The organism is Frankia sp. R43, from assembly GCF_001306465.1.
GTDB lineage: Bacteria > Actinomycetota > Actinomycetes > Frankiales > Frankiaceae > Parafrankia > Parafrankia irregularis.
Genome location: NZ_LFCW01000009.1, coordinates 288357 through 346027 on the forward strand (window position 1 = coordinate 288357; position 57671 = coordinate 346027).

Annotated in this window: 46 protein-coding genes (2 of these 46 cut by a window edge); 23 read left to right on the forward strand and 23 right to left on the reverse strand. The window is 71.8% G+C overall.

The genetic code is table 11. The features are described 5' to 3' along the window. The 3 genes from ACG83_RS33245 to ACG83_RS33255 all read right to left on the reverse strand — a co-directional run. Window positions 1–57 carry the start of an ABC transporter substrate-binding protein gene (locus tag ACG83_RS33245; RefSeq protein ID WP_054570204.1) on the reverse strand. The gene continues 1158 nt to the left of window position 1, outside the view, so only the first 57 of its 1215 coding nucleotides appear in the window; its start codon is at window positions 55–57; its stop codon lies off the left edge, out of view. Between the two features lie 290 nt (window positions 58–347). Further along, window positions 348–1574: a CaiB/BaiF CoA-transferase family protein gene (locus ACG83_RS33250; protein ID WP_054570205.1), complete on the reverse strand. Its 1227-nt coding sequence runs from the start codon at window positions 1572–1574 to the stop codon at window positions 348–350. A gap of 128 nt (window positions 1575–1702) precedes the next feature. Further along, the gene (locus ACG83_RS33255) at window positions 1703–2494 is read right to left on the reverse strand and encodes an enoyl-CoA hydratase (RefSeq protein WP_006540696.1); all 792 of its coding nucleotides are present in this window, start codon (window positions 2492–2494) and stop codon (window positions 1703–1705) included. A 372-nt stretch (window positions 2495–2866) separates the two neighbouring features. On the opposite strand from ACG83_RS33255, the gene ACG83_RS33260 reads away from it, so the two are divergent. After that, on the forward strand, window positions 2867–3580 hold the full coding sequence (locus tag ACG83_RS33260; RefSeq protein WP_054570206.1) for a TetR/AcrR family transcriptional regulator: 714 nt from the start codon (window positions 2867–2869) through the stop codon (window positions 3578–3580). On the opposite strand, the gene meaB is transcribed toward ACG83_RS33260, so the two are convergent. Continuing rightward, window positions 3564–4481 carry a methylmalonyl Co-A mutase-associated GTPase MeaB gene (gene meaB, locus ACG83_RS33265; protein ID WP_054570207.1) on the reverse strand — a complete coding sequence of 306 codons (918 nt, stop codon included), beginning with the start codon at window positions 4479–4481 and terminating at the stop codon, window positions 3564–3566. The two genes, ACG83_RS33260 and meaB, sit on opposite strands and share 17 nt — an antisense overlap. 203 nt (window positions 4482–4684) lie before the next feature. On the opposite strand from meaB, the gene ACG83_RS33270 reads away from it, so the two are divergent. Next, complete coding sequence (locus ACG83_RS33270) at window positions 4685–5449, forward strand: SDR family NAD(P)-dependent oxidoreductase (protein ID WP_054570208.1); 765 nt, start codon at window positions 4685–4687, stop codon at window positions 5447–5449. Window positions 5450–5606: 157 nt separating this feature from the next. Here ACG83_RS33270 and ACG83_RS33275 read toward each other — a convergent pair whose 3' ends face one another. Genes ACG83_RS33275 through ACG83_RS33285 form a run of 3 tightly spaced genes read right to left on the reverse strand, consistent with a single transcriptional unit; the run spans window position 5607 to window position 9052 of the window. After that, complete coding sequence (locus ACG83_RS33275) at window positions 5607–6695, reverse strand: acyl-CoA dehydrogenase family protein (protein ID WP_054570209.1); 1089 nt, start codon at window positions 6693–6695, stop codon at window positions 5607–5609. After that, window positions 6682–7626, reverse strand: coding sequence for an acyl-CoA dehydrogenase family protein (locus ACG83_RS33280; protein ID WP_054570210.1), 945 nt, complete (start codon window positions 7624–7626; stop codon window positions 6682–6684). The genes ACG83_RS33275 and ACG83_RS33280 overlap by 14 nt, the downstream gene beginning before the upstream one ends. Then, window positions 7604–9052 (reverse strand): class I adenylate-forming enzyme family protein, encoded by a 1449-nt coding sequence (locus ACG83_RS33285; protein WP_054570211.1) that lies wholly within the window; start codon window positions 9050–9052, stop codon window positions 7604–7606. Before ACG83_RS33285 ends, ACG83_RS33280 begins: the two co-directional genes overlap by 23 nt. Before the next feature lie 154 nt (window positions 9053–9206). Between ACG83_RS33285 and ACG83_RS33290 the strand changes: the two genes are divergently transcribed. The 4 genes from ACG83_RS33290 to ACG83_RS33305 all read left to right on the forward strand — a co-directional run bounded on the left by ACG83_RS33290 (window position 9207) and on the right by ACG83_RS33305 (window position 12812). Beyond that, complete coding sequence (locus ACG83_RS33290; protein ID WP_054570212.1) at window positions 9207–10244, forward strand: ferredoxin--NADP reductase; 1038 nt, start codon at window positions 9207–9209, stop codon at window positions 10242–10244. A gap of 125 nt (window positions 10245–10369) precedes the next feature. Then, the gene (locus tag ACG83_RS33295; RefSeq protein ID WP_054570213.1) at window positions 10370–11050 is read left to right on the forward strand and encodes a PadR family transcriptional regulator; all 681 of its coding nucleotides are present in this window, start codon (window positions 10370–10372) and stop codon (window positions 11048–11050) included. Between the two features lie 32 nt (window positions 11051–11082). Beyond that, window positions 11083–12060 (forward strand): ATP-binding cassette domain-containing protein, encoded by a 978-nt coding sequence (locus tag ACG83_RS33300; protein WP_116437439.1) that lies wholly within the window; start codon window positions 11083–11085, stop codon window positions 12058–12060. Beyond that, complete coding sequence (locus ACG83_RS33305; RefSeq protein WP_054570214.1) at window positions 12060–12812, forward strand: ABC transporter permease; 753 nt, start codon at window positions 12060–12062, stop codon at window positions 12810–12812. The genes ACG83_RS33300 and ACG83_RS33305 overlap by 1 nt, the downstream gene beginning before the upstream one ends. Window positions 12813–12875: 63 nt before the next feature. On the opposite strand, the gene ACG83_RS33310 is transcribed toward ACG83_RS33305, so the two are convergent. Genes ACG83_RS33310 through ACG83_RS33320 form a run of 3 tightly spaced genes read right to left on the reverse strand, consistent with a single transcriptional unit; the run spans window position 12876 to window position 18056 of the window. Continuing rightward, window positions 12876–13388 (reverse strand): toll/interleukin-1 receptor domain-containing protein, encoded by a 513-nt coding sequence (locus tag ACG83_RS33310; RefSeq protein ID WP_054570215.1) that lies wholly within the window; start codon window positions 13386–13388, stop codon window positions 12876–12878. Beyond that, the gene (locus ACG83_RS33315; RefSeq protein WP_054570216.1) at window positions 13385–17482 is read right to left on the reverse strand and encodes a TIR domain-containing protein; all 4098 of its coding nucleotides are present in this window, start codon (window positions 17480–17482) and stop codon (window positions 13385–13387) included. The genes ACG83_RS33310 and ACG83_RS33315 overlap by 4 nt, the downstream gene beginning before the upstream one ends. Continuing rightward, window positions 17475–18056 (reverse strand): hypothetical protein, encoded by a 582-nt coding sequence (locus tag ACG83_RS33320; protein WP_152991591.1) that lies wholly within the window; start codon window positions 18054–18056, stop codon window positions 17475–17477. Before ACG83_RS33320 ends, ACG83_RS33315 begins: the two co-directional genes overlap by 8 nt. A 305-nt stretch (window positions 18057–18361) precedes the next feature. On the opposite strand from ACG83_RS33320, the gene ACG83_RS33325 reads away from it, so the two are divergent. Together ACG83_RS33325 and ACG83_RS33330 are read left to right on the forward strand one after the other, a co-directional pair. Next, window positions 18362–19201 carry a helix-turn-helix domain-containing protein gene (locus tag ACG83_RS33325; RefSeq protein WP_054570218.1) on the forward strand — a complete coding sequence of 280 codons (840 nt, stop codon included), beginning with the start codon at window positions 18362–18364 and terminating at the stop codon, window positions 19199–19201. A gap of 289 nt (window positions 19202–19490) precedes the next feature. Continuing rightward, the gene (locus ACG83_RS33330) at window positions 19491–20606 is read left to right on the forward strand and encodes a PP2C family protein-serine/threonine phosphatase (RefSeq protein WP_054570219.1); all 1116 of its coding nucleotides are present in this window, start codon (window positions 19491–19493) and stop codon (window positions 20604–20606) included. A 151-nt stretch (window positions 20607–20757) separates the two neighbouring features. On the opposite strand, the gene ACG83_RS33335 is transcribed toward ACG83_RS33330, so the two are convergent. The 7 genes from ACG83_RS33335 to ACG83_RS33365 form a co-directional block, all read right to left on the reverse strand. Further along, window positions 20758–21846 carry a CaiB/BaiF CoA-transferase family protein gene (locus ACG83_RS33335; RefSeq protein WP_054570220.1) on the reverse strand — a complete coding sequence of 363 codons (1089 nt, stop codon included), beginning with the start codon at window positions 21844–21846 and terminating at the stop codon, window positions 20758–20760. Continuing rightward, window positions 21843–22799, reverse strand: coding sequence for an LLM class F420-dependent oxidoreductase (locus ACG83_RS33340; protein WP_054570221.1), 957 nt, complete (start codon window positions 22797–22799; stop codon window positions 21843–21845). The genes ACG83_RS33335 and ACG83_RS33340 overlap by 4 nt, the downstream gene beginning before the upstream one ends. Window positions 22800–22947: 148 nt before the next feature. Beyond that, complete coding sequence (locus ACG83_RS33345; protein WP_054570222.1) at window positions 22948–23349, reverse strand: cobalamin B12-binding domain-containing protein; 402 nt, start codon at window positions 23347–23349, stop codon at window positions 22948–22950. Further along, a complete protein-coding gene (locus ACG83_RS33350; protein WP_054570223.1) occupies window positions 23349–24926 on the reverse strand; it encodes a methylmalonyl-CoA mutase family protein in 1578 nt (525 codons plus the stop codon). The genes ACG83_RS33345 and ACG83_RS33350 overlap by 1 nt, the downstream gene beginning before the upstream one ends. A gap of 78 nt (window positions 24927–25004) precedes the next feature. Further along, complete coding sequence (locus ACG83_RS33355; protein ID WP_054570224.1) at window positions 25005–26438, reverse strand: FadD3 family acyl-CoA ligase; 1434 nt, start codon at window positions 26436–26438, stop codon at window positions 25005–25007. Further along, window positions 26435–27613: an amidohydrolase family protein gene (locus ACG83_RS33360; protein ID WP_054570225.1), complete on the reverse strand. Its 1179-nt coding sequence runs from the start codon at window positions 27611–27613 to the stop codon at window positions 26435–26437. Before ACG83_RS33360 ends, ACG83_RS33355 begins: the two co-directional genes overlap by 4 nt. Window positions 27614–27642: 29 nt before the next feature. Then, complete coding sequence (locus ACG83_RS33365) at window positions 27643–29238, reverse strand: AMP-binding protein (protein WP_054570226.1); 1596 nt, start codon at window positions 29236–29238, stop codon at window positions 27643–27645. Window positions 29239–29427: 189 nt separating this feature from the next. Between ACG83_RS33365 and ACG83_RS33370 the strand changes: the two genes are divergently transcribed. Further along, the gene (locus ACG83_RS33370) at window positions 29428–30171 is read left to right on the forward strand and encodes an enoyl-CoA hydratase/isomerase family protein (RefSeq protein ID WP_054570227.1); all 744 of its coding nucleotides are present in this window, start codon (window positions 29428–29430) and stop codon (window positions 30169–30171) included. Between the two features lie 123 nt (window positions 30172–30294). Here ACG83_RS33370 and ACG83_RS33375 read toward each other — a convergent pair whose 3' ends face one another. Together ACG83_RS33375 and ACG83_RS33380 are read right to left on the reverse strand one after the other, a co-directional pair. Next, window positions 30295–31500, reverse strand: a complete 1206-nt coding sequence (locus tag ACG83_RS33375) for a CaiB/BaiF CoA-transferase family protein (RefSeq protein WP_054570228.1) — start codon at window positions 31498–31500, stop codon at window positions 30295–30297. A 178-nt stretch (window positions 31501–31678) separates the two neighbouring features. After that, complete coding sequence (locus ACG83_RS33380) at window positions 31679–32716, reverse strand: dihydrodipicolinate reductase (protein ID WP_054570229.1); 1038 nt, start codon at window positions 32714–32716, stop codon at window positions 31679–31681. Between the two features lie 312 nt (window positions 32717–33028). On the opposite strand from ACG83_RS33380, the gene ACG83_RS33385 reads away from it, so the two are divergent. From ACG83_RS33385 to ACG83_RS33410, 6 genes are all read left to right on the forward strand, one after another. Further along, window positions 33029–33793 (forward strand): SDR family NAD(P)-dependent oxidoreductase, encoded by a 765-nt coding sequence (locus ACG83_RS33385; RefSeq protein WP_054570230.1) that lies wholly within the window; start codon window positions 33029–33031, stop codon window positions 33791–33793. A gap of 329 nt (window positions 33794–34122) precedes the next feature. Further along, complete coding sequence (locus ACG83_RS33390) at window positions 34123–35340, forward strand: CaiB/BaiF CoA-transferase family protein (RefSeq protein WP_054570231.1); 1218 nt, start codon at window positions 34123–34125, stop codon at window positions 35338–35340. A gap of 33 nt (window positions 35341–35373) precedes the next feature. Next, on the forward strand, window positions 35374–36201 hold the full coding sequence (locus tag ACG83_RS33395; RefSeq protein WP_054570232.1) for an SDR family oxidoreductase: 828 nt from the start codon (window positions 35374–35376) through the stop codon (window positions 36199–36201). A gap of 207 nt (window positions 36202–36408) precedes the next feature. Further along, a complete protein-coding gene (locus tag ACG83_RS33400) occupies window positions 36409–37212 on the forward strand; it encodes a hotdog domain-containing protein (RefSeq protein ID WP_054570233.1) in 804 nt (267 codons plus the stop codon). A gap of 136 nt (window positions 37213–37348) precedes the next feature. Beyond that, window positions 37349–38980, forward strand: a complete 1632-nt coding sequence (locus ACG83_RS33405) for an OB-fold domain-containing protein (RefSeq protein WP_054570234.1) — start codon at window positions 37349–37351, stop codon at window positions 38978–38980. A 167-nt stretch (window positions 38981–39147) separates the two neighbouring features. Further along, on the forward strand, window positions 39148–40338 hold the full coding sequence (locus ACG83_RS33410) for a cytochrome P450 (protein ID WP_054570235.1): 1191 nt from the start codon (window positions 39148–39150) through the stop codon (window positions 40336–40338). A gap of 410 nt (window positions 40339–40748) precedes the next feature. On the opposite strand, the gene ACG83_RS33415 is transcribed toward ACG83_RS33410, so the two are convergent. Further along, window positions 40749–42449 (reverse strand): DEAD/DEAH box helicase, encoded by a 1701-nt coding sequence (locus ACG83_RS33415; RefSeq protein WP_054570236.1) that lies wholly within the window; start codon window positions 42447–42449, stop codon window positions 40749–40751. 277 nt (window positions 42450–42726) lie between these two features. On the opposite strand from ACG83_RS33415, the gene ACG83_RS33420 reads away from it, so the two are divergent. Then, window positions 42727–44775, forward strand: coding sequence for a S8 family serine peptidase (locus tag ACG83_RS33420; protein WP_054570237.1), 2049 nt, complete (start codon window positions 42727–42729; stop codon window positions 44773–44775). 36 nt (window positions 44776–44811) lie between these two features. Here ACG83_RS33420 and ACG83_RS33425 read toward each other — a convergent pair whose 3' ends face one another. Beyond that, window positions 44812–47802, reverse strand: a complete 2991-nt coding sequence (locus ACG83_RS33425) for an EAL domain-containing protein (RefSeq protein ID WP_054570364.1) — start codon at window positions 47800–47802, stop codon at window positions 44812–44814. A 386-nt stretch (window positions 47803–48188) separates the two neighbouring features. On the opposite strand from ACG83_RS33425, the gene ACG83_RS33430 reads away from it, so the two are divergent. Next, window positions 48189–49442 (forward strand): EAL domain-containing protein, encoded by a 1254-nt coding sequence (locus ACG83_RS33430; protein ID WP_054570365.1) that lies wholly within the window; start codon window positions 48189–48191, stop codon window positions 49440–49442. 34 nt (window positions 49443–49476) lie between these two features. Here the strand turns inward: ACG83_RS33430 and ACG83_RS33435 are convergent, their stop codons facing one another. Next, window positions 49477–50568, reverse strand: coding sequence for a PP2C family protein-serine/threonine phosphatase (locus ACG83_RS33435; RefSeq protein ID WP_054570238.1), 1092 nt, complete (start codon window positions 50566–50568; stop codon window positions 49477–49479). A gap of 103 nt (window positions 50569–50671) precedes the next feature. On the opposite strand from ACG83_RS33435, the gene ACG83_RS45855 reads away from it, so the two are divergent. The 6 genes from ACG83_RS45855 to ACG83_RS33460 all read left to right on the forward strand — a co-directional run bounded on the left by ACG83_RS45855 (window position 50672) and on the right by ACG83_RS33460 (window position 57570). After that, window positions 50672–50815, forward strand: coding sequence for a hypothetical protein (locus tag ACG83_RS45855; protein ID WP_158230781.1), 144 nt, complete (start codon window positions 50672–50674; stop codon window positions 50813–50815). Between the two features lie 130 nt (window positions 50816–50945). After that, window positions 50946–51548, forward strand: coding sequence for a Zn-ribbon domain-containing OB-fold protein (locus ACG83_RS33440; RefSeq protein ID WP_083473796.1), 603 nt, complete (start codon window positions 50946–50948; stop codon window positions 51546–51548). Then, a complete protein-coding gene (locus tag ACG83_RS33445; RefSeq protein ID WP_054570239.1) occupies window positions 51530–52813 on the forward strand; it encodes an amidohydrolase family protein in 1284 nt (427 codons plus the stop codon). The genes ACG83_RS33440 and ACG83_RS33445 overlap by 19 nt, the downstream gene beginning before the upstream one ends. A gap of 35 nt (window positions 52814–52848) precedes the next feature. Next, window positions 52849–55458: a CoA transferase gene (locus ACG83_RS33450; RefSeq protein ID WP_054570240.1), complete on the forward strand. Its 2610-nt coding sequence runs from the start codon at window positions 52849–52851 to the stop codon at window positions 55456–55458. A 183-nt stretch (window positions 55459–55641) separates the two neighbouring features. Further along, the gene (locus ACG83_RS33455; RefSeq protein WP_054570241.1) at window positions 55642–56340 is read left to right on the forward strand and encodes a PadR family transcriptional regulator; all 699 of its coding nucleotides are present in this window, start codon (window positions 55642–55644) and stop codon (window positions 56338–56340) included. 66 nt (window positions 56341–56406) lie between these two features. Beyond that, window positions 56407–57570: a thiolase family protein gene (locus tag ACG83_RS33460; protein WP_054570242.1), complete on the forward strand. Its 1164-nt coding sequence runs from the start codon at window positions 56407–56409 to the stop codon at window positions 57568–57570. A gap of 45 nt (window positions 57571–57615) precedes the next feature. Here ACG83_RS33460 and ACG83_RS33465 read toward each other — a convergent pair whose 3' ends face one another. Continuing rightward, on the reverse strand, window positions 57616–57671 hold the 3' portion of the coding sequence (locus tag ACG83_RS33465) for a class I adenylate-forming enzyme family protein (protein ID WP_083473798.1). Its footprint extends 1537 nt past the window's final position; the window shows 56 of its 1593 coding nt (coding positions 1538–1593); its start codon lies off the right edge, out of view — the gene reads right to left on this strand; it ends in the stop codon at window positions 57616–57618.

Below are 57671 nucleotides of genomic sequence, written 5' to 3' on the forward strand. Positions count from 1 at the left end.
CGCGAGCAGAACCGCCACCGCCGCGCATAACAGGCACCGTAAACCACCCGTGCGCATCTTTCCCCCAGGCTGGACGAGCGAGAGGGGGCGCCCGGCGATGCCACAAAGCACGGCCCCGACACTCCCCACATACGCGGATCTTCATACTCACATGACGGAGCATGATGTTAGCCACATTATGGGGCAGTCGCACAAGATGGTTTCTATTAAGTCGACCGCATTCCTGACCGCGCACCCGTCCGTACACGATCTTCCGAGTCTGGTGGTTCCTGCGGAAGTCTCCCGCAGAAGTCCGCCGCGCGGAAGTCCCCCGGCGGAGTCATCCCGAGCGCCCGCCGGGCCCGGCGTCAGACCACTCGATCCCGGCGCAGTGCGGTGATCTCCTCCGGGGCGTACCCGAGCTCGGCCAGGACGGAGTCGGTGTGCGCACCGAGCGCGGGCACGGCGCCCATCGGCGGGGCCCATTCGGCCGCGATCGGGGGTGGCAGCAGCGCGCGGGTGGGGCCGGTGGGTGTGTCGATCTCGCGCCAGCGGTCCCGCGCGGCCAGGTGTGGGTGGTCGAGGACGTCCTGCACCCCGTTGAGCCGGGCGTTGCCGAGCTCCGCGTCGTCCAGGATCTGCTGCGCGCGGTCCAGGGTGACGCCCTTCGCCCAGGCCGCGATCACCTCGTCCAGCTGGGCCCGCTCCCGGACCCGGTCGGCGTTGCCGGCGAAGGCCGGATCGTCGGCCAGGTCGGGCCGGTCGAGGACCTGGCGGGCCAGCCGCTGCCACTCGCGGTCGTTGGTGGTTCCCAGCACGACGGTCTGGCCGTCCGCCGTCAGGTAGGAGCCGTAGGGCGCGACAGCCGGCGAGCCGACCCCGGCCGGCTCCTGCTCCACGCCGGTCCCCTGGGTGTAGTTGAGCGGGTACCCCATCCACTCGGCGACGACGTCGAACAGGCTGATCGCGATCGCGGAGCCCCGCCCGGTCGCCGACCGGGCGTGCAGGGCCGCCAGCACCGAGCTCAGCGCGTACATGCCGGTGGCGAGATCGACCAGCGGGATGCCCGCCTTGGCCGGGCGGCCCGGCTCACCGGTCACCGCGCAGGAGCCGCCCTCGGACTGGACCAGCAGGTCGTAGGCCCGCTTGTGGGACAGCGGGCCGCCCTCGCCGTAGCCGGAGATGTCGACCGCGATCAGCCGCGGGTGGCGGGCGCACGCCTGCTCGGCGGCGACGCCCCGGCGGCTCGCCGCACCCGGGCCGAGGTTCTGGATGAGGATGTCGGCGCGGCTCAGCAGCCGTTCCAGCACCTCGGCTCCGCGTGGGTCCGTCCAGTTGAGGCTCACCGACTCCTTGCCCCGGTTGCACCACACGAAGTGCGCCGCCATGCCGTTCAGCGCGTCGTCGTAGTGGCGCGCGAAGTCGCCGCCGCGCGGGTTCTCGACCTTCACCACCCGCGCGCCCATGTCGGCCAGGTGCCGGGTCGCGATCGGGGCCGCGACGGCCTGCTCCAGTCCGACGACAACGAGCCCTTCGAGAGGGCGCCGGCCGCCTGTCGCGGGCCCGGGCAGCTCCCGCTCGTCCGTTGCGGTCATGGCGCCTCCTCCAACTCGGCCGACGCCGTCGGATGACGCGTCGCACTGGTGCGGTGCGGTGCGGGATGGAGCAGGACAGGCCGGATCGAGCCGGGCGGACCGGGCAGGACCCAGGCCCGGGCAGGACCCTAGTTCGCCTGCTTGATCGCGGACTTCATCTGGTCGAGGTTGACCAGGACCGGCCAGCCGCTGACGCTCAGCGCGTTGCCGTGCCCGGTCTGGTGGATGTCGAACACGGACTGGATCGCCGCGTAGAAGCCCTGCACGTCGAGGGTCTGGTTGACCGCCCGCTTGGCCTGGCGCAGCCCGAAGCTCGGCATCGTGGCGATGTGCGCGGCGAGCGCCCGGGTCTGCGCGTCGAGCTCCTCGCGGGGCACCACCTTGTTCACCATGCCGATCTGCTCCGCCTCGGTGGCGGTGACCGCGCGGCCGGTGAACAGGATCTCCTTGGCCTTGCGGGGCCCCAGCTCCCAGGTGTGCCCGTGGTACTCGACGCCGCCGATGCCCATCGCCACCACCGGGTCCGAGAACAGCGCGTCCTCGGCGGCCACGATGAGGTCACAGGGCCAGGCCAGCAGCAGCCCGCCGGCGATGCACCGGCCCTGCACCGCGGCGATCGACGGCTTCGGCACGTTGCGCCACCGCAGCGAGAACTCCAGGTACCGCCGCGCCTCCACCTGGTAGATCCACTCCAGGGTGATCTTCTCCGGGCCGGGTGAGCTGGACTTCAGGTCGTGCCCCGCGGAGAAGTGCTTACCTTCCCCGCGCAGCACGATCACCGCGACGTCGTTGTCCGACGCGGCCTTCGTCCAGGCCGCGTCGAGCTCCTCCAGGAGCTCCATGTTCTGTGCGTTCGCGGCGTCGGGCCGGTTGAGGCTGATCGTCGCGATCCGGTCGGCGACTTCGTAGTTGATGTACACACCAGGCTCCTCAGTTCCGGGGCAGCCCGAGCACGCAGTTCAGGCAGCGCTCGAACCATCAAGACGACTTCGAGGTTCAGGTGAGCGTACGACCCGCCCGAACCCGGATGTACCAGGTGCGGCCAGCCTCGGCCGCCCCCGTCATCCGCTCCGTCACCCACTCCGACGCCCGCTGGACCGCCTCGGATCTCCCAACATCCCAGAGTCGGGTCGCAGGTTCCACCCAACGCCGGCCCGCCGGTAGCCAGCCCGGCCATCCCGGTGCGAGAATAACATTCTCGACATCCGAAACCAGCATCTCCCACCTCTGTGGTGCGGCTACCAGCCGCGGTTGGCCGAATGTTGTAGCGCCAGTGCAGTACGTTCTGATACATGGCCCAGAAGACGGAGCTGCCCGTGAGCACGACGAAGGAAGAGCCTGCCTGGAAGCAGCGTGCCGTCGAACGCTCGACCCGGGCCGCCAAGATCCGGGCCGAGCAGCGGGTGGTCCAGTTCCTGGACGCCGCCCAGGCGATCATCTCCGAGAAGGGCTCCCTCGACCTCACCGTCCAGGAGGTCGTCGACCGGTCCCGCCAGTCGCTGCGCAGCTTCTACCAGCACTTCAGCGGCAAGCACGAGCTTCTGCTCGCTCTGTTCGAGAACGCGCTGAGCGAGTCGGCCGAGGAGATCCGCGCCGCCACCGAGACCGAGCCCGACCCCGTCAACCAGCTGCAGATCGCCGTCCGGCTGCTGTTCGAACAGAGCCACACCGACCAGGCCCGGCAGCGCCGGCCGCTGTTCACGGACTTCGCCCCCCAGCTGCTGGTGTCGCATCCGGCCGAGGTCCGGGTGGCGCACGCGCCGCTGCTCACCCTCATCACCGAGATGATGACCCGGGCGGCGGAAGCCGGTCAGCTGCGTACCGGCCTGCGGCCCCGCCGGGCGGCCGCGATGGTGATGCAGACCGCCATGTTCCTCTCCCAGTCCAACGGCGTCGCCGCGAGTGAGAACGCTCATCCCATCACCGTCGACGAGGCCTGGGAGTTCTGCTTCTCCGGCTTCGCCGGTCCGGGCGCGGTGACGGGCTCGGCTACGAGCCAGGCCTGAGCACACCCGCGGTGCGCGCGTCCTCGGTGCGCGCGTCCTCGGTGCCGCCCAGCAGCAGCTCGGCGGCGGTGTAGGGGTCGCGCCGGCCGTGCGCGACGTCGGCGGCCAGGGCCGCCAGGTCGGGATGCTCACGCAGGCGGCTCTGCGCCAGGGACAGGATCTGCGCGTGCGCCCGGGCCGTCCGGCGGGCCGCCGTGTCCGCCCGATGGTGGGCGTCGATCGCGTCGAGGAGGGCGGCCAGCCCCTCCCCCCGCGAGGCGACCAGCGTCAGCACCGGCACGTCCGTCTCCTGGCGCAGCTCGCGCACGGTCTGCTCGGCACCGTCGCGGTCCGCCTTGTTGACCACGAGCAGGTCGGCGACCTCCAGCAGGCCGGCCTTGGCGGCCTGGACGGCGTCCCCCGCGCCTGGTGTCAGCACGACGAGAGTCGGGTCCGCGACCGCGGCGATCTCGATCTCGGACTGGCCCACGCCCACGGTCTCCAGCAGCACCAGGTCGTAGCCGAGTGCGGCGAGCACCCGGACCGCCGCCGGCACGGCCGCGGACAGCCCGCCCAGGTGGCCCCGGGCCGCCAGCGAACGGATCAGCACGCCGGGGTCGGTCGTGTGCGCCGCCATCCGGATGCGGTCGCCCAGCAGCGCGCCGCCGCTGTACGGCGAGGACGGGTCGACCGCGAGCACCGCCACCCGCAGCCCGCGTTCCCGGTAGGCGCCGACCAGCGCGCCGATGGTGGTCGACTTGCCGGCGCCGGGCGGACCGGTCACTCCCAGCACCCGGATCGGGGCCGGTTCGAGCACCGCCAGCAGCTCGCCGCGGCCGGCGCCCTCGGCCATGCTGAGCAACCGCCCGACAGCGCGCAGTGAACCAGCGCGCGCGGCGGCGACATTCTCCAGAATGTTCATCGGGGACCGCCGGGGGATCCATCGGCCCGCCGCCTGGCACACGTGCCGTGGCCGGCTGTTCCGGCACCCCGGGTCTGATCGCCAACCCGCGTGAACCGGGGTCGGCAGCCAGCGGAAGACGCGATATTTCTGATCGGGATCGCATTCATGAGAATGTTAGTCTTCCAGAGCGAGAGCTTGACTAGCAAGAGAGGGAAACCTTAATGGAGATCAGCGGAAACTCCGCGCTCGTCGTCGGTGGGACCGGCGGCCTGGGCGAGGCCACCGTCCGCCGCCTGCACGCCGCGGGCGCGAAGGTCGTGGTGGCCGACGTCGCGGACGAGAAGGGCAAGGCCCTCGAGTCCGAGCTGGGCATTCGCTACGTCCGCACCGACGCCACCTCGGAGGAGGACATCCTCGCCGCGATCGCCGAGGCCAAGGCGCTCGGCCCGCTGCGGATCTCGGTCGACACCCACGGCGGCCCGGCCGCCGGTGGGCGCCTCGTCGGCAAGGACGGCACGCCGCACGCCCTGGACGCCTTCACCACGACCATCACGTACTACCTCACCTCGGTGTTCAACGTGACCCGGCTGGTGGCCGCGGCCATCGCACAGGAGGAGCCGCTGGAAGGCGGCGCCCGGGGCGCCATCGTCAACACCGCCTCGATCGCCGGCTTCGAGGGCCAGATCGGCCAGATCGCGTACGCCGCCGCCAAGGGCGGCGTCATCTCCATGACGCTGGTCGCCGCGCGTGACCTGTCGCCGCTGGGCATCCGGGTGAACGCGATCGCGCCGGGCACGATCAACACCCCGGCCTACGGCAAGGCCGCCGACAAGCTGGAGGCCTACTGGGGCCCGCAGGTCCCGTTCCCGAAGCGGATGGGCCAGTCGGTCGAGTACGGCTCGCTCGCCGAGCAGCTCATCACCAACGACTACCTCAACGGCGAGGTCATCCGCCTCGACGGCGCGCTGCGCTTCCCGCCCAAGTAGCAGGCACCCGGCCGAGGCCGGTCATCCCACCCGGCGGTCGCCGCCGCATCGGGATGACCGGCCTCGCCGGTTCCGCGCCTGTCCCGGCCTGGGCCAGGCCGGGACCCGCCCGGCCCGGGTCTCGCCCAGGCCGACCCAGGCCTCGCCGGGCCCGGGCTCAGACCTCGAGGCCGATGATCCGTCCCGCGATGATGTTCTTCTGGATCTGCGACGTGCCGCCCATGACGCTCTGCGCGCGGCTGTACAGATAGGTGCTCAGCAGCTCGGGGTCACGGGTACCGCCCGAGGCGAGGCAGGCGTGCCCGACCGACTGCTCGACCCAGGTCATCAGCAGCTTGTCCAGGGATCCGTCCGGGCCGTGGCTGACCTCGTCGAGCTGCTCGGACAGCCGCCGGCGCACGTGCAGCCGGAGCATCTCGGTCTGGACCGCGGCCCAGCGCAGCTCGTCCGACGGCGGCCCGTCGAGGGTCGCCGCCAGGTTGCGGACGGTCTTGCCGTACCGCGCGGTGAAGCCGAGCGTCGAGGGCTCCCGCTCGTGCCCGACGACGGTCATCGCCAGCTTCCAGCCCTCGCCGGGCGCGCCGACCATCTGGTCGACCGGCACCGTCGCCCCGTCGAACAGGACCTGGCCGAACTCCTTGGTCACCCCGTTCATCATCGGCAGCGGGCGCTGCTCGATGCCGGGCTGGTGCATCGACACGATGAACCCGGAGATGCCCTTGTGCCGCGGCGCGGCCGGGTCGGTGCGGGCGAGCACCAGGCACCAGTCGGCCTCGTCGGAGTAGCTCGTCCAGATCTTGTGGCCGTGCAGGACGTAGTGGTCGCCCTCCAGGGTGGCCGTAGTGGTCAGCGAGGCCAGGTCGGAGCCGGCGCCGGGCTCGCTGAAGCCCTGGCACCAGCGCTCGGTGCCGTTGATCATCCCGGGCAGGAACCGCTGACGCAGCGCCTCGCTGCCGTGCCGGCCCAGGCCGATCACCAGGTAACCCAGGCTCGGCCGGGCCGGGGCGCCGGCGCGGGCCAGCTCCTCGTCGACGATCACGTCGTAGACGGCCGGCAGCTCCTGTCCCCCGTACACCTTCGGCCAGGTGCTCCCGAAGAACCCGGCGGCGTGCAGGGCCTGATGCCACTCCCCCGCCTTCGCCCAGTACTCGTCGCCCGAGGTGGGGAACTTCTTCGCGTTCTCGGCCAGCCACGCCTGCAGCCGCGCGCGGAACGCGGCCTCCTCCGGCGAATCACGAAAGTCCAAGGTCGATCTCCTCCAGAGAAACCGGGAACAGCGCGCCGGATGTCAGCACGCGCCGCAGGAAGACGTGGGCCAGGCACTCCCAGGTGTTGCCGATACCGCCGTGGACCTGCACGGACGTCTCGCAGATGGTCTGCGCCGCCCGGGCGGTGTAGACCTTGGCGACCTGGCCGGCGCGCACCGCCTCGGCGGGCTCCAGCTCGTCGACGGCCCACGCCGCGTAGCGCAGCACGCTCACCGAGCCCTCGATCAGCGCGAGGCTCTCGGCGAGCAGGTGGGCGATGGCCTGGAACGAGCCGATGGTGCGGCCGTACTGCGAGCGCACCTTGGCGTAGTCGCACGCCAGCGCGTACGCGCCGCGGGCCGCGCCCAGGATGTCGGCGGTCGTCACGGTGAGCGCGAGCGCCTGCCAGCGCAGCGCGGCATCCGCGGAGAGCTCGCCGACCGGCTCGAAGGGCCCGCTGGCCGCGGCGTTGGTCCGGGTCAGGTCGATCCCGAACACGGGCTCGCCGACACCGACCGTGCCGACCGTGCCGCCGACACCGCCCGTGCCGCCGTCGCCGGCCGCGCGCAGGCCGAGCGCGCCGCGCAGACCGCGGGCGTCGACCGCCTCGTCGCCGACGGCGAGCGCCACCGGCTCGGCCGCCTCGGCCTCGTCCCCGAGCCGCGCGCGCAGGTCGTCGGCGAGCAGCGGCCCGAGCAGCGGGACGTCGACCAGCCCGCGGGCGAACTCCTCGACGACGAGGGCGACCTCCACCCCGGAGGCGCCGTCGGAGCGCAGCGACCGCCAGCCGGTGGCCGCGACCGCCTTCTCCAGCCGCTCGACGCGCTCGGTGTCGTCGAGATCCAGCACGGATCCGGGGCCGAGGTCGTCGGCCAGCCGCGCGGCCGCGTCCCGCAGGTCGCGTTGCTCAGTGGTCAGACGTACGTCCATAGCGCTCCTTGAGAACTCGCCGCAGTACCTTGCCGGACGGCAGGCGGGGGATGTCGTCGACGAACACGACCGTGCGTGGCCGCTTGTAGGAGGCGAGCCGCTCGCCCACCCAGGCGACGAGCGCGTCGGCGTCCACCGGGGCGCTCGTCGGCCCGGCCGCAGCTGTCCCGGCCGCAGCTGTCCCGGCCGCGACCGTCACCGCCGCGATCAGGGCCTCGCCGTCGGCGGGGTCGGGGATGCCGAACACCGCGCAGTCGGCCACCGCCGGGTGGCCGTGCAGGACACCCTCGACCTCGGCGGGGGCGACCTGGAACCCGCGGACCTTGACCATCTCCCGGACCCGGTCGGTCAGCCGCAGCCACCCGTCGGCGTCGAGCTCACCGACGTCACCGGTGCGGTACCAGCCGTCGGCGAAGGCGTCCGCGGTGGCCTCGGCGGGCAGGTAGCCGGCCATCAGCGAGTCGGTAAGGGCCTGGATCTCTCCGGTCTCGCCGGGGCCGAGCACGGCGCCGGTCTCCAGGGAGACCACGCGCAGGGTCACGCCGGGGGCGGCCTTCCCGACGCTGTCGAGCCGGGCACCGGTCAGCGGGTTGCAGGCGATGACGGGCAGCTCGCTGGCCCCGTAGGCGGGCACCCAGCCGACGCCGGTGCGGCGGGTGACCGTCTCGGCGACGCTGGCGGTGACCGGGGTGGCGCCCCACATGATGTAGCGCAGCGACGACAGGTCATAGGACTCCAGCGCCGGGTGCGAGGCCATCGCCAGCGCGATCGGCGCGACCGCCATCTCCACGGTGATCCGGTCGTGCTCGATCGAGCGCAGCACCAGGTCCAGGTCGAAGCGGCGGTGCAGGCGTAACCAGGCGCCCGTCTCCAGCGCGGTGACGATGTTGAGGATGCCCAGGATGTGTGACGGCGGGGTGGTCACCTGGATGCGGTCGGCGCCGGTCAGGCCCAGCACGTCGCGCCACTGCCCGACGGCGGTGGCGAAGGATCTCGCCGTGTGCCGGACGGCCTTGGGCAGGCCGGTGGTGCCCGAGCTGAAGACCAGCAGCGCGTCCGCGTCCGGGTCGGTGGCCGGGAACGGCCCGCCGCCGGTGGGGATCGGCTCGTCCAGGTGCCACATCGGCAGCAGGTTCCCGAGCAGCTCCTGGTCACCGACGGCCAGGCGGGCACCGGTGATGGCCAGCGCGTGCTCGATCTCGGCCTGCTTCCAGGAGGGGCTCAGCGCTACGATGGCGGCTCCCAGACGCCACGCCGCCCGGACGGCGAGCACGAACTCGGGTCGGTTCGAGGCCATGAGCGCCACCCGCTCACCGGCCCGGACCCCGTGCTTCGCCAGTGCTCCCGCCATCCCGTCGGTCAGCGCCTCAAGATGTGCCAGGCTGTACTGCCGTTCCTCGAAGACGAGCGCGGCTTGATCACTCATCGCCGCTCCTTTCGAACGGTCATCACGCGGATCGAAACGAATGGTCACCACGCTGCCAGCAGCACGTCCGAGACGCCGGTGGAAGGCTCCCCTCCCACTCCCGGAAATTATATTCTCACCTCAGTAGAATCTTCATACCAGAAGGAGGCCGTAGATGCCGAGACCCCCTCTGTTCCAGAGGGCGACCGTCACCCGGATCATCCGCGAGACCGCCGACACCCGCACCTTCGTCCTCGCTCCGAGCAGCGGCCCGTTCACCTACCGTGCCGGCCAGTTCTGCACGTTCCGGGTCGAGATCGACGGCGAGGAACTGCTGCGCTCCTATTCGATGTCCAGCGCGCCCGAGACCGACACCGAGCTGATGACGACCGTCAAGCGGGTGGCCGGCGGGCGGGTCTCCAACTGGCTCATCGACAATGTCGCCGCGGGTGACGAAGTCGAGATCACCCGGCCGTTCGGCGTGTTCTGCCTGCAGGACAACGACGCCCCGCTGCTGGGATTCTGCGGCGGCAGCGGCATCACACCGGTCATCTCGCTGGCGAAAAGCGCTCTCGCCAGCACGAAGCGTGAGGTCCGGCTGCTGTGCGCCGACCGGGACGCGCCCTCGATGATTTTCGAGGCCGCCCTGGCCGACCTGGTCGCGCGGTATCCCGACCGGCTCACCGTGGTGCGTCACCTCGACAGCGACAGCGGCTATCTCGACGCCGCCGCCGTGCTGGCCTTCGTCGGCACCGACACCGACGCCGACGTCTACGTGTGCGGCCCCGAGCCGTTCATGGACCTCGTCGAGAACGCCTTTCCCGGCCCGGGCAGGGTCTTCACCGAGCGCTTCGGCGCCGCCGCGGTGATCGCCCCCGAGTCCGACGACGCTGACGGGGCTGACGGGGCTGACGGGGCGGCGAACGCCGTGCCGGAGGTTGAGGGCACCGTCACCATCATCCTGCGCAACAAGAAGATCTCGGTGCCCCGGCGGCCCGGTGAGACCTTCCTGGAGAGCGCCCGGCGCGGCGGGCTCGCCCCGCCGTTCTCCTGCGAGTCCGGCACCTGCGCCACCTGCATCGCCAAGCTGGTGGAGGGCACGGCGACCATGCGCGTCAACGAGGCCCTCACCGAGGAGGAGATCGAGGAGGGCTACGTGCTCACCTGCCAGGGTGTCCCGGACTCGGCCTCGGCGGTCGTCCGGTACGAGTGACGTCCCGCCCGGCGCAGGCGCGGAGGTCTCCGCCGACGCGCTGCGCACGGCGGTGCGCGGATGTGCGGTGGCACCCGGGTCGGACCGAGGCCCAGCACTTAGTCAAGATTGACTAGCATAGGCGGATGTCCTCAGCAACCCGTCTGCTCGTCCTCGGTGCGATCCGGATCATGCAGCCCGTGCACGGCTACCAGGTGCGCCGCGAACTGGTGACCTGGCGGCTCGAGGAGGTGGCCAACGTCCGTCCCGGCTCGGTCTACGGCGCGATCCGAACCCTGGAACGGGACGGGTGCATCGCGGTGCACGCGCGGGACAGCGAGAGCAACCGGCCGGAGCGGACGGCCTACGTCCTCACCCCGGAGGGCGAGAAGGAGTTCACCCTGCTGTTGCGGGAGGCGTGGTGGACGGTGCGCCGCCCGGCGGAACCGCTGATCCCCGCCCTGTGCCTGATGCTCTTCATGCCGCGCGACGAGCTCGTCCGGGCGTTGCAGTCGCGCGTCACCGCCCTGGAGTCGGAGCTGGCCGAGGCCGCGTTCACCCGCGGTTCCATCGTCGACGGGGCCACCGGCGCCGACGGCGGGATCCCCGAGCACGTGCGCGAGATCTTCGACTTCACCACCGGCCGGATCCGCGCCGAGATCACCTGGGCCCGCCAGTTCATCCGCAGGATCCGCGCCGGCGCGTACTGCTTCGCCGGCGATCCCGGCTTCTCCGCCCCCGGGCCCGACCGCGCCACCGGTCCGGGCCCGCTCCCCGACAGCCCGGCAACTTCCGGCAATGACGAGGCTCCATTTACTCAAGTTTGACTAATCGTCGACCCCTGTGTGATGCTGCGCCCGTGGCAGCGGATGATCTGATTCAGGCGCGGAGCCTCACCCGCACCTTCAAGACGAAGACCGGTCCCCTCGACGCCGTCCGCGGCATCGACCTCGACGTCCGCGCAGGCGAGATCGTCGGTCTGCTCGGTCCCAACGGCGCCGGCAAGACCACCACCCTGCGCATGCTCACCACGTTGCTTCTCCCGAGCTCGGGCACGGCGACGGTCGCCGGCCTGGATCTGGTCCGCCAGGCCCGGGAGGTGCGGCGGCGCATCGGCTACGTCGCGCAGGTGGGCGCGGCGCCCAGCGCGGGGCTGCGGGTCGGCGAGGAGCTCGTCACCCAGGCCCGGCTGCAGGGCATGTCCGCGGCGGATGCGCGGGACCGTGTCGCGGAGCTCGCCCCGCGGCTCGACCTCGCCGGTCTGGAGGGCCGCGCGCTGCTGGAGCTGTCCGGTGGTCAGCGGCGCCGCTTCGACGTGGCCATCGGCCTGATGCACCGGCCGCGGCTGGTCTTCCTCGACGAGCCGACTGCGGGGCTCGACCCACAGAGCCGGGCGAACCTGTGGACGCACATCCGCTCCCTGCGCGACGACGCGGGAGTGACGGTCGTTCTGACCACCCACTACCTCGACGAGGCCGACGCGCTCGCCGACCGCATCCTGGTCATGGACGGCGGCCTCATCGTCGCGAACGACACGCCGGCCGCGCTCAAGTCCCGGGTCTCCGGTGACGTCGTCCGGCTCGGCCTGCCCGACCTGCAGGCCCGCGACCGCGCCGAGGCGGTGGTGAAGGAGGCGCATCCGATCCGCGACCTGGTCGCCACCGACACCGGGCTGCACGTGACGGTCGACGACGGCACGGTCGCCGTCGCGCCGATCCTGCGCGGCCTGGACGCCGCCGGCCTGAGCCCGACCTCGATCAGCGTCGAGCGGCCGACGCTCGACGACGTCTTCCTGACCCTGACCGGCCGGACCCTGCGCGACGAGGCGGCGGCCTGATGCGAACCGAGATCTGGGTCGTCTTCCAGCGGCAGATGCGCGTCCTGCTGCGCAATCCGGTGTGGGTCTTCTTCGGCCTGACCCAGCCGATCATCTACCTGGTGCTGTTCGGCCCGCTGCTGAAGAACGTCACCGGCGGCGGTCTCGGCGGCGACGACGCCTGGCGGGTGTTCGTCCCCGGCCTGCTGCTCCAGCTGACGATCTTCGGTGCGGGTTTCGCCGGTTTCGGCATCATCCAGGAGCTGCGCGAAGGCGTGATCGAACGGCAGCGGGTCACCCCGGCCAGCCGCGCCTCCCTCATCCTCGGCCGGACCCTGAGCAACATGGTCGTGACGGCCGTCCAGGCCCTGCTGCTGGTCGTCGTCGCCCTGCCGTTCGGGCTGCGCGCCTCGTGGAGCGGCGTCGCGTCGACGCTCGTCCTCGTCTGCCTGCTGGGCCTCGGTATCTCGGCCGCGTCCTACGCGATGGGCCTGATCCTGAAGGACGAGGACGCGTTCGCCCCGTTCGTCCAGGGCGTCTCGCTGCCGCTGCTGCTGCTGTCCGGGGTGCTGCTGCCGATGTCGCTGGCGCCGGCGTGGCTGCGGCACACCTCCCAGGCCAACCCACTGAGCTACGTCGTCGACGCCAGCCGCGCGCTGTTCCGCGGCGACTTCGGCGACCAGCACGTGTGGGTGGGCACGCTGGTCACCGTGGCGCTGACAGGTCTGCTGGCGCTGTGGGGAACGCGCGTCTTCCAGCGCCAGAGCGCCTGAGCGCCGGCGGGCCGCGCCCCGACCCGCCGTACTCGCCCGGAACCGCGCGGCCACGGCCCGGACCTACCGCGGTGGCGGCTGTAGGGAGCGGATCTCACCTGCCAGGCGGTCGCAGCCTGCCTCGAGCTCGTCGTCGGCGGTGAGGTCGAGCCACATCCGGGCCCGCAGCCGCAGTTTCGGCTCGCAGGGCTCGCGCAGAGCCATGATCAACCTGCGCTGCGCCGTCTCCAGGCCGAGATGCTCGGCGAGCACGTTCTCCAGCTCGGTGAAGGTGCCGTCCAGGTAGGCGGGCGTGAGGACGGCCAGGGTGCACCGGCTTTCGACCACCGCGCGCTCCATCTCCAGGACCAGCGGTGCGCCGAGGCGGAACGAGTCCACGTCGAGGCAGACCCGCAGGCCCCGCTGCCGCAGGCCGGGAACCAGCCGGTGGCGAACCCAGGACAGCGCCGGCTCTCGGTGCCGGTAGCTGACGAACACGTCGTACGGGAGGTCCGGCGCACCGGCCGCGCCCTGGACGCTCCCCGCGCTCCCTGTGCCCTCCAAGCCCTCCGGGCCCTCCGAGGTCGGCCGGGTCACCGGGTGAACCCGCAGGTCGACTCGTAGCTGAGGTTCTCGCCCACGAACTGGCTCCATTCTGTGCGGGTCAGGTCGCGGTTGGCGATCGCGCAGGCGCGCCGCCGCCACGACTCGGGATCGACGTCCCACTGGCGGGCCGTCCGGTCGAAGCTCGCCGAGACGAGGGTGCGGCCGTCGGGAGCGAACGCGACGTTGGTGACCGCGCCGGTATGCCCCCGCAGCGGCTCGTCGAGGCGGTACCAGCGGCCCGTGTCGTCGCGCCGCCACAGCACGACCAGACCGTCCTCTCCGCCGGTCGCGGCGGTGCGCCCGTCGGCGCTGACGGCAACGGTGTAGACCGGCCCCGCGTGCGCCGCGAGCGCGCTCTGCCGGGGCTGCCGGCGGGCCACGTCCCAGCTCCTGATGGTGCCGTGCTCGTCGCCGGTCACGAGGATCCGGCCGGCCGGGTCGAAGGCGAGGCTCTGCAGGCCGGCATCACCCACCCGGCCCAACGTGCCGGCGGACCGGCCGGCGCCGACGTCCCACAGCGCGACGATGCCGTCCAGGCCGGCGGAGGCCACCATGCGCCCGTCGGGGCTGAACGCCAGCCCGGTGACCGTGCCGGTGTGCGGGGGCAGGCGCCGGCCGGCGGGGTGGGCCTCGGACAGATCCCACAGCAGTACGGTGCGGTCGCTGGTGCCCGCCGCGAGCCAGCGGCCGTCCGGGCTGACGGCGAGGGCCGTCGTGCCCGCCGTCGTTCCCGTCGGCACCGCTCGGACCGTGTGGTCGCCCGCCACCTCCCACAGGGCGACGGCTCCGCCCTGGCCGACAGCCAGCCAGCGGCCGTCCGGCGTGAACGCGAGGGCCTGCGTCTGCCCGCTGCCGTGGAACACCGCGCGCCCACCTCCACCGCGGACGTCCCAGAGCATGACGGTGCCGTCATCGGAGGAGGTGGCGAGCAGGCGCCCGTCCGGGCTCACGGACAGGCCCCACACAGCGGCCCGGTGGCCGGTCAGTGGTGCCCGCCCGCCCGGCCGGCCGGCGAGGTCCCAGTGGATCGCGCTGCCGCCCCCGTCACCCGAGACGACGGTGCGCCCGTCCGGGCCGAAGGCGACCGACTCCAGGCCTGCCGCGTGCCCGCGCAGCGGGTCGCCGACCATGCTGCCGGTGCTGGTGTCCCAGACGACGACCGTGTGGTTCACGCCGCCGGCGGCGACGAGCCGGCCGTCGGAGCTGACCGCGACGTCCTCCACCAGGTCCAGATGGTCGGCGCGCAGCGGCAGCAGCTGCCGCCCCGCCGTGATGTCCCACATCTCGACCAGGCCGGCGTCGGTGCCAAGGGCGAGCGTTCGTCCGTCGGCCCCCAGCGCGGCCGCGGTGAAGCTTCCCGCGGGAGGCTGGACGACCCGGGTGCGGTGCGAGGTCAGGTCCCGGATGCTCGCCGCCCCGTCCAGGCCGGCCGCGCTGAGCGCGGCACCGTCGCGACTGAACGCGACGGCGGCCACCGGCGTGGCGCCGGGCAGCTCGAAGGAGTCGACCGGCACGCGCCGGGCCACATCCCAGACCGTGGCCACCCCGCCCGCGCTCTGGCCGCCCGCGCTCTGGCCGTCGCGGGCTCCGCCGCCGACCGCCAGGACGGCGCCGCCCGGGCCGAACGCGACGGACCACACCGAGTCCTGCGCGGCACGCAGCGGCGGTCCGAGTGGGCGCCCGCCGGCCACGTCCCACAGCTGGGTCGTGCCGTCGAGGCTGCCCGAGGCGAGCGTCCGGCCGTCCGGGCTGAAGGCCAGGGCCTGGATCGCGTCTCGCTGGTCGCTCGCCGTGGCACCCGCCCGGCGCTGATGGTCGGCGTCCCACCAGGTCACCGTGCCCGTCTCGGAGCCGGTCGCCACCGTTCGCCCGTTCGGGCTGACCGCGACCGCGCGCACCGGCACACCGGCACCGACGGGTCCGGCGACGCCGGCTGATCCGCCGGCGCCGCTACCGGCGAGGACGCTGACCAGGCGTGGGTCACTGTTCTGCAGCGCGGACAGCAGCGCGCTGTGCGCCTCGGCCGTGTCGTCCACACGGGAGGCCTGGGCGGCGAGCAGGAGCGCTCGGGAGACCTGGCTGGTCTGGGCCGCGACCGCCTGGGCGGCGAGCTGGCGCGACAGCGCCGCGCGGCTCTGCACGGCGGCCAGATCGGCCTGCCTGCCAGCCCGCACCGACTGCGCGACCGCCAGCCCCGACGCGGCGATCGCCAGCGTCAGGAACGCGGCAAGTCCCCGCGCGAACCAGCGCAGCCGCCGGTTCGTGCGCCGCGCTGCCGCGAGCTCACCGGCCTGGCGGGCCTGACCGGCGTGGAGGAAGTCCCGTTCGAGCCGGTTGAGCTCCGCGCTGTTCGCCGTGGCCCAGTCCGCGGCGGCGGCGAGCCGAGCCCCCCGGTAGAGGTCGCTGTCGTCACGGCCACCGGTCGACCACTGCTCGGCGTCGCGGGCCAGCGCCCGCGCGACGAGCAGGTCCTGGCGGGCCGTGTCGATCCACTGGCGCAGCATCGGCCAGCCCGCGATGAGGGCCTCGTGCGCGAGGTCGACGCACCGCTGCGCTCCGCTGTTGTCACCGCTCGGCGTCAGCAGCCGGGCATCGAGCAGCCGGGCGAGGACGACGTCGAACACCGCCGGATCCTCGTCAACAGCCCGCAGCACGGACACCGGCTGCTGACGGCGCGTGTCGCCACGGCCGTCGCCCGGCTGGACCAGGCGCAGCAGAACCCGGCGGACGACGGCACGCTGCGCCGGGGTCAGCCCGGCCAGCACCCCGTCCGCGCGGAGGGCGAGCACGGCGGCGAGGCCCCCGCGCCCGTCGGTGCCCAGCTGATCGTAGGTGGCGAGGGTGAGCAGCCGGCGGTCCCGCTCGTCCCACAGGGTGGCCATCGTCTCCTGCACCAGCGGCAGCGAGCCCGGCTCGTCCGCCGCATCGGCGATCAGGCGTTCGACCAGGCCCCGGTCCACCTGGACGCCGACGTCGCCGGCCGGCCGAACGATCGCCTCGCGCAGCGACGCCCCTCGCAGCGGCGCGATCTCGACTCGTTCGCCCAGGTCGAGCGGCCACAGTGGGCTGGTCATCAGTTCCGGGTAGAAGTCCGCCCGCAGCGTCGCGACCACCCGGCAGGACTCGACGCCGCGCAGCTCGACGAGCGTGGCCAGGAAGGCGGCCCGGGCGTCCGCCGGCGCCTGGGCGAACACCTCCTCCAGCTGGTCGACGACGAGCAGCAGCCGGCCCGCCGGCTGCGCCTCGCCGTCGGAGGTCACCTCACCGTCGGACGGCACCTCACCGTCGGACGGCACCCGGCCGGCAAGCACACCTGCCACCGCCGAGGCGGCCGGCACCGACAGCTGCGCGGCTGGCCCCCGCCGCGTGAGCTCCAGCGCCCCGGTGAGGGCTGACATCGGTGCCGCGCCTGGCCGCAGCGTCCGCACCAGCCACCGGTCCGGGTCTGCGCCGAGCCGGGGCACCAGACCGGCGAGGACCAACGATGACTTACCCGAGCCGGACGGACCGACGACCAGGGTGAACGGTTGCGACCGCACCCGCCGCCGCAGGTCGGAGATCTCGCGATCACGACCGTGGAAGAACCGGGTGTGCGTCCGGCCGAACGGAGCCAGGCCCGGGTAGGGGCAGCGGATCTCCTCGGCCACCGGTGGCTCCGGCTGGGCGAGGAACGCCCGCAGCCGGGCGGCCTGTGCCTCCCAACGGCTGCGATCAGTGAAGTCGAGCCGGACCCGGAAGCCGACGCGCAGCGGGATGTCGCACGGCTCCCGCAGCACCGGGACGACCCGGGCGGCGGCCCCGTCGACGGCACCGGTGCCGTCGACGGCGATGTCCTGGTAGGAGGCCAGCAGCTCCGCGAGCAGAGCCCATCTGTCGGTCAGGTACGCCGGAGTCAGCACCACCACGGTGGCGCGACTGCCGAGTACCGCCTGTTCGAACGCGGTGACAACCGGCTCGCCCGGTGGGAACTGGTCGGCGGTGAGCACCTGGTCGGCGCGCAGCCCGAGAGCGGGCGTCAGGTAGCCGGCCACCCACTCGCGGTCGGCCTCCGCATAGCTGAGAAAGATCCGGTCCCCGTCAGCCATGCTGCGACGTCGTTGACGTCCCCGGCTCCTGGCTCGCATCGGAACCGGACGTCGACGCCTGGTCCGGGCCCGCGGTGTCCGCCGGCTCCGTGACCGGGTCCGGCTGCGCGCCGTAGCGGGCCAGCGCGGTCACATCACCGGTGATCGTGATCGTGCACGAGAGCGACCGTGTGCCCGCACAGGTGTCCCTGCCCCGCCCCGCGCCGGTGACCTCCCACCGGCCGAAGACCTCGGAGGTGGGCTCCGTCGCGACAAGTGTTATCTGCCGCCCGGACGCCACCTGGAACGTGCAGTTCGGCGGGCACCGGACCGTCCCTCGGGAGGATTCGACGAGGACCTCGCCTCCCTCGGTGCTGACCGAGAGCGTGTAGGTCCTGCCGCCGTCGCCCGAGGTGGAACCGACGCCGGAGCCAGGTCCCGGATCGGCGGAGACACCGCTGTCCGAACCGGGATCGAGAAAGGAGCTGTCGCCGCGACTGCTGTTGTCTTCGTCCGAGGAGCCACACGCGCCCAGCAGGACGAGCGCCACCGCGGCCAGGACCGCGGTCAGGCCTGTGCGCATTCGGCCCGGCATGGTTCCTCCACTCGGCATCGGCGGCCTTCCACTCACGGCCGTTCCAGAAACAGTGATCCCGGCCGAAATCACGGCGGCCGGCTGCCTGACAGACCGAGACTGGACGGAGAAGGCGACCGAGGACAGTTCCCGGTCCATTCAATGGACCGGTCATTGCACGGATATGATTCCGCCCGGCGAACCGCGCGGACGCCTTACCCGGAAAGCTGCGGATGCCGGTAGGCGCAGCCGCAGTCCTCTCCGCGGCAGCCAGCCCAGGCAGCTTGGCTCGGCGGCGACCAGAGGCCACTTGGTTCGGAGGGCGCATGACGGCGATCACGGGTGAGAACACAGCCACCGCCCAGAGAGCTCCCGCCGACCCGTCTCCCCCCTCCGCAGGCACACGCCCGGCCACCCCGGCGCACCCGGCGGCGGGCTGCGACGATGGCGACCAGGAGCCAGCGGGCAAATCCGGTCAAGGCGTCCTTGAGCGCGCGTTCCAGCTGTTGGATGCCGTTTCCGGTGAGGGAACGGCCGGGCTGTCCCGGCTGGCGAGATTGGCGGATCTGCCCAAGGCGACCACGTATCGCCTGCTCGATCAGCTGGTCGCGGTGGGCGCCGTCGAGCGGGTGCATTCGGCGTACCGCGTCGGGCCAGCCGTGCATCGGATGAGGAATGTCCGGCCGTCGCACACACCGCTGCTTCGTGCGTCCCGCACACCCGTTCGCGACCTGGTTCGGGACTCCGACGCCACGGTCGTCATCGCCGTGCTCCGTGACGACCCGGACGTTGTCGTGGTCGACGCCGTCAGTGTGCTGGCCCCGGCGCATGGTGTCGTCCTCAGCCCGATCAGCTCCGCTCCGCCCGCGACCGCCACCGGGCAGGTCCTTCTCGCCGAACGGCCTGACCTCTACGGGCCGCCCCAGTTCTCGGAGGCCGAGTGGCGCCGGGCCCGCGCCGATATCCGTGACCGCGGCGTCGCCATGGACAGCCAGGTACTCGTTCACGGAATCTGCTGCGTGGCCGCCGCCATTCGCCAGCCGAACGGGCAGGCCGTCGCATCAGTCGCCGTCGTCACGGCCGCCGAGCGGGTCTCGATGCGACACACCGACCAGGTGCGACGCGCAGCGGCGAGCATCAGCCGCAACCTCGCCATGCGCGGCTGAACCCGTGTTTCGCCAGGCGGATTCCGCGCTGCCGACCAACCTCTGCGATCTTGTAAAGGGGCATGGGGGTTGGGTGGGGCCGACGCCGAAGGCGTCGAGCAGGTGGTGCTGGAGCGGTGGCGGCCAGGTTGGTCAGCAGGGCGTACCAGCCGTCGGCCGGGGCTTCGGCGTCCAGCGCTGGCTGGTCGAACGTCCATGAAGGCGGCTTTGACGGCCTGGTCGCGCCGGGTGCCTCTCCAACCCGGCTGACGTCGGCATGCCTGTGCGGGGCCGGGGTAGGGCATTTCCAATGGTGGACCGGATCGAGGCGATGGAGCCGGGTGCCGGCTGGGCGCTGGCTCACGCGAATGACATCGCGCATGCCGACGCCGAGGTCGGCATCTGGGATCGCGACATCGTCAGCGGGAAGCTGACCTGGGACCGACGCACCGCCGAGTTGCACGGCCTGCGCCTCGACGAGTTCGGCGAGACGATGACGGACTTCTACGCGACCATCCACCCTGACGACCTTCCCAGGGTGCGGGAGGCCGTGGACAGTGCCATCGCGGCCTGCGGCTCCTACCTGGCCGAGTACCGCGTGGTGTGGCGGGACGGCTCCCAGGTGTGGGTACAGGGGCTGGGCCGGATCGTGGCCAGCTCCGCCGGCGAGGCGACCCGCGTGATCGGGCTCGTCGTCGACGTCACCTGGCGGCACGCGATCGTGGACATGCTGCAGCGCGCCATCCTTCCGCAGACCCTTCCAGACCTGCCCGGCATGGGCCTCGTCGCCCGCTACCTGCCGGCCACCCGCGACGCCGGCGTCGGTGGTGACTGGTACGACGCGTCCCTGCTCCCCGACGGCGCGGTCCTGCTGGTCGTCGGCGACGTCGCCGGCCACGGGCTGCCAGCCGTGGCCGCGATGGCCGAGCTGCGCCACGCGACGCGTGCCTACGCCCTCGCCGGCTACTCGCCGGCCGGCATCACCACCCAGCTGTCGACGAACCTCGCTCCCGACCCGGACGGCACCACAGCCACCGCCGTCGTGAGCCGTCTCGACCCGGCCACCCACCGGTTCACCTGGTCATGTGCCGGCCACCTGCCGCCCCTGGTGCTCACCGGCGCCGGTCCCGACTACCTCGACGACGTCCACGGCCCGATCCTCGGCGCCGCCCCGCGGCTCGCCTACGGGCAGACCGACCTGAGCCTGCCGCCGGGCGCCCAGCTCCTGCTCTACACCGACGGGCTCGTGGAACGCCGGGGTGCCTCCCTCACCGACCGGCTCGACACGCTGGCCCGCGCCGCGGCCGGCCACAGCCCCGGCGGGCTGGGCGGTCTCGCTGACCTCTGCGACGGCATCGTCACGGACCTCGCCGGGCCGGCCGGCCGGGAGGACGACCTCTGCCTCCTCGCCGTCCGGGCTCCGTAGCGGGGGCGAGCGCCCCCGCTACGGCCGATCGTCATTGAGCGTGATCGAACGCGAGACCGGCCAGGTCATTGGCCCGGCCGACAGACTGGTCCCACGGAGCGTTCCGCCCGTCACGAGCCCAGTCCGCTGCCGGCCGTGGCGGTCCGGCCGGCTACGGCTGGCCCGGCTGGCCGCCGTGTTCGCCCAGGCGCGGCGGCGGCCCGTAGTCGGGCTCGTAGCCGTGGACAAGGATCGGGCTGCCGACCAGCCGGAAGTCACCGGCGCGCACGACCATCTCCGGTGTCGCTTCCAGCGCCTCGGGCAGCGAACGCACCTTCGCCGCCGGGACACCGAGGCGCTTCAGCCGCGTCTCCCAGCCCTGCGCGGTGTCGGCGGCGAGCGCCGCGGTGACCACGGCGAGCACCTCCTCGCGCCGGGCCGCGCGTTCGGCCATCGTCTCGAAGCCCGTCACGCCGGCCTCGGTGGAGAACTTCTTCCAGAAGCCGTCGTGGGTGACGAACAGCGCCAGGTAGCCCTCGGCGGTGGGGAACAGCTGCGCCGGCACGTAGTACGAGTGCGCGCCGAACGCCATCCGCCGCGGCTCGGTGCCCTCGTTGAGGTAGGCCGAGGCGCGGTAGTTGAGCTGGGAGAGCATGACGTCGCGCAGTGAGACCTCGAGCTGCCCGCCGCGACCGGAGACGATCTGCGCGAGCAGCGCCAGCGCCGCGGTGAGGCCGGCGGAGTTGTCGGCCGAGGAGTAGCCGGGCAGCGTCGGCGGGCCGTCCGGATCGCCGGTGAGCGCGGCGACCCCGGTGGCCGCCTGGATGACGTAGTCGAACGCCGGGTCGTCGCCGGCGGACAGCCCGAAGCCCGTCAGCGCCACGCAGACGATCTTCTCGTTGTACGGGCGCAGCGCCTCGTAGGTCAGGCCGAAGTTCCGGATCGCCGACGGTTTGAGGTTGACCACGAGCGCATGCGCGTCGGCCACCAGCTCGTGCAGGCGGGCCTGGCCCGCCTCACCGGTCAGGTCGAGGCGGATGCTGCGCTTCCCGCGGTTGATGCTGGCGAAGTAGGCGTCGCTGACCTGCCGCGAGAGATCCCCGCCGGGCGGTTCGAGCTTCGTCACCTCGGCGCCGAGGTCGGCGAGCATCATCGTCGCGTACGGGCCCGCGAGGATGTGACCGACCTCCAGGATGCGGATACCGGCCAGGGGGCCCGCGCCTGACCGAGGTTCCGGGCCTGCCTGAGGTTCCGGGCTCATCTGACCTCCGCCGCGAGGGCCGCGATCACTTCCCGGGTCCGCCGCTTGGAGGCGATCAGCTCGTCGCGGTTGTCACCGATGGGCAGCAGCCGCACCGACAGGTCGGTGCAGCCGGCGTCGGCGAACCGCCGGAAGGCCGCCAGGATGGCCGCCTCGTCGCCGACCGCGGCGATGTCCCCGACGTTGGTGGCGTCGCCCTGGTCGAGCAGGCGCTGGTAGTTCGGGGAGACCTCGGCCTCGCCGAGGATGCGGTTAGCCCGCTCCCGCGCGGTGTCCTCCTCCCCCGGCGCGCACAGGCACACCGGGATGCCGGCGACGATCCGCGGCGCCGGGCGGCCCGCCTCGGCCGCCGCCTTGGTGATCCGCGGCACCACGTGCTCGCCGACCGCGCGCTCGTCGGCGAGCCACAGCACGGTGCCGTCGGCCTGCTCGCCGGCGATGCGCAGCATCACCGGCCCGAGCGCGGCGAGGAACACCGGCAGCGGGGCGACCGGCCCGATCTCCATCGGGTTGTGGACGGTGAACGTGCCGTTCTCGACATCCACCGGCCCCGGCCCGCTCAGCGCGGCCTTGAGGACCTCGAGGTAGTCGCGGGTGAACCCGGCCGGCCTGTCGTAGGGCAGGCCGAGCATGTCGCGGACGATCCAGTGGTGCGACGGCCCGACGCCGAGCGCGAGCCGCCCGCCGGTGGCCGCCTGCGCCGACAGGGTCTGGCGCGCGAGCGCGATCGGGTGCTGCGGCTGCAGCGGGACGACCGCCGTGCCGAGCTCGATCCGCTCGGTGCGGGCACCCATCAGGGCGACCGCGATGAGCGCGTCGAAGTCGGAGGGCACCTGGGGGATCCAGGCGGTGTCCATCCCCGCGCCCTCGGCCCACAGGACGTCGTCGATCATCCGCCCGACCTTGCGCGCGGAGTCACCCCGCTCCGGTCCGATCATCACGCCGACCCGCATTGGACCCTCCGGTTCTCGTTACGTCCCGATCTCGTCACATCGATGTCGCGCTCGCGCGCTGCCGTGAACCCGCCCCCGGCACGGCGACCCGCGCCAGGCCTGTGCCAGGCCGGTGCCGGGGCAGGGGGCGGTCGGCGCCGGATCGGCGTCAGGGCGTGGTGGCCGCCGCCGTCAGCTCCCGGACCCGGGTGACCACCTCGTCGAGCGAGGTGCCGGTCGGGAACACCGCGGCGGCGCCGACCTCCAGCAGCTTCGGGACGTCCGCCGGCGGAATGGTGCCGCCGACCACGACCGCGATGTCACCCGCGTCGGCCGCGCGCAGCGCCTCGATGGTGCGGGTCGTCAGCGCGATGTGCGCGCCGGAGAGGATGCTCAGGCCGACCAGCGCCACGTCCTCCTGCAGCGCGATCGTGACGATGTCCTCGATGCGCTGGCGGATGCCGGTGAACACGACCTCGAAACCGGCGTCCCGCAGCGTACGCGCGATGATCTTCGCGCCGCGGTCGTGCCCGTCCAGGCCGGGCTTGGCGACGAGAACCCGGGCCGGCATCAGAACACCACCGGCTGCTGGAACTCGCCCCAGACCGCCTTGAGGGCGGCGACCATCTCGCCGACCGTGCAGTAGGCGTTGGCGCAGTCGATCAGGTTGTGCATCAGGTTCCCGTCTCCCTCGGCGGCGCGGGCGAGCGCGTCGAGGCTGGCCCGCACGGCGGTGCCGTCCCGCTCGGCCTTCACCTTCGCCAGCCGCTTCAGCTGTCGTTCACGCCCGTCCGCGTCCAGCTCGTAGGTGGCCAGGTCGGGTGCCGGCTCGTCGGCGACGAACCGGTTCACCCCGACGATGGGCACCGTGCCGTCCTCGATGTCCTTGTGCAGCTGGTAGGCCTCGTCGGCGATCAGGCCCTGCAGGTAGCCGTCCTCGATGCAGCGGACCATGCCGCCGTGCGCCTCGAGGTCGTCCATGATCTCGATGATGCGGGCCTCGGTGGCGTCGGTCAGCGCCTCGACGAAGTAGGAGCCGCCGAGCGGGTCCGCGGTGCGGGTGACGCCGGTCTCCAGGGCGAGGATCTGCTGGGTGCGCAGGGCGAGGGTCGCCGACTCCTCGCTGGGCAGCGCGAACGGCTCGTCCCAGGCGGCGGTGAACATCGACTGGACGCCGCCGAGCACCGAGGCCATCGCCTCGTAGGCCACCCGCACGATGTTGTTCTGCGCCTGCGGCGCGTACAGCGAGGCACCGCCGGCGACACAGCCGAAGCGGAACATCGACGCCTTGTCGGCGGTCGCGCCGTACCGCTCGCGCACGATGGTCGCCCAGCGCCGGCGGCCGGCCCGGTACTTGGCGATCTCCTCGAAGAAGTCGCCGTGGGTGTAGAAGAAGAAGGAGACCTGCGGGGCGAACTGCTCGATCGTCAGGCGCCCGCGCTCGATCACGGTGTCGCAGTAGGTGACACCGTCGGCGAGGGTGAAGGCCATCTCCTGCACCGCGTTGGCGCCGGCGTCGCGGAAATGCGCGCCGGCGACCGAGATGGCGTTGAACCGCGGCACCTCGGCGGCGCAGAACTCGATGGTGTCGGCGATGAGGCGCAGCGACGGCGTCGGCGGCCAGATCCACGTCCCGCGGGAGGCGTACTCCTTGAGGATGTCGTTCTGGATCGTGCCGGTCAGCTTCGACCGGGGCACCCCGGAACGTTCCGCGGCGGCCACGTAGAAGGCCAGCAGGATCGCGGCGGTGCCGTTGATGGTGAAGCTGGTGCTGATCTTGTCCAGCGGGATGCCGTCGAAGAGCACCTCGGCGTCGGCGAGCGTGTCGACGGCGACGCCGACCCGGCCGACCTCCTCGGTCACCTCCGGGTCGTCGGAGTCGTACCCGCACTGGGTGGGCAGGTCGAGCGCCACCGACAGGCCCGTCCCGCCCTGGTCGAGCAGGTAGCGGTACCGGCTGTTGGACTCCTCCGCGGTGCCGAAGCCGGAGTACTGCCGGAAGGTCCATGTGCGCCCCCGGTACCCCTTGGCGTAGTTGCCGCGGGTGAAGGGGAAGCGGCCCGGCTCCGGTGGCTCGGCCCCGCGGTCGGCGGGGCCGTACACCGGACTGACCGGCAGGCCGGAATTGGTCTGGACAGAATCGCTCATCGTCGCTTCATTACTTTCTGGAGGCGGAAGACCGATACCTCGACTTGCCCTGATCGGTGCTCGGTGTTCGGTGCGGTGCTAGCGCAGCTGGTCCTTCATCACTTTTCCGGACGCGTTCAGCGGCAGGCTCTCCAGGAACTCGACGTGCCTGGGCACCTTGAAGCCGGCCATCTTCTCCCGGCTCCACGCGATCAGCTCGTCGGCGGTGACCGGGCCGCGCCGGACCACGAACGCCTTGCCGACCTCGCCGAGGCGGTCGTCGGGCACGCCGATGACCGCGGCCTGCGCGACCGCGGGATGCCCCAGCAGGTAGCCCTCGATCTCGGCCGGGTAGGCGTTGAAGCCGCCGACGATGAACATGTCCTTCTTGCGGCCGATGATCCGCAGGTACCCGCGCTCGTCGAGGGTGCCCAGGTCGCCGGTGTGCAGCCAGCCGTCGGGGTCGATCGTCTCGGCGGTGGCGGCGGGGTCGTCCAGGTAGCCCTGCATCACCGTGTAGCCGCGGATCAGCACCTCGCCGTCGTCGGCGATGGAGATCTCCACGCCGTCGCAGGCCTTGCCGACGGTGGTGGCGATGTCCTCGAAGGAGTCGCCCGGCCGCGAGGCGGTGGCGGTGCCCGCCTCGGTGAGGCCGTACCCGGTCATGATCGACTGGAAGGGCAGCTCCTGCTTCATCCGCCGGATCAGCTCGACCGGGATGTCGGCCGAACCGGTGACGGCGCACCGTAACGAGGAGACGTCCGCGCTGCCCCGCGCCGCCAGTATCGAGTGGTAGAGCGTGGGCGGGCCGGGGAGCATGGTGATCCGCTCCCGCTCGATCAGCTCGAGCAGCCGGTCCATCTCCAGGACGGCCATCGGCACGATGGTCGCGCCCCGGATCAGGGCGGCGACGATCCCGGCCTTGTAGCCGAAGTTGTGGAAGAACGGGTTGACGATCAGGTACCGGTCGCCCTCCCGCAGATCCGCCTGGTAGCACCACTCCGCGTACAGCCGCAGCGTCTGGTGGTGGTTCATCATGACGCCCTTGGGCCGCCCGGTCGTCCCGGACGTGAACAGGATGTCGGCGATGTCGTCACCATCGGTGACCACCGGTGCGTCCAGCGGCGCCCCGGAGGTCAGGAAGCCCGACTTGATGTCGACGGCGGGCACGGCGGTGATACCGGCGTACGCCTGCCCGAGGAAGCCCTCCTGGACCAGGACCATCCTCGCCCCGCTGCGGGTGAGGATGTCGTTCGCCTCCTCGGCCTTGTAACGGGTGTTCACGGGCACCAGCACCCCGCCGGCGGTCAGCAGCCCGAAGGCCGCGATGATCCACTCGGCGGAGTTCGGCGCCCAGATCGCCACCCGGTCGCCCTTGCCGACGCCCGCCGCCGCGAAGGAACCCGCGGCGGTGCGGACCCGGCCCACCAGCTCGGTGTAGGTGAGGCGCAGTGCCCCGTCGACGACCGCTTCGGCGTCACCGAAGCGGTCGGCGGCGCTGAGCACCATCTCCGGGATGGTCTCCCACTTCATGCGTCGATCAGCCTGGCCAGGTTGCCGCCCATGATCTTGGCCTGGTCCTCCGCGCTGAGGTCCTTGAGCACCTCGACGTAGCTCACCGGGTCGCCGAGGCCCTCGGGGTGCGGGTAGTCGGAGCCGAAGAGCACCCGCTCGACCCCGATCAGCTCGGAGAGCTTGCCCATGTCCTCCTCCCAGAAGGGGCTGACGTGGACGTTGCGCCGGACCACCTCGATCGGGTTCTCCAGGAACTGCTGCGGGTACTTCTTGTAGATGTCCTTCAGCTCGGAGAGCAGTGGGGCGACCCAGGACGCGCCGTTCTCGATGACCGCGATCTTCAGGGTCGGGAACCGGGACAGCGCACCGTGGCAGACCAGCGCGGCCACCGTGTCCTGGATGGGGCGCCACTGGCCGAACATGCGGAAGGCGTCCGGCTGGAACGGCAGGTACTCGCGGACCTTGCCCTCCCAGTCCTGGGTGTAGCGGTTGTAGCCGCTGTCCGAGGAGTGCAGGCCGACCAGGATGTTGTGGTGCACGACCCGCTCCCAGAACGGGTCGAACTCCGGCAGGCCGAAGGACCGCGAGCCGTTGAAGCCGGGCACCGGCGCCGGCCGGATCAGGACGGCCTTCGCCCCGCGCGCCACGACCCACTCCAGCTCCTCGATCGCCTTCTCGACGATCGGCAGGGTGATGACCGGCGTGGTGAAGATGCGGTTCTCGTAGTTGAACTGCCAGGTCTCGTACAGCCACTCGTTGAGGGCGTGGATGACGACGTGGGTCAGTTCCGGGTCGTCCCGCATGCGCTCCTCGATGAGGCTCGCCAGCGTCGGGAACATCAGCGTCCGCTCGAGGCCCTGCTCGTTCATCAGCTCGATGCGGGACTTCGGCTCGCGGAAGGCCGGGATCGACCGGATCGGCTTGCCGACGATCTCACGGTAGGACTTGCCCTCGGGGTTCCCGATCTTGAAGAACTCCTCCTGGGCGCCCGGGCGCGCGACGACCTCGAAGGTCGGGTTGGGGATGTAGTCGCTGATCTGGCCCCGGATCGCGATCTTCGTGCGGCCGTCCACCTGGACGTACCGGATCGCGCCCCTGTACGCCTCCGGCAGGAACTTGGTGAAGGCGTCCTCGGTCTCGTACAGGTGGTTGTCCGCGTCGAAGACGGGGTACGGCGACACTCGCGTAGGCATGAGATCCTCCCTTACTGATATGGAGAACCCTATTCTCTTCCCCGCTGTGCCGCAATGTCTGCCTGCTGCGCGGTGTCCCGACGCGCAATGACTGCTCGTAGGACCGCCTTTTGGATCTTACCGCTGGGGGTGCGCGGGAAGTCCTCGATCTCGACCAGCTCCTCGGGCCACTTCTGCCGGGCCAGCCCCGCCTGCTGGAAGTGCGCGCGCACCGCGTCCAGGGTCGGCAGCGCGGCCCCGTCCTGCAGGCGGAGCACCGCGGCGGCGTGCTCGCCGAGCCGGGCGTCGGGCGCCGCGACCACCGCGGCCTCGGCGACACCGGGCATGGTCAGCAGCACCTCCTCGACCTCCAGCGCGCTGATGTTCTCCCCGCCGCGGATGATGAAGTCGGCCTTGCGGTCGACGATCGTCAGGTACCCGTCGGCGTCGAGCACCCCGACGTCGCCGGTGCGGTACCAGCCGTCGGCGTCGAAGACCTGCGCGGTCAGCTCGTCGTCGAGGTAGCCCAGGCACAGGTCCGGGCCCCGACTGAGGATCTCCCCGTCCGGTTCGAGCCGGATCTCCACACCGGGCAGGACGTCCCCGTCGGTGAACAGGCGCTTGTCCGGTCCCGCGGTGTACCGGGAGCCGGTGATCGAGGGATGCTCGGTGCTGCCGTAGGAGCGGAACACCGTGATGCCCAACTCGTCCAGCCGGGTGGTGACCGCCGCCGGCACCGACGACCCGCCGAGCCCGGCGTAGCGCATCCCGACCAGGTGCTCGGGGGTGAAGTCGGGGTGGTCCAGCAGGCTGGTCATGAAGTACGTGGCGCCGCCGCCGACGGTGAGGCCGCCGGTGCGCATCAGCTCCAGCGCCTGCGCCGGGTCCCAGACGTCGGCCAGGTTGATCGGACGTCCTTCCAGCACCGGGATGAGGAAGGCGTTCAGCATGCCGATGAAGTGCCCGATCGGCGCGGCGGTGAGCTGGCGGCCGCGGTCCGGGGGGTAGAGGCCGGCGAGCTGGCGGGTCTCGAAGCCGAGCGTCCGATGACTGTGGATGACGCCCTTGGGGTCGCGGGTGGTGCCGGAGGTGAACGCGATCACCGCCGGGGCGCCCGGGTCCGCCGCGACGGTGCCGGGCATCGGGTCGTCGGCGAGCAGGTCGTCGAACGCCAGCGGCTCGCCGCTCGGGCGCCCCACCACGCCGACGACGGGCACTCCGGCGACGAGGTCGGGCTGGAACTCCAGCCGCCCGAAGCCCTGCGCCGTGACGAAGACCTTCGGCGACGTCCGTTCCAGGATGTAGCCGACCTCCTTGCGGCCGTAGAAGTGCACCACCGGCACCACGACCGCGCCGAGTAACGCCGAGGCCCAGAAGGTCGCCGCCGCCTCCACCCAGTTCGGCAGCTGGAACACCACGACGTCGCCGGGGCCGACCCCGCGGGCGCGCAGCCCGGCCGCCAGCCGGCGCGCGACCTGCTCGACCTCGCGGAACGTGCCGTTCCACGGCCGCACCGCCGAGTGGACCCGGAACTGCGCGTCCGGCGCGGCCGCCAGGCCCGTGGCCAGGATGTCGCCCAGCGTCTCGGACGTCCACCAGCCCTCGGACTCGTACCGCCTGACCAGCTCGGGGGGAACCGTGCGCATCGCGTGAGCTCCGATCTGTGCTATTCCCGGACTCTCCCAGGACACTCGGGCAGGTTCCACAGGTACCCCGCGGGCCGCCGGCATCCGCGTGCGGCGGAAGGCCGGCAATCTCACAGGGGAACTCTGGATTTTAGGCGGGAATGTTACTCTCCATATTTAGAATTGTATTCTCAACCTGGAGTTGGGTCCATGATTGATCTTGAGCTGGACGCCGGGCTCGCCGTCATCACGATCGACCGGCCCGAGGCGCGCAACGCCATCTCCCTGGCCACCATGGGTGAGCTGGAGAAGGCCCTCGACGCCGCCGACGGCGCCGGGGCCCTGGTCATCCGGGGCGCCGGCGACCGGGCGTTCGTCTCCGGCGGCGACCTCAAGGAACTCGCCGCCCTGCGCACCGAGGACGAGGCGACAGCCATGGCCCTGCGGATGCGCGCCATCTGCGACCGGCTCGCCGCGTTTCCCGCCCCGGTGATCGCCGCCGTCAACGGGCACGCCCTGGGCGGCGGCGCCGAGGTCGCGGTGGCCGCCGACATCCGCGTCGCCGCCGACGACATCAAGATCGGATTCACCCAGTCGACGCTGGCGATCATGCCGGCGTGGGGCGGCGCCGAACGGCTGGCCGAGCTGGTCGGGCCCGGCCGCGCGCTGCTGCTCGCCGGCACCGGCCGGGTCCTGACCGCCGCCGAGGCCGAGGGGCTCGGGCTGGTCGACCAGGTCCTGCCGCGGGCCGCCTTCGACGAGGGCTGGCGGGCACTGGCCCACTCCCTCACCGGCGCGCCCGCCCGCGGCATCAAGCACGTCCTGCGCCGCGCCGCCGGTGCGCCGCTGACCGAGGCACACGCCGAGGACGCGGCCCGGACCTTCGCCCGGCTGTGGGTGGACGACGAGCACTGGGCCGCCGTCGAGCGGGCCGGCGCCAGGCGCGCCCGCTGACCGTGCCGGCCGCCCGGACCCGACCGGCCGCAGGAGCGCCCGATCGGGTCCCGGGCGCGGCCGCGGCCAGTGACACACGGTCCCGCAACGCGCGGTCCCGCTGCCCGCGGCGCGCGGCGCGGCTCAGGTGACCGCGCCGGCGGTCTTCAGCTCGATGATCCGCTCCCAGTCCAGCCCCAGCTCCAGGAGGATCTCCTCGGTCTGCGCGGCGAAGTCCGGCGCCGGGCCCAGCTCGGGCGCCTGCACGTCGAACTGGACCGGGCTGGAGACCAGTTCCAGGTCGCCGGCGGACAGCAGGTACTCGTTGGCCCGGATCTGCGGGTCGCCGCTGACCTGCAGCGAGTCCTGCACCGGCGCCCACGGGCCGGAAAGCGTGCCCAGGCGCTCCGTCCACTCGGCGAGGGTGCGCGCGGCGAACGCCTCCCGCAGGATCTCGACCGCCTCCGCCGTGTGCGCGGCGATCTGCTCGGCGGACGAGAAACGCGGGTCGTCGGCGAGCTCCGGGCGGTCGATGTGGCGGACGACGTCCGGCCAGTACCGGCCCGGCTGGAGCATGACCAGCGAGAGGAAACGGCCGTCCGAGGTGCGGTAGAGCCCGGAGAGCGGGTTGCTCGGCGAGCCGTGCGCGCCTGCCGCCGGGGCCTGCAGCGGCTCGTCGAGCAGCATGGACAGGGAGATCGTCTGGCCCATCGCCCACAGCCCGCTGCCCAGCAGGGAGACGTCGACGACCGACGGCTCGCCGGTGCGCTCACGCCGGAACAGCGCCGCGGCGATGCCCCCGGCGAGGTTCGTGCCCGAGATCGTGTCGCCGTAGGCGGGGCCGGGCGGCGGGGTGATGCCCTCGTGGCCGCTCGGGGTGATGCTGGCCGCCGACGAGGCCCGCGACCAGAAGGCCGTCATGTCGAAGCCGCCCTTGTCCGACTCCGGGCCGCGCGGCCCCAGGGCGCTGCCGCGGGCGTAGATGACCTGCGGGTTCAGCTTCCGGATGTCCTCGACGTCGATGCCGAGCTTCTGGCGCGAGCGGGGCAGGAAGCTGGTGAGGAAGACGTCCGCGCGGCGGGCCAGCTCGTCGAGGATCTCCTTGCCCTCGGGCCGGGACATGTCGAGGCCGAGGCTGCGCTTGCCGCGGTTGGCGTGCCAGATGTTCGGGTTCGGCCCGTCGCCGACCTTCAGGTTGCCGGTCTGTTTCAGGCCCCGCTGCGGGTCGCCGGTCACCGCATGCTCGATCTTGATGACCTCGGCGCCCCAGTCCGCGAGCACACCGCCCGCGGACGGCACGAAGCCGTACATCGCCACTTCGAGAACCCTGACTCCGTCGAGCGGCTTCATGCGGCACCCTTCGCGATCGCGCTGCTGTCCACGAGCTCACGGGCCCGTGAGCTCCCAAGCCCGTGAGCTCCGGAGCCCGTGAACTCCCGAGCTCACGGTCTCACGGGCCCACAGCCTCACGAGGTCCGAAAGTTACATTCTCGCGAAGTGGAAATCAACCGTCGACCTGCGGAGAACCCTAGGACCCGACGCTGCTCGCGACGATCTGCGGCAGGTCCACCGAGGTGCGGATCCCGGGCGTCGCCGCGCACACGATCGGCACCGCGTTGACCGCCCGGTTGGCGGTGTAGGCCGGTGAGATCGCCGCCATCTGCTCCAGCGGGAACGGGAACCGCAGCGCGATGTCGAGCGGGGCGTCGCCCTCCAGGTCGATGTGCCAGCCGGTGTCACGCAGGTCCCAGGCCGGTTCGAGATCACGGGTGCAGTACCAGTTCGCCCGGAAGCTCAGGACCTCGCGGCCGTCGCGGATCCCGGCGACCGTCAGCCGCTGGGCCGCCACCGTCCCGGGTTCCAGGGTTCCCGCGGCGATGTGCACCGGGCGCGGCGAGGTGGCGACCTCGCCGGACGCCTCCAGCGTGTCGATCCTGATCCCGAGCGTCTCGGCGATCAGCAGCAGCGAGGGCCCGAAGCTGATCCGGCCGTGGGTCAGCCGTGCCTCGTCCACTGACGCCGGTGGCCGCCCGAAGCCCATGACGTCGAACAGCAGGCCCGGGGAGTCCCGCCGGGACAGGTCCGCGAACTCCTGGATGGCGAGCCGGTCCAGGCGGCGCTGGATCGACGACAGCACCAGCGGCACGGCCTCGGTGATGAAGCCCGGGCTGCTGCCGGTGCTGTGCACCGACGTACCGCCCTGCTCACAGGCCGCCTCCACCTGCCGGCGGACCTCGGGATCCATACCGGCCGGCCGGTGGAACTCCCCGCGGGTCGTCACGATGTTCGCGCCCGAGGCGAGGATGCGGCACACCTCGCCGACGTCGAAGTACCGCGGCATGTACAGGACGCAGTCCGCGCCCAGCGCGAGGATCAGCTCGACGTCACCCGTCGCGACGACGCCGGTCGCGCCCACGCCGCACAGGTCACCGGCATCGCGGCCGACCTTCTCGGCGCCGTGGACGAAGACGCCGGCAAGCTCCAGCTCCGGATGCGCGATCACCTCGCGCAACGCGTAGGTGCCGATGTTCCCGGTGGCCCACTGAACGACGCGCAACTTCCCCACGTGTGTCTTCCCCTCGTCGGGATCGGATCATCGCGTTCGGGTCAGCCTGGGTGGATCATCGCGGAGGCGATCGCCTGGTGCGGACATCGCGTGTGGACCGGCTGCGGCCGTCGGCGCGGGGCTCGCCCGCCGAACTGTGGCGGGCCTGCCAGCAGAGGGCGAAAATCCACCAGATTCACATGACCCGTGTGCTGCGCGCCACAGCCTAGGCGGATCTTGACGCCGTCGTCAATATTGAGCCCTTCCCATCGTCGACCGGCGGCGCCCCTGACCGTGCACCGTGAGATGGAGAAGGCTCATGGGAGGAACATCATGCTGCTCAACGGAACGTCGGCCCTGGTCACCGGCGGGGCGTCCGGCCTGGGCCTCGGCACCGCACGGGTGCTGCTGGACCGTGGCGCGGCCGTCACGATCGTCGACCTGGCGTCCTCACCCGGCCGGGACGTCGCCGCCGAGCTCGGCGTGCGCTTCGTGGCCGCGGACATCACCGACACCGACCAGTTCGACGCGGCGCTCGACGCCGCCGCGGCCGACGGCCCGCTGCGCGGGGTCGTGCACTGCGCCGGGCGCGGAGGTGACCGGCTGCGGGTGCTGGACCGGGCGGGCAACCCCGGCGCGCTCGACAGCTACGCCGAGATCATCAGGATCAACCTGGTCGGCACGTACAACGTGGTGCGCCTGGCCGCGGCGCGGATGGCCCGCAACGCCGAGCTCCCGGGCGGCGACCGCGGCGCGATCGTGCTGACCGCGTCGGTCGCCGCCTTCGAGGGCCAGATCGGCCAGACCGCCTACGCGAGCGCGAAGGCCGGGGTGCGCGGCCTGACCATCGTCGCCGCCCGGGATCTCGCCAGCTGGGCGATCCGGGTGAACACGATCGCGCCGGGCGTGTTCGAGACCCCGATGCTCGGCCGGCTGCGCGACGACATCCGCGACGGTCTGGCCGCCGGCGTTCCGCACCCGAAGCGCCTGGGCACGCCGGCCGACTTCGGCCGCCTCGCCGCCGACCTGCTGGAGAACGGCTACCTCAACGGTGAGGTCATCCGGCTCGACGGCGCGCTGCGGATGGCGCCCCGCTGACCTCCCCCGGGCGTGGCTGGCCTCTGCGGCTGTGACATGAGAGTGTCATCACAGATGTGGCGGTCAGGTTCGATTCGGGCGAGCGGCACCGGGGCCAGGGCGTCAGCCGGCGCTGCGCCGATGCTGCCGGCCGGCCTCCCCGTACCGATCCCCGGTCGGCAGACCTGGCCGGATGCTCCTTTTCACGATCAAGAACCGAGTCTGCCCGCCGCCGCGCCCGCAGCCCCCGGAGACGCTGGACTGCGACACGCGACGCTGGTATCGACGTCGATGTTAAATTTTTCTCAGGCGGCCGGAGCCCCGGCCTTCCCATACGCAGGAGGACGGTCGTGACCTCGGTGATGCAGGGCGTCCGGATTCTCGAGGTCGCCGAGCACACATTCGTTCCCGCGGCCTCGGCCCTGCTCGCCGACCTCGGTGCCGACGTCATCAAGATCGAGCACGTCGAGCGCGGCGACGCCATGCGGGCCCTGGCCTCCTCGGGCATCGCGGTCGTCCCCAAGGACGTCCACGTCCTGCTCGAGCACTCCAACCGCGGCAAGCGCAGCCTCGGCCTCGACCTCACCTCCGAGGCGGGCCGCGACATCCTGTACCGCATCGCCGCGACGGCGGACGTCTTCCTCACCAACAAGCTGCCGAGCGTGCGCACCAAGCTGCACATCGACGTGGACGAGATCCGCGCCCACAACCCGAAGATCATCTACGTGCGGGGCACCGGCCAGGGCGAGCACGGCCCGGAGGCCGACCGCGGCTCGTACGACTCGCTGGCGTTCTGGGCCCGCTCCGGCGTCGCGACCGGCATCATGCAGCCCGAGTACGGCCACGTGCCCGTCCCGCCGGCACCCGGCTTCGGTGACTCCATCGGCGCGATGACGATCGCCGGCGGCATCATGGGCGCGCTGTTCCACCGGGAGCGCACCGGTGAGGCCTCGACCGTGGACGTCTCCCTGCTCGGCACGGCGATGTGGTCGATGGGGCAGGCGATGGCGCTGTCGCTGCTGCTCGGCGTCCCGTGGACCCCGCCGCCGGCCGACCAGCAGCGGATGAACCCGCTCACCGGCAACTACCGCACCTCGGACGGTCGCTGGGTGGCCCTGACCTGCCTGCAGGCCGGCCGGTACTGGGCGCCCATGTGCGACGTCATCGAGCGCCCGGAGCTCGCCACCGATCCCCGTTTCGCCAACCACGCGAGCCTGATGACGAACAGCGCCGAGGCGATCGCGATCCTGACCGAGACGTTCGCGGCCCGGCCGCTGGCCGAGTGGCGGGTGCGGCTGGAGAACTTCGTCGGCCAGTGGACCGTCGTCCAGGACACCCTCGAGGCCGCCGTGGACGTCCAGACGGTCGCCAACGGCTACGTCCAGGAATGCACGACCGCGGCCGGGGTCCCCTTCCAGCTCACGACCGTGCCGGTGCAGTACGACGACAAGCCGGCCGCGCCGAAGCGGGCGCCGCTGTTCAACGAGCACGGCGACGAGATCCTCGCCGAACTGGGCCTGGACACCGAAGCGGTGCTGGACCTCAAGATCCGCGGCGTCGTCGCGTAGCACTCACCTCAACGAAGAGCAGGAGAACAAGACATGACGTTGTTTGACGCCTTCCGGTTCGACGGCAAGCGGGTCGTGGTCGTCGGTGGCGCGACGGGCATGGGCGCCGCCACCGCCGAGCTGGCGCTGTCCGCCGGCGCGGAGGTCGTGGTCCTCGACTACGCCCCCGTGAAGCTGGAGGGCGTGCAGGCCATCCAGGTCAACCTCGCCGAGGCCGCCTCCATCGACGCCGCCCTGGCGCAGCTCGACGGCCCGATCCACGCGCTGGTCTCGGCCGCCGGTGTCGCCGACGGCACCCCGGGCATCGAGCGGATCAACTTCATCGGTCACCGCTACCTGATCGACAAGGTGATCGCCTCCGGGCAGCTGGGCGCCGGCTCCGCGATCGGCTTCATCTCCTCGGCCGCGGGCCTGGGCTGGGAGGCCAACCTCGAGTCGCTGAAGGAGTTCATCGCCATCACCGACTTCGACGAGGCCACCAAGTGGGCCGTCGAGAACAACAAGGCCGACTACATGAACACCAAGCAGGCGGTCTGCGCGTACGTCGCCACCCAGGCGATGCCCCTGCTCAAGAAGGGCATCCGCATCAACGCGATCTGCCCGGGCCCGACCGACACCCCGCTGGCCCAGGAGAACAAGGAGATGTGGCTGGGCTTCGGCGCCGACTACCGGGCCGAGGTCGGCATCGAGGCCGCGACCTCGCTGGAGCAGGCCTACCCGCTGCTGTTCCTGGTCAGCTCCGGCGCCTCCGCGATCAACGGCATCACGCTGGTGACCGACGCCGGCTACTTCTCCGCCGGCCTCACCGAGGTCTACCCGGCCGCGACGCCGATCGTGAAGTTCCTCTCCGGCCGCTTCTAGGAAATCCGGCTGTATCCGACGGACACGGTAGTCGACAGACACCGAAGACCTTCCCGTCGTCGATGCGGACCTGCGGCCGACCGGACCGTACGTCGCGCGGCGGAAAAGGCTCACCGAGCCTTTTCCGCCCTCGGCACGACTCGTGTCATTCCTGACCGTGGACCATGCGACGAAAACAACTCCAGGCCCCTCCCCGGAACGGATCGGATGACGACAACGAGCAGTGGCGGCCAGCGCCAGGACGGCCACATTCTGCACGAGCTGGGATTCGAGACCAGCCGGGTCGGCGACGAGATTCACGGGTCCGCGGCGATCACCCCGGAAATGTTCGTGCCCGGAACGTCCAGTGTCCGCACGTCGATTCTGGCGGCCTGGACCGATGTCGTCGCGGGTTACCTGGTGCTGGAGTTCCTGGCGCCGCGGGTGCCGGTCACACTCGATCTCGACATCCACGTCCACGAGCCGTTGCGCGAGCTCGAACGGATCAGCGTGGTCGGCCGGCTGGTGAAGAAGGGTCGCTCGGTCGCGGTGATCGACGTCGACGTGACCGGCTCGGACGGGCGCAGCCTCGCCGTCGGCGTGGCGTCGTTCATGGCGGCGCCGGACCCGACCGTGCTCATGCCGCCGGAGATGACCCGGGCGGCGGCGCTGCCGGTGACTCTCCCCCGGCAGCGGCTGAGTGTGCCCTTCGCCCGGCGGGCTCGCTGCGAGATCACCCGTCCCGGGGTCGCCCGGCTCCCCCGGGCCGAGGACGCACTCAACGCGGCCGGCACCGTCAACGGCGGGCTGATCGCGCTGGCCGTCGAGGAGGCCGCGCTCTCCCTCTCCCCCGGTGCCACGCTCTCCCTGCTGGCGCTGCGCTATCTGCGGCCGGTCCGCATCGGGCCCGCCGTGGCCACCGCCACCGCGCAGGCAGGCCTGGGACGGGTGGAGGTGCGCGACGCCGGCGACGGCGACAGGCTGTCCGTGTACGCCACCACCCGGACGTTTCCGGCACCGCCGCCCGGCTGACCCACCCGGGCCCCACCCGAGCCGACCTGGCCGACCTGGCCACCCGAGCCGGCCTGGCCACCGGACCGCCCGACCCGCCCGGATCGCTCGACCCACCCGGACCGCCAAGCCAGCGACACCGACCAAGGAGCTCCCGATGCGCCCGCTTCCCGAGATCACCCCCGCCACCGAGTGGTTCTGGAAGTCGGGGGCCGACGGGAAGCTGCGCATCCAGGGCTGCGACGACTGCGGCCAGCTCGTGCACCCCCCCGTCCCCATCTGCCCGCGGTGCCGCAGCCGGGCCCACACCCCCACCGAGGTCTCCGGGCGGGCGACGGTCGTCGGGTTCACCGTGAACGTGCAGCCGTGGACGCCCGCGATCATGCCGCCCTACGTGGTCGCGAACGTGGCGCTGGTGGAGGACGCGAGCGTCCGGCTGACCACGAACATCACCGGGTGCGAGCCGGCGGACGTGCACATCGGGCAGGAGGTCGCCGTCCGCTTCGAGCAGCACGAGGACGTCTGGCTGGCGATGTTCGAGCCGACCGGCGGCACGGACCCGACCGACCGGGTCGGCGAGCCCGACCTGCCCGCCCCGCGCGCGCCGCTGAGTGACCACCGCTTCGAGCACCGGGCGGTGCTCTCCGGCATCGGCCGGTCGCGGATCGGGCGCCGGCTGATGGTCGACCCGCTCGAGCTGACGATCGACGCCTGCCTGAAGGCGGTCGCCGACGCGGGCCTGACCCTCGACGACATCGACGGCCTGTCCACCTACCCCGGCGCGGCCGGCATGGGCATGAGCGAAGGCGGGGTGACCGCCGTCGAGGAGGCGCTGCGGCTGCACCCGACCTGGACGAACGGCGGCGGCGACCTGCCCGGCCCCGGCGGCTCCGTCATCGCCGCGATGCTGGCGGTCGCCTCGGGCCTGTGCCGGCATGTGCTGTGCTTCCGGACGGTGTGGGAGTCCACCTACCGGACCCTGGGCCTGGGCATGGGCGGCGGGGGCGGCCGGCACTCGAACGCGACCACCCTGTGGCGCGCGCCGTTCGGGGCGATGTCCGCGGCGAACTGGATCGCCATGAACGCCAACCAGTACTTCCACCGCTACGGCGCCGACCGGGAGATGCTCGCCGCGATCGCCCTCAACGGCCGGGCCGGTGCGGCGCTCAACCCGAACGCGATCTACCGCGACCCGCTGACCCTCGACGACTACATGTCGGCGCGGATGGTCACGACCCCGTTCGGCCTCTACGACTGTGACGTGCCGTGCGACGCGTCCATCGCCGTCGTCGTCTCCGACGCCTCCGTCGCGGGGGACCTGCCGAAGCCGGCGATCCGGGTCGAGGCCGTCGGCACGCAGATCCTCGAGCGGGTCTCCTGGGAGCAGGGCGTCATCACCCACGAGCCGCAGGTGCTCGGCCAGGCCGCCCACCTGTGGACGAGGACCGACCTGCGCCCGTCCGACGTGGACCTGGCGCTGGTCTACGACGGCTTCACCTTCAACGCGATCTCCTGGATCGAGGGCCTCGGCTTCTGCGGCATCGGCGAGGCGCAGGACTGGCTCGACAAGGGCCGGCGGATCGCGATCGACGGCGAGCTGCCGCTCAACCCGCACGGCGGCCAGCTTTCCGAGGGCCGCACCCACGGCTACGGCTTCTTCTACGAGGCGGTCACCCAGCTGCGCCATGAAGCCGGTGAGCGCCAGGTCGCGAATGCCCGGACGGCGGTGGTCACTTCCGGTGGCGGCACACCGTCCGGTGTGTTGCTGCTGCAGCGTGACGGTTCCTGAAAACCAGCCCGAGAGTGGTGCTCCGAATGCCGGCCGGCGGCATGGAAGCGGCATGGAATGCGTGAGGATTGCCGGCTCGTTGCCGCATCTTGTCGCGCCTTGCCGCAGCCGGATCACCCCGTCGGCCCGCCCAATCAGCGCCGCCCATTCTGTGTCATAGTGGTGTCATGAGCGAGGAAATCAGCTGGAGTCCCTACGACAAAGTGCTTCATCTGGCGCCCTACGACGTGTGGCGTCGCCTTCGCGATGAGGCACCGGTCTACCGAAACGACGATCTGGATTTCTTCGCGTTGTCGCGGCACGCCGACGTCGAGGCCGCCAGCCGGGAGCCGCTGCTCTACAGCTCCGCCTACGGCACGGTCCTGGAGATCATGGGGTCGGAGCCGCTGGGCACCGGCCACATGATCTTCATTGACCCGCCGAAGCACACCGAGCTGCGCGCGCTGGTCTCCCGGGCCTTCACGCCGCGGCGGATCTCCGCGCTGGAGACGTCCATCCGGGCGCTGTGCGCCGAGATGCTCGACCCGCAGATCGGCGGCGACGGCTTCGACTACGTGCAGGACTTCGCCGCCCAGCTGCCGTCCAAGGTCATCTCCGAGCTGCTCGGTGTCGACCCCGCCGACCGCGAGGACATCCGCAAGCTCATCGACCAGACCTTCCACCAGGAGGAAGGTCAGGGCATGGTCAACGACATCTCGTTCGCCGCCCAGATCAAGATCCACGAGTACCTGACCAACATGCTGGACGAGCGCCGCAAGAACCCGCGCGACGACATGATGACCAGCCTGGTCCAGGCGGAGATCGTCAACGAGAACGGCACCCGGCGGCTGACCAACCAGGAGTGCGCCGACTTCACGAACCTGCTCGTCAGCGCGGGCACCGAGACCGTCGCCCGGCTGCTCGGCTGGGCCGGCTCCGTCCTGGCCGAGCACCCGGACCAGCGGGCCGAGCTGGCGGCCGACTCGTCGCTGCTCGGTGGCGCGGTCGAGGAGCTGCTGCGCTACGAGTCGCCGTCCCCCGTCCAGGCCCGGATGCTGACCGAGGACGTCGAGCTGCACGGCGTGCAGATGCCGGCGAAGTCCAGGGTCCTGCTGATCACCGGCTCGGCCGGGCGTGACGAACGCAAGTATCCCGACGCCGACAAGTTCGACATCCACCGCAAGTTCGACAGCCATGTCTCCTTCGGCCTCGGGACGCACTACTGCCTGGGCGCCTCGCTGGCCCGTCTCGAAGGGCGGATCGGCATCGAGGAGACGCTCAAGCGCTTTCCGGAGTGGGGCATCGACCGCGAGAAGTCGGTCCGCTCGCACACCAGCACCGTCCGGGGCTACGAGCAGCTCCACTTCGTCCTCGGCTGACCTCTTCGGCAACGCACGCGAACCCGGCCGGCTTCGACATTCCACGAAGCCGACCGGTCCACGCTTCGCACCACAGGTGCCGTCGACCACCATCGACCGCCACGTACAACGAAGGAGCTGACGTTTCGTCAGCTCCTTCGTTGTACGTGTGGCGGACCGTGGCGCGGAAGTGCATCGCCCACGCGCGCTGCATGCGTTGCGCGCATGCACGCGACGCGTTGGTCGCGACCCCCATCCTGCCGGCGAAACTCATCTTGTCGCCGTACAGCGCAAGCACACAGGATGGGGATCGACTCCCGATGAAGTTCGGCACCTTCGTCACGATCACCCTATGGCGATCATAATTCTGCCGACCACCGCGTGCGCGCTGGTTCTGCCGCCTGTCCGGATACCCGAGGAAAGGAGTGACGTCAGACGGGGCGGCGCGGCCTGCGGGCGGAGGGGGCGGGTTTTCCTCGGCGGCTGACGCCGAGGCGCGCACCGGATTCCCGGTTCGGCCGTTCGGCGCGCAGGTTGAGGGGCTGGCCGGCGATGCGGGTGCGGCTCAACGCCTGCCGGGTTTCCTTGGTCAGGTCGGTGGGAAGTTCGACGAGGCTGTAGTCGACCCGGATGTCGATCCGCCCGAAGTCCGCCCGGTCCAGGCCGCCCTCGTTTGCGAGCGCCCCGACGATCTGGCCCGGGGTGACCCGCTGGCGATGCCCGACCCCGATCCGGTAGGTGGCATAGACCCTCCGCGGCCCGCTCGCGCCGCGGGCGGGCCTCTCGCGGGCAGGCGGAGCGGTGTCCGGCGGGAGGAGGAACTCTCCCTGTTCCTGGCGGGTCATCACGGCCAGCGCCGCGGCGATGTCGGCGAGCGGAACGTCGTGCTCGCTGGTGTAGCCAAGGACCAGGTCCCTGAACACGGCGTGGGCTGGCGCGTCGAGCGCGGCGGTGATCGCGTCGTGGAACTTCGCGACCCGCTGGGCGTTCACATTCTCCGCGGTGGGCAGTTCCATCTCGGCGAGCGGCTGGCGGGTCGCCTTCTCGATCGCGGCGAGCAGGCCCTTTTCCCTGGGGGTGACGAGCAGCAGCGCCTCACCGCTGCGCCCGGCGCGGCCGGTACGGCCGATGCGGTGGACGTACGACTCCGGGTCGGTGGGAATGTCGTAGTTGACGACGTGGGTGACCCGTTCGACGTCGAGGCCGCGGGCGGCGACGTCCGTGGCGACGAGCAGGTCGAGAGTGCCGTCGCGGAGCTGGGCGATGAGCTTCTCTCGCTGCGGCTGGCTGAGGTCGCCGTTGATCGCCTCGGTGGCGAATCCGCGGCTGCGCAGCCGCTCGGCGACGTCCTCGGTCGCCGACTTCGTCCGCACGAAAATGATCATCGCTTCGAACGGCTCGACTTCGAGGACCCGGGTGAGCGCGTCCATCTTGCGCGGCCCGGCGACGGTCAGGAACCGCTGCCGGGTGTTCGCGGCCGTGACGGTCCGCGCCCTTACCGTGATCTCCACCGGGTCGCGCAGGTACTGCCGGGAGATGCGGCGGATCGGCGCGGGCATCGTCGCGGAGAACAGCGCGACCTGCTTGGCGTCGGGGGTGTCGGCGAGGATCCGGTCGACCTCCTCCTGGAAGCCCATCCGGAGCATCTCGTCGGCCTCGTCGAGGACCAGCGTGCGCAGGCCGCCCAGATTGAGCGTCCCGCGTTCCAGGTGGTCGATAACCCGCCCGGGAGTACCGACGATAACCTGCGCGCCGCGGCGGATCCCGGCCAGCTGGGGAGCGTATGCCTGCCCTCCGTAGACGGGCAGCACATGCAGGCCGGCGAGGTGGTGGGAATACCGGCCGAACGCCTCGGCGACCTGCAGGACCAGTTCCCGGGTCGGGGCGAGCACAAGCGCCTGGGTGGAGGTGCTGCGCACGTCGATCCTGGACAGGATCGGGAGAGCGAACGCGGCGGTCTTGCCGGTCCCGGTCTGGGCGAGGCCGACGACGTCGCGGCCCGCGAGCAGGGCGGGGATCGTGCCGACCTGGATCGGCGACGGCACCTCGTAGCCGAGTTCGGTGAGGGCTCGCAGCACTGCGGTGCCAAGCCCGAGATCTTGGAACGTCTGCTGGTCTTCGGACTCGGTCACACCTGAGAATACGGTTGCGCGGCAGCCCGGTGAAACCGGCGCCCAGGCGGCCGGGGCCGCCCCCCGCGCACCACCCAGCCGTAAGGCACATGGCGCTGTTGCAGTACGGGGAAGCCGGGCATGCAGCGGGCCGAGGTGGCTGTCGAGCGCAGCCGTTTCAGCCCTGGCCACCGCGTCACGTGATGTGATGGCTGGAGCACCACGTGTCCGGTTGAGTGCCAGGGGTAGCCCGCTATGGAAGGTGACGGGATAACTACTCCTGGCGAGGGGTTCGACTATGGCGCGCATAACGATCAACGGGATAACCCTGGACCCGGTCACCGAGGCAGCCGGGCTGCGATCGGTCATCCCTGATCCCGAGGACGTCGCGGACACCAAGTACGTCCTGGTGCAGGTCCGCCGGCCGGTGGCGGAGCAGGAACGGGCGCGGCTCACCGACCTCGGCGTGAAGATCCAACAGTACGTGCCCGAGAACACCTACAAGTGCCGGTACGAGCCCGACGACCTGGGACCGGTGCTCGCCGAACCGTATGTGGCGTGGGCGGGCAGGTACCTGTCCGACTTCAAGATCCCGGCGACGTTGCGTCCCACCGGCACGGCGGTGACGGCGAGCGTGGTGCCGAGCGGCGAGGGCCGCTCACCGTCCCGCAAGCCCCGCGAGGTGGACGTCGTCCTGCACGAGGACGTCGACCCGCGAGCCGACCAGGTGCTCGAGCGCATCGGCGCGGCCGCTCGGCTCGACCTGTCAGAGGTCCGTCCGGGCCGGCACAAGGTACGCCTCACCGTCGAGGAGGGGCGGCTGCCGGACCTCGCCGACCTCGACGAGATCCACCACCTCGAGCCGGTTCCGGCCCGACAGCTGCGCAACGAGGTCGCCCGCACCATCCTGCGCACCGACGCCGGCCCTCGTCCCGGCCGCTACCAGGGGGCCGACCAGGTGATCGCCGTGGCGGACACCGGGTTCGACCTCGGGACGACCAGCGACGTCCATCCGGCGTTCAGCGGCCGGGTCAGGGCACTGCACCCGCTCGGCCGGCGCCGCGCGGACGACCCCGACGGGCACGGCACCCACGTCGCCGGGTCGGTGCTCGGCGACGGTCCGTTCGCGGGCGCCACCGGCCCTGCCCCGAACGGCTCCGGCCGGGTCCGCGGCACCGCGCCCAAGGCCACCCTGGTGCTGCAGTCGTTGCTCGACGCCCACGGCGGACTCGGCGGAATCCCCGACGACCTGCACGACCTGTTCGAGCCGCCCTACGAGGACGACGGCGCCCGGGTCCACACCAACTCCTGGGGAGCGGTCGTGCCCGGCCTCCCCTACGACTCAAGCGCGTTCGAGATCGACGACACCGTCTGGAACCGACCGGACCTCGCGATCTGCTTCGCCGCCGGTAACGACGGGACCGACAGGGACGCCGACGGCACGGTGGACCGCAGCTCGATCGGCTCCGAGTCCGCGGCCAAGAACGCGATCGTCGTCGGCGCGAGCGAGAGCGACCGGCCCGAGTTCCGACCGACCTACGGGGCGTACTGGCCGACGCAGTTCCCGGCCGCGCCGATCACCACCGACCGGCAGGCCAACCGTCCGGCGGGCATGGCGGCGTTCAGCAGCCGCGGTCCGACCCGCGAGCGGCGCATCAGGCCCGATGTGGTCGCCCCCGGCACCTGCATCCTGTCGACGCGGTCACGCGCCGTCGTCAACCCGCCGACCGATTTCGGGACCTCGGCTGACGACCGGTACTTCTTCCTCTCGGGAACGAGCATGGCCACCCCGCTGGTCGCCGGGACAGTGGCCACGCTGCGCGAGGCGCTCGTCGACAACGGCTTCCCGGAGCCGAGCGCGGCGCTGCTCAAGGCAGTCCTGCTCAACGGTGCCACCGAGCTGGCCGGCCAGTACACCCCGACCGAGGTGGGGCCATCGCCGAACAACAACGCCGGATTCGGCCGGGTCGACTTCGCCGGTTCGATGGCATCCGTCCAGCCCGAGTCGGCCGCCACCGGTGGCGCCGTCGAGGGCGGACCGCTCCGGCAGGGCGAGACGAGCTCCGCACGGCTCGACGTCCCCGCCGGGTCCACCCTGAAGATCACATTGGTGTGGACCGACCCGCCGGGTGAGGCACTGCAGAACGATCTCGATCTGATCGTCCGGAGTGCGGACGGCCATGAGCGGCACGGCAACATGGGGACCTCCACCGAGTTCGACCGGGTCAACAACGTCGAGCAGGTGGTCTGGCCGGAGGTCCCAGCCGGTGGTGTCGAGGTCGCCGTCACCGCGTTCCGGATCACCACGGAGGCCCAGCCGTACGCCTACGCCTGGCGAGCCTTCTGAACCCCGGCAGGTCTGAACCCCGGCAGGAGTGCCTGGCTACCGGTGGGTCGTGCGTCGGGCGGTCGACCGTAGGCGGTGGAGGGTGAAACGGGCCGACGCCGTGAACAGAGTCACCGCGCGGAGGACGATCGGGTCCACGCGTGTCAGCGGGCGGGTCCACCGCACGGCGACGAAGCCGAGCAGACCGCCTTCGTCCGGCATGGGCACGACCAGCGCGGAGCCGATTTCCAGTTGGCGTGCCCGCTCGGACGGGATGAGCGGTGTGTCGGAGGGGTCGGCGATGAAGATCGGGGCCCGCAACTGGGACAACGCGCTCAGCGCGGCCTCGTCGTCGGGACCGGCCCGGGCTCCCACCCGGGTCAGCGGCTCGGTGCCCGGGGACACCGACGTGCCGGCCGCATCGAACACCGTTGCGTACGGCATTTTCGCCAGCATCACCGCGACGGCGTCCGCGCCGGCGAGGGAGCGGACGACATCGGCGGTCAGATGTGCCGCGGCCGGAAGGTCGTCGGGGTGCCAGAGCTGGTCGAGTCGCTCGAGCGCGTCGGCGACATCGGTGTTCATCAGCCGTTCCCTGCGGGCGTCGCACAGGAGCATCGTCTGGGCCGCGAGGTGGTGCAGGGAGCGGCGCTGCCCGGGTGCGAGCTGGCGGGGCATCCGGTCGGAGACACACAGGGCACCGAGGGCGTGTCCTTCGGGTGTTCGCAGCGGCATCCCGGCGAAGAAGCGCAGTGGGAGGTTCGGATCAGCGCGGACCGCGTGCGCGAAGCGCATGTCCCGCGTCGCGTCGACGACCTCCAGGTACTCGCCGGACCAGACCGCGTGGGATGCGACGCCCACCCGGCCGGTGAATCCGGTGATCTTCAGGCCGTGCCAGGATTTGAACCACTCCCGCTCGGCGTCCACGAACGCGATATGGGCGTAGGAGCAGTCGGCCAGCTCGGCGGCCAGGGCGGCGACCTGGTCGAACTCGGGCTCCGCGGGGGTGTCCAGGAGTCGGTGGCTGCGCAGCGCGGCCAGGCGGTCGTTCTCGTCGGCGGGCGCGGGCGCGATGAGCCCACCTTGGGTCCAGCGGTCCTTGCCCTGCTGGGTGACCACAGCGTCCGCCGGCCGCCCGTTGTCGTCCTTCGCCGCCACGGCCTGCCCGGCGTGCTCCGTGTCCTTCCCCGCCGGCTGCCCGGTGATCCGATGGCCCGGCGGCGCGGGTGGCGCCGCCACCGCGGCGGCGGACACGGCGCGGTGGTCGGTGTCGCGCCGCGTCGTATCGGTGAGCAGCGGTGTGAGGTCCTGCGCCGGCAGCGGGGGCGAGAACGCAAATCCCTGGAGGAGGTCGCACCCAAGCTCGGTCAGGATCCGTTCGCTGGGCTCGTCCTCGATGCCCTCACCGACGACGCGCACCCCGAGCCGGTGGCCCAGGTCGACGACGGACCGCACGATCGCGACGTCCGGCAGGCTGCCTTGGGCGTCTGCGACGAAAGACCTGTCGATCTTGATCTCGTCGAAGGTCAGGGCCTTGAGGATCTCCATCGAGTTGTAGCCGGTCCCGAAGTCGTCCATCGACAGCTTCACGCCGGAGACCCGCAGTTCGCTGAGCATCGCGGCGGCCCGGGCCGGCTGGGAGACGAGCGCGTTCTCGGTGATCTCGAGGGTGAGGATATCGGGGGGAAGGGCGTAGGCTGCCAGCCGCTCGGCGACGACCTGCGGGAGCTCGTCAACCACCAGCAACCGGGGCGAAAGGTTCGCCGAGACGGCCACCGGTATCCCCTCCGCCCGCCAGCGGGCGCACTGGCGCAGCGCCTCATCCAGCTCCCACCAGGTCAGCTCGACAATCAGGGAGGAACGTTCGGCCATCGGCAGGAACGACCCGGGTGGCAGCAGCCCACGGGTGGGATGCCGCCACCGCATCAGCGCCTCGACGCCGACGGTCCGTCCGGTCGTCGCTTCCCGCATCGGCTGGTAGTGCAGCTCCAACTCGTCCCGTTCGATCGCGGACCGTAGCTGCGCGTGCAGTTCGAGTTCCCACGGCTTCACCGCGGCCATCCCGGTCGTCCACACCCCGACCCGCTCGCCGCAGCGCCTGGCATCGGCGAGTGCCGCATCGGCGCACCGGAGCAGATCGATGATCCGGTTCCCGCAGGACGGCGCCCCGGCGAGACCCGCCGTAGCCTCCACCTCAACATCCACCCCGTTGATCCGCAGGCGTCCGTCGACCTGCCGCAGGATTGCGCGACCGAAGTCGGCGAGCGCGAGATCCGCCGTCTTCGGCGGGCTTTCCCCGTCGCCCGCCACGGCCGCTCCAGGTATCAGCAGGGCGAACGTGTCGCCGCCGAGGCGGGCGACGAGCGTCGGGGCTGGCCTCACCGGGCAGAGGCAGTCGGCGAACCTCCTCAGCACCTCGTCGCCCGCCTCGTAGCCCAAAGCGGTGTTGATCTCCTTGAAGTGGTCGACGTCAACGACCATCAGCACGGCCTGACGCCCGGTCGCGACGATGCCGGCAACAAGCGGATCACCAGTCCGCATCAGTCCCGCGCGGCTCGCCAAAGCTGTCAGGCGATCAACGAGAGAACGGTCCCCCGCCCAGTAGAGGGACATGTGGGTCAGGAACGCGGCCGCCACAACGCCCATGCCACAGCCCGCAGCCGCGAGGGGGAACTCCGTGAACCACCCGTGCAGGCTGAACGCGCCGAGCGCGACAGCCACCACGACGGCCGCGTGCACCCCGACGGCAGCGATCCGGGACCACACGAGACCCACCTGGCTGCCGACCCACGGGAACCAGAACAGCAGCGTCAGCGCAAGCTCGGCGGACTCGGCCGCGGCCAGCGCGGCCGTCACCGCCGCTACGGTCACCGAGGAGGCGACCAGGGCCAGCGGACGCAGGTGCGCCGCCGCGACGACGGACATCGCCGCGACGGTCGCCACCCCGAGCCCGGCCCCCACCGCGACAGACAGGTCCAGGTGGCCCGGCGAGCCGGGAACAAACACCAGAAGCAGGAGAAAGACGGAGCCAAGGAGGGGCGGCGCCATGAAGAACCCGCGGTCGCCGGCGGCCCCGGAGCGACGCTGCCCACCCCCGCCCGTCGGGACGCCCTGACCAGGCCGCCGGACCTCCGGTGGCAGATCGCCATGGATACGGGCACGGAGGCGGCCCCCCGCGCCCAGGCACACGCTTGTCCACAGCCAGGCCATGCCTCTGCGGTACCCGCCGACAAGCCGTTGGAGCGTGTGAGGTGCCAGAAGCCGGGCCCGAGCCCGTGATCTGCGCTGATGCCCCAGTGCGGGCGGGTGGGCTGGCGCCCCCGAGTCCGCCCGGCGCCCGGTGGCTCCCGCACCGCTGACGACACTCGCCGTTCCCGGGGTTGCCGCGTGTGGACACATGAGGACGGGTAGTTACCTTGCCGGGAGGGGAGTTGGTGTCACGTCGGCATGTCTGTCTGGGGCCGCAGAACGAGGTCCCCGAGCCGAGCGCGGCCGTCGTCGATCTACTCGGCCTGCTGCAGCGACGAACCGGCATGGACCTGGCCTGGCTCGGCCGGTTCGACGGGCAGCTGCTGGTCCTGCAGGCGATGAGCGGGAACCCGCGCCCCTTCGGCCTGTCACCCGGCTGCAGTGTGCGGTACGAGGATGTGCTGTTCGGGCAGGTCCGGAACGCGTCGCTTCCTCCGCTGATCCCGGACACCCGCCGCGACCCCCGCACCGAGTCGTCGGCCTCGGTCCGCGAACTGGGTGTCGGTGCCTACGCAGCGATGCCGGTCCTCGACGCATCCGGCCGGCTCTACGGCCTGCTCGGCTGCCTCAACCGACACCCCCGGCCGTCACTCGGCGAGCGGGACGGCCGCCTGCTGTGGCTGCTGGCGGAGTTCCTGACGGGATACGTCAGCGACCTGCGCGAGATGTGGGAGGCCCGCAGCCGTACCTGGAGCCGAATCCAGAACATGATCGACGAAGGTCATTTCACCATCGCCTACCAGCCCATCGTGGACCTGAGAACCGGGCAGCCCGTCGCGCTCGAAGCGCTGACCCGGCTCGAGAACTTCCCCCACGGCCCCGGATCCCTGTTCACCGACGCCGCGGACGTCGGCCTCGGCCCGGAACTGGAACTCGCCGCGATCCGCAGGGCACTGACCGCCCTACCGGAGCTGCCGGGCGGTGTCCGCCTCGCGGTGAACGCCTCCCCCTCGACCCTTCTCAACGGACTGGTCGGCGTCCTGCTCGAGTCCGGGGCACCCGAACGACTCGCCGTCGAGATCACCGAGAACGAGTACCTCGACGACGACCATGATCTGATCGCCTCGATCAGGACCCTGCGCGACCACGACATCCGGATCGTCGTCGACGACATGGGAACCTGCTTCGCCGGGCTTCAACTCGTGCTGCGCCTACGCCCCGACGTGATCAAAATCGACCGCTTCATCATCCAGGGGATGCCCACGGATCCCGCCCACCAGGCCGTCGCCGCGGGCGTCACCACCATTGCGCAGGCAATCGGATCCCGCGTCGTCGCAGAAGGCATCGAGACCACAGCCGAACTCACCGCGGCCCGCGACGCCGCCCTCGACTACGGGCAGGGATTCCTCCTCGCAACCCCCACCCCGAACCTACGCACCGCCTGCGCCCCGATCGCCCCGCGCCCCAGCACCGCCACGCACCGGCCACCACCTGACTGACGCCTCGACTGGAGTGTGGTGCCGCAGGCGGCCGTCAGCTGGTGCTCGCTCCCACCCTCGCGACCAGGCGTTCCATGGCGACGAGTGCGATGTCGTCACTGAGGGAACCGCCGGTCCACTCGATGAGTGCGTCGACCAGGCGGGCGGTCCCGTCGGGCAGCCGCGCGTCGGTGAAGGCGTCCCGCACGGCTGGGATGACCGGGAAGAACTCCCGTGTGCGCGGGTTGCGGGCCTCAACCAGGCCATCGGTGTAGAAGAGCACCTGGTCGGACTGGACGAGGAGGACAGGGGCCGCCCTGGGTGCGACACCGAGCCCGAGCGGCGGCTGCCGGTCCGGGACGCCGAGCGCCGTCACCCTCCCCGCCCGGACCAGCAGTGGGTCGGGATGGCCGGCGTTGAGCAGGAGCATCCGCCCGGCATGGTCGACCTGGGCGACGACCGCGGTGACGAAGTCCTCGCCGTTCCCGCGGCCAAGCTTGGCGACCTCGCTGTCGAGTGCCGCGACCAGCTCCGCGGGGTCCTCAAGCCGCCCGGCCAGAGCCCGGAAACAGCCCAGGACCCGGTTGGCGAGCCGGACCGCGTCAAGGCCTTTGCCCCGCACGTCCCCGACCAGCAGCCGCACCCCCCACCAGGTGTCCAGCACCTCATAGAGGTCTCCGCCGACAGCGGCTTCCACCGCCGCGCTGCGATACATCGCGGTGAACCGCAGACCGTCGATAACCGCCGGAACCGGGTTCAGGATGGCACGCCGCGCGGCCTCGGCCACCTGGACGAGCGCGGTCATCCGGCGCTCCCGAGCCTGGCGGACCACACTCGCGGCCACGGCGATCCCGCCACCGAGGGCGATACCGACAAGCCGGACCACCATCGCGGTCCGGTTCTCTTCCGATGGCGTTCCCACGATCTGATCCCAGATCGATACCGCACCCGCCCCGGCAAACGCCGCCATGGCGTAGATACCGGTCAACCGCGGACCGACGATGCTCGCCGCCAGCAGGGGAGCTATGACGACGAGCGCGATGACGACGAAACCGGGACCGCCAGCCACGTCGATCACACAGACCGCCACGACGATGACGAGCGGGAGCAGCGCCGCTGCCCGTGAACGGATTCGCCCGAAGGTCACACCAGACCTGGTACCCCGGTCGGAAGGACGCGAGCGCCCCCCCGCCGAGAACGCACGTTCCGTAGACCCGGCGGGTCCGAACGGCACCGCCCACGTGGTGACCATGATCGTAGGAACCGTCGCGGGATTCACCTTCCCCCTCGGCCTCGGCAACGTCGCCGCGCTCGGCATCGGACGGTGCCGGGAGGGCCCCGCGTGCGCGGAGGCAACGCCCGCCGCTGACTGCGGCGCCATCCTCACTGGTTGACGAGACTATTAGTTTATCGTCTACTGGCGAGGCAGGGCGTGCCGGGCGAGCCAGCCCCGTCGACGCGCCCCGCGTCGCCATCCCGGTGGATTCCCCAGCCCGGGCCAGCCAGGACGGGAGCTGACAGCAGATGAAGGGGTCATCGGCGGGCGCTGCGGAGCCGGGTTCCGACCCGTCGTCGCGGGATGGGCAGACCCTCGATGCAGAGCGCGTATCCGCAACACACCGGGCTCAGACCGGGACTATTAGTCCCATTGGTGATCGGGATTTCGAGCTGCTTCCCGCCAAGGCGGGCATCCCGTTCGCCCCGCGTACGCCGCTGACCGAGCCGTTCTGGGCCGGCTGCGCCCGCGGCGAGCTGCTGTTCCAGCGGTGCGCCGACTGCGGGTACGCCGGCTTCCCGCCGGCGGTGGCCTGTCGGGCCTGCCTGTCCCGGGCGCTGCGCTGGGAGCGTTCGGCCGGTGGCGCCACCCTCTACAGCTGGACGGTCGTGCACCGACCGGTGAGCCGGGCGTTTCGCACTCCCTACGCCCCGGCGATCGTCACCGTGGACGAGGGCTACCAGATGATGACCTGCCTGGTCGGCCTGGGCGTCGCGGCGATCCAGGCCGGGATGCGGCTGCGGGCCGTCTTCCACGAGATCGAGCCGGGCACGAGCCTGCCGTATTTCAGCCCCTCCACCGCACCGTCACCACCATCGGAACAGGAGCCGCCATGCGTGCCGACGATCTGATTCTCATCAGTGTGGACGACCACATCGCAGAGCCCGCCTCCATGTTCGACGCACACGTCCCGGCGAAGTACCGGGAGTTCACGCCGCGCGTCGTCGAGGAGGAAAGCGGTGCGCAGCAGTGGTACTACGGCGGCCTCCGCGGCCGGAACCTCGGGCTGAACGCGGTGGCCGGCAAGCCGCCGGAGATGTTCAACATCGACGCGAGCCGGTACGACGAGATGCGCCCCGGCTGCTACGACGTGCACGAACGGGTCCGTGACATGAGCGCCGGCGGGCAGCTCGCCGGGCTCAACTTCCCGAACTGGACGGGCTTCTCCGGCCAGGTGCTCAACCAGGGGCCGGACCGGGACGTCAACCTGGTCATGATCAAGGCCTACAACGACTGGCACGTCGACGAATGGTGCGGTGCGTACCCGGAGCGTTTCATTCCCTGCGGGATTCTGCCGCTGTACGACGTCGAGGAGGCGGCGAAGGAGATCCACCGCCTCGCCGCCAAGGGGTGCCACGCGGTCACCTTCTCGGAGAACCCCGAGGCGCTGTCGATGCCGAGCATCCACACCGACTACTGGCACCCGCTGTTCCGTGCGGCCAGCGATGTCGGCACCGTGCTGTGCCTGCATGTGGGCTCGTCGTCCCGGGCGCCGCTGTTCTCCACCGACGCCCCGCCGAGCGTGAACATCGCCGCCTCGTCGATGATGTCGGCCTACTCCCTGCTGGAACTGGTCTGGGCGGAGTTCTGGGCCGACTTTCCCGACCTGCGGTTCTCCCTCACCGAGGGTGACATCGGCTGGATTCCGTACTTCCTGTGGCGGTCCGAGCACGTCCGCCGCCGGCATTCCGGGTGGGCCCGGCCGACCTTCCCGGCGGGCATGGACGGCCCGTCGGACGTCTTCCGCCGCCACATTCTGACCTGCTTCATCAGTGACCGGGTCGGCGCCCGGCTGCTCGACTGGTTCGCGCTCGACAACGTGTGCTGGGAGTCCGACTTCCCGCACTCCGACTCGAGCTGGCCGATCGGCCCCGAGGACGTCCTGGAGAACCTCGGCGAACTGCCCGACGACACCATCGACAAGATCACGCATGAGAACGCGATGCGGCACTACCAGTTCGACCCGTTCCGGCACCGGCCGCGGGAGCGGTGCACCGCCGGCGCCCTGCGCGCCGAGGCCGCCGACGTCGACGTCGTCACCCATGTCGGGCGACTCGCCGACCAGCGCGACCGCGACGCGTGGGCGCGGATGACCGCCCCCCGGGCAAAGGCGTGACCGCGCGCGTGTCCCACCCTCAGAAGGGAACGCCTGTGGCGGGCCATCCGCTCCACGGTGTCCGGGTGCTGGAACTCGCCACCGGAATCGCCGGCCCCTACCTCGGCAAGATGTTCGCGGACGCGGGCGCCGACGTGGTCAAGATCGAGAGCCCCGCCGGGGACCCGCTGCGCGTCTGGTCCGCGTCGGGCACCCAGCAGGCCGACGGCGGCGACAGCGCGCTGTTCCGCTTCCTGAACACCTCGAAGCGTTCGGTCGTCGTCACCGACGCCGAGAGCCCGCGGATCACCGAACTGGCGGCGCAGGCGGACCTCATCGTCCTCGGCGACGGCCTCCACCACGGCGTACCACCTGCTGGCACCGGGCCTGGCTCCGGCTCCGGCTCCGACATCGGCACCGGCACCGGCACCGGTGTTCCGGAGCTGGCCCGGCGGCTGCACGTGACGTACCCGCAGGCGGTGGTCGTCGCGATCACGCCGTTCGGGCTGACCGCGAGCAGCGCCGACGCGACTCGTCCGATGACCGAGTTCCTGCTGCAGGCGCTGAGCGGGTCGACGGCCGGCCGCGGCTCCCCCCAAGGCCCGCCGCTGCAGGCCGGCGGGCGGATCGGCGAGTGGGCGTCCGGCACCTACGCCGCGGTCGTCGCGCTCGCCGCGCTGCACGGCGCCCGCCGCGACGGCGTCGGCGACCTCGTCGACGTCTCGATGCTGGACTGCATGACGGTCATCCTCGGCGGGCTCAGCGTCGTCGGCCCCACCGTCATGGGCCGGCCGCCCGCGGCCGCGGGAGCCGCCGCCGCGGCCAGCCGCATCCCGGAGCTGCCGTCGATCGAGCCGACGAAGGACGGGCTCGTCGGGTTCTGCACGATCACCGCGCAGCAGTTCCAGGACTTCCTCCTGCTCATCGATCGGCCCGACCTGCTCGCCGACGACGACCTGGCGAACCTCGGCAGCCGCTACGCACGCCGCGAGGAGTTCCTCGCCGCCGTGCACGCCTGGACGTCCACGCACACCTCCGAGGAGATCATCGAGCGTGCCGCCGCGCTGCGCATCCCGGTCGCCCCGATCGGCTCGCCGCGCACGGTCACCACGATCGACCAGTTCACCGCGCGGGGCGTGTTCGGCCCGAACCCGCGCGGTGGCTTCCAGCAGCCGCGGACGCCCTACCGGATCGGCGACTTCCGCGGCCGGCCGCCCGAGCCGGCTCCCACCCTCGGCGAGCACACCGACTCCGTCGCCTGGCCGGCTCGCAGGCCGCCCGCCGCCGCCACCCCGACAACCACCCCTGCCGCGGTGCCGGACGGTGGACGTCCGCTACCGCTGTCCGGGCTGCGGGTGCTGGACCTGACCGCCTTCTGGGCGGGGCCGTCCGCGACGTTGCTGCTGGGCTCGCTCGGCGCCGATGTGATCAAGGTCGAGGGGGTGTCCCGCCCGGACGGGATGCGCTTCTCGGGCGGCAAACCGCCCTCGGAGCCGCAGTGGTGGGAATGGGGCGTGATGTTCCTGGCCACCAACCCCAACAAGCGTGGCATCAGCCTGGAACTCACCCGGCCCGAGGGCATCGACCTGGCCCGCCGGCTGATCGCGGCCAGCGACATCGTCATCGAGAACTTCTCGCCGCGGGTCCTGTCGAACCTGGGCCTGGACTGGGACTCGGTGCACGCCGCGAACCCGGCCGCGATCCTGACCCGGATGCCCGCGTTCGGCCTGGACGGACCGTGGCGCGACCGCACCGGCTTCGCGCAGACGATGGAACAGGCAAGCGGGATGGCCTGGCTGACCGGCACCGCCGACGGCCCGCCGCTGATCCCACGCGGCGCCTGCGACCCGATCGCCGGCCTGCACGCCGCCTTCGCGACGCTGGTCGCACTCGCCGCGCGGCACCGCACCGGCTCCGGCACCGTCTCGGGCTCCGGCACCGTCTCCGGCACCGTCTCCGGCTCCGGCTCCGGCTCCGGCTCCGGCTCCGGCACCGGCACCGGCCGTGGTGCCGGAGGCACGCTCGTCGAGGCCACCATGGTCGAGGCGGTCCTCAACGTCGCCGCGGAACTCACCATCGAGTACACGGCGAACGGCGCCGAACTCATGCGCGCCGGCAACCGCGGCCCGCTCGCCGCACCCCAGGGCGTCTACCGGTGCGCCGGCCCCGACGGCTGGGTCGCGCTCGCCGTCCTCGACGACCCGGCCTGGATCGGCCTCTGCACCCTGATCGGGCGTCCCGACCTGGCCCGGGATGCGGAACTGGTCACCATCCACGGACGTCGCCAGGCCAGCGCCCACGACCGGATCGACGCGGCGATCACGACCTGGACGGCTGCCCGCGACCGCGACACGGCGGCAGCCGAACTGGTCGCGGCGGGCGTGCCGGCCGCCCCTGTCGTCCCGCCGGCCGACCTGCTCGACAGCTCGCTGCACGCGGACCGCGGCTTCTTCGAACCACTGCGTCACCCGGTCGTCGGCGAGCACCCCATGCCCGGCGTCGCCTTCCGCCTCGCCAGCCATCCCGGGCCGCTGCTGCGCCGTCCTGCGCCGGCCTTCGGGCAGCACGACGACGAGGTCTACGGCGATCTGCTCGGCCTGTCCGCCTCCGAGATCAACGTGCTGCGGGAAAGCGGCCTTGTCGCCGACCGCCCCGCGGGCGTCTGACCATGGCCGTCTCAGCCTGGTCGACCGGTGGGGCGCCTCGCTCGCCTGGCGGGGAGCCCGGCTCGGCGGGCGGGGTCTTCCCTTAGGGTGGCGGAGGCGCGTGGGGAGATGCCAGACGCGCCAGGGGAAGATCGCGGCGCCCTGCGGATGGGGACGGGCCGCGTGGCGAGGAGGGATGCGGCAGTGGTCCGACGGGACGCGGCCGGACTGCCGCCCACCAGCTACGCCGTGCTCGGTCTGCTCGCCGTCGCCGACCTGCCGATGTCCGCGGTCGAGCTGAAGACCAGAGCCGAGTTCAGCCTGCGCTTCTTCTACTGGGCGCCGGCCGTCAGCCACATCCGCAAGGAGTTGACCCGGCTCGCCGAACTCGGCCTGGTCACCGCCACGGAGGTACCGGCACCGCGGGTCCGGCGCACGTTGGTGCACGAGATCACCGACGCCGGCCGGACGGTGCTCCGAAACTGGCTGGACGACCTGCCCGACGACGAACCGGTGGTGCTCAAGGACCCGGTCCTGCTGCGCGTGTGGCTCGGCGCCCAGGGCGACCCGGACCGCATCGTCCGCCTGCTCGACCAGCACCTGGAACGGACCCGCGCGGCGATCGACGACCTGCAGTGGGGCCGGCGCCGGGCCCGCGAGATGGGCCTGGACAACGTGCCGCGCCTGCGCCACTCCCGCGCCGTCGGCGACTACGTCCTGCGCCGGCTGTACGCCGAGCTCGCGAACCTCACCCAGCTCCGGGACGAGATCACCTGCCGCCCGACCGAACCGCGCCCGCCGACGGCCGGCCCACCACCGCTGCACGAATACGACGACGATGACGACGACGGGGACCGGGACGGCACCAGCCGCTCCGACGAGCACACAGGCACCAGGGGCTGACCGGCCCCGCTGCTGGCGACGGGTCCGTCGCGCCTGCCCGGCCACGTCCACCATGACGGGAGCGACATGACCCGCAAGCGGAAGCCGGCAGTGATCGCCGGTGTCCACAACACCGTCCAGGCCCGCCGGCTGCCGGGCGAGACGTCCCGCACCCTTCTGCTCGACGCCGTCGCGGGCGTCCTGGCGGACGCGGGCGTGCCGCTCGCCGCGGTGGACGGCCTGTCCGCCGGTGGCGACAGCGCCGGCCTGATCTACGATCTCGGGCTCGGTCCCTGTTGGCAGGGCAGTCAGTTCGGGGTCTCGATGGTGCTCGAGGCGGCTGCCGCGATCGAAACCGGGCAGGTCGACACGGTGCTGGTAGCCGCTGCCGACGCCGGCACCTACACGGACCGGGCCGCGACCGCGCCGTGGACCCGCCCCGAGAACGAGTTCGTGGTCCCCTGGGGTCTGTTCACCGCCGCCGAGTTCGCACTTGTCGCCCGCCGACACATGATCACCTACGGGACGACGTCCGAGCAGCTCGCCAGCGTCGCGGCGACGATCCGCAACAACGGGCACGCGAACCCGGCCGCCGTGTATGCCGGGCGCGGCCCGTTCACCGCCGCCGACGTGCTCGCCTCCCGCATGGTCGCCGACCCGTTCCACCTGCTCGACTGCTCGATGACCGCCGAGGGCGGCTGCGCCCTGCTGCTCACCACCGCCGAGCGCGCGGCCGACCTGCCCCGGCCGTCCATCCAGGTTCTCGGCGGATCCGCGGACCATTTCGGGCCCAGCTACCGCTTTCCCCCCGCCTGGGACCACAGCGGCCGTTCCGGCACCCTGGTCAACGGCGAGGTCGGCGGACGAGCCTTCGAGCGGGCACTGCGCACCAGCGGACTACACCGCGACGACATCGACGTCCTGGAGCTGTACGACCCCTTCTCGTTCGAGATCATCCGCCAGCTGGAGGCGTTCGGTTTCTGTGGCCCGGGAGAGGGCGGCCCGTTCGTCGAGGACGGCCACATCGCGATCGACGGCAGCCACCCGGTGACCACCGACGGCGGCACCCTGTCGTTCAGCCACGCCGGAGCCGCTCCGCAGATGCTGCAGCGCGTCGTCCGCGGCGTCGAGCAGCTGCGCGGCACCTGCGGCCCGCTGCAGGTGGCCGACGCACAGGTGGCCCTGTGCACCGGCGGCGGCGCCGGCGCCCTGTTCACCGCCGTCGCGCTCCTGGGCCGCGGCGTCTCCTAGAACCACAGCCGCCGCCGGGCGGTGTGCCGGAGCTCCGGTGTGCTCTCAGACGTCCGGCATGCCGCTCGACTGGCCCTGCCGGAGCTTGCGGCGCATCAGCT

Coding starts and splice junctions, on each gene's coding strand:
- ACG83_RS33250 (WP_054570205.1), bottom strand. CDS start 1,574: ATGACCGCAACGGACGAGCGGGAGCTGCCCGGGCCCGCGACAGGCGGC.
- ACG83_RS33260 (WP_054570206.1), top strand. CDS start 2,867: ATGGCCCAGAAGACGGAGCTGCCCGTGAGCACGACGAAGGAAGAGCCT.
- meaB (WP_054570207.1), bottom strand. CDS start 4,481: ATGAACATTCTGGAGAATGTCGCCGCCGCGCGCGCTGGTTCACTGCGC.
- ACG83_RS33270 (WP_054570208.1), top strand. CDS start 4,685: ATGGAGATCAGCGGAAACTCCGCGCTCGTCGTCGGTGGGACCGGCGGC.
- ACG83_RS33280 (WP_054570210.1), bottom strand. CDS start 7,626: ATGGACGTACGTCTGACCACTGAGCAACGCGACCTGCGGGACGCGGCC.
- ACG83_RS33285 (WP_054570211.1), bottom strand. CDS start 9,052: ATGAGTGATCAAGCCGCGCTCGTCTTCGAGGAACGGCAGTACAGCCTG.
- ACG83_RS33290 (WP_054570212.1), top strand. CDS start 9,207: ATGCCGAGACCCCCTCTGTTCCAGAGGGCGACCGTCACCCGGATCATC.
- ACG83_RS33295 (WP_054570213.1), top strand. CDS start 10,370: ATGTCCTCAGCAACCCGTCTGCTCGTCCTCGGTGCGATCCGGATCATG.
- ACG83_RS33305 (WP_054570214.1), top strand. CDS start 12,060: ATGCGAACCGAGATCTGGGTCGTCTTCCAGCGGCAGATGCGCGTCCTG.
- ACG83_RS33315 (WP_054570216.1), bottom strand. CDS start 17,482: ATGGCTGACGGGGACCGGATCTTTCTCAGCTATGCGGAGGCCGACCGC.
- ACG83_RS33320 (WP_152991591.1), bottom strand. CDS start 18,056: ATGCCGGGCCGAATGCGCACAGGCCTGACCGCGGTCCTGGCCGCGGTG.
- ACG83_RS33325 (WP_054570218.1), top strand. CDS start 18,362: ATGACGGCGATCACGGGTGAGAACACAGCCACCGCCCAGAGAGCTCCC.
- ACG83_RS33330 (WP_054570219.1), top strand. CDS start 19,491: ATGGTGGACCGGATCGAGGCGATGGAGCCGGGTGCCGGCTGGGCGCTG.
- ACG83_RS33335 (WP_054570220.1), bottom strand. CDS start 21,846: ATGAGCCCGGAACCTCAGGCAGGCCCGGAACCTCGGTCAGGCGCGGGC.
- ACG83_RS33340 (WP_054570221.1), bottom strand. CDS start 22,799: ATGCGGGTCGGCGTGATGATCGGACCGGAGCGGGGTGACTCCGCGCGC.
- ACG83_RS33345 (WP_054570222.1), bottom strand. CDS start 23,349: ATGCCGGCCCGGGTTCTCGTCGCCAAGCCCGGCCTGGACGGGCACGAC.
- ACG83_RS33350 (WP_054570223.1), bottom strand. CDS start 24,926: ATGAGCGATTCTGTCCAGACCAATTCCGGCCTGCCGGTCAGTCCGGTG.
- ACG83_RS33355 (WP_054570224.1), bottom strand. CDS start 26,438: ATGAAGTGGGAGACCATCCCGGAGATGGTGCTCAGCGCCGCCGACCGC.
- ACG83_RS33360 (WP_054570225.1), bottom strand. CDS start 27,613: ATGCCTACGCGAGTGTCGCCGTACCCCGTCTTCGACGCGGACAACCAC.
- ACG83_RS33365 (WP_054570226.1), bottom strand. CDS start 29,238: ATGCGCACGGTTCCCCCCGAGCTGGTCAGGCGGTACGAGTCCGAGGGC.
- ACG83_RS33370 (WP_054570227.1), top strand. CDS start 29,428: ATGATTGATCTTGAGCTGGACGCCGGGCTCGCCGTCATCACGATCGAC.
- ACG83_RS33375 (WP_054570228.1), bottom strand. CDS start 31,500: ATGAAGCCGCTCGACGGAGTCAGGGTTCTCGAAGTGGCGATGTACGGC.
- ACG83_RS33385 (WP_054570230.1), top strand. CDS start 33,029: ATGCTGCTCAACGGAACGTCGGCCCTGGTCACCGGCGGGGCGTCCGGC.
- ACG83_RS33395 (WP_054570232.1), top strand. CDS start 35,374: ATGACGTTGTTTGACGCCTTCCGGTTCGACGGCAAGCGGGTCGTGGTC.
- ACG83_RS33400 (WP_054570233.1), top strand. CDS start 36,409: ATGACGACAACGAGCAGTGGCGGCCAGCGCCAGGACGGCCACATTCTG.
- ACG83_RS33405 (WP_054570234.1), top strand. CDS start 37,349: ATGCGCCCGCTTCCCGAGATCACCCCCGCCACCGAGTGGTTCTGGAAG.
- ACG83_RS33410 (WP_054570235.1), top strand. CDS start 39,148: ATGAGCGAGGAAATCAGCTGGAGTCCCTACGACAAAGTGCTTCATCTG.
- ACG83_RS33420 (WP_054570237.1), top strand. CDS start 42,727: ATGGCGCGCATAACGATCAACGGGATAACCCTGGACCCGGTCACCGAG.
- ACG83_RS33425 (WP_054570364.1), bottom strand. CDS start 47,802: ATGGCGCCGCCCCTCCTTGGCTCCGTCTTTCTCCTGCTTCTGGTGTTT.
- ACG83_RS45855 (WP_158230781.1), top strand. CDS start 50,672: ATGATCGTAGGAACCGTCGCGGGATTCACCTTCCCCCTCGGCCTCGGC.
- ACG83_RS33440 (WP_083473796.1), top strand. CDS start 50,946: ATGAAGGGGTCATCGGCGGGCGCTGCGGAGCCGGGTTCCGACCCGTCG.
- ACG83_RS33445 (WP_054570239.1), top strand. CDS start 51,530: ATGCGTGCCGACGATCTGATTCTCATCAGTGTGGACGACCACATCGCA.
- ACG83_RS33460 (WP_054570242.1), top strand. CDS start 56,407: ATGACCCGCAAGCGGAAGCCGGCAGTGATCGCCGGTGTCCACAACACC.